This is a genomic window from Caulobacter sp. 05L422 (assembly GCF_056397765.1).
Map to the genome: position 1 here is coordinate 55863 of NZ_JBFTOB010000009.1, position 53622 is coordinate 109484.

Sequence of the window (53622 nt, forward strand, 5' to 3'; positions counted from 1 at the left end):
ATCTATCTGAAGACGGAGAGCTAGAGGGTGATCAGCCTTCTCCTGGCGGCGGCCTTGCAGGTCGCCGCGCCGGCCGTCGCCGATCCGTTGGCTCCGGCCCGGATCGGCGATCTGCAGTGCTACGGCGCCGACACGGTCCGCAGGACCTGCCGCGCCATGGCCGGCTACACCTTCGGGACCGGCGGCCAGATCCTGAACCAGGCCGAGGTGGTGCTCCAGCCCTCGCCGCTGGTGACGATGAAGACCGTCTCGCCGGTGACGATCCGGAACGGCGCGGTCTGCGGCCCGCTGTCGGGCGTCGACAAGGCCCAGATCTCGGTCCGGGGCCGTCGGCTGCCGGAGGAGGACGCCGCGCCGATCCGCGCCCAGCTCCAGCAGTCGATGGCGTCGATGCTGGGCAAGGAAGTCTGCACCACCTATCGGCGCAGCGGCGAGTGGTGGATCGCCGAGGTCACGATGGACGGCGTCGCCCAGCAGGAGATGAACGACACCCTGCTGTGGGTGCCGGCCTCGGCGGGCTACACGGTCCAGCCCTGAGTCGTCTCGCATAAGGGGGAGGGCCACGGGCGAACCCTTTTTTGCCCCGGCATGTCGGAACGTCACGCCGTCGAGCGTCCTCTGTTCACAACCCAGCAGAGGAGGACGCCATGTCCTATGTCGACGGTTTCGTACTCGCGATCCCCAAGGCCAATGTCGAGGCCTACAAAAAAGTGGCCCAACTGGCCGGCCAGGTCTGGATGGAATACGGCGCGCTGTCCTACGTCGAATGCTTGGGCGACGACGTGCCCTACGGCGATCTGACCTCGTTCCCGCGCGCGGTTCAGGCGACCGACGACGAGACCGTGGCGTTCTCGTGGATCGTCTACAAGGACAAGGCCTCGCGCGACGAGATCGTCGCCAAGGTCATGGCCGACCCTCGTCTGCAGCAGGATATGGCGGACATGCCCTTCGACACCAAGCGCATGATCTTCGGCGGCTTCGTGCCGTTCATGCAGCTGTGAGGAGACACACCTGAACCTCTCCCATGGGGAGAGGGAGGGGCCCAAGCGAAGCTTGGGAGGGTGAGGGGGTAAGCCGTCCGACGGCGCGCCGGCAGGGCGCTCGTGTGAAATCGGTGAGGGTGTAACCCCTTATTCTCCCACCGCACGCGGCGGGTCCCTCCCTCTCCCTCTCCCTCTGGGAGAGGGCGCTTAGGCTTTAATAAAAGAACCGCTCTTCGGCGATCTTGCCGTCGCGGATGGTGTAGAGGCCGACCTCGTCCATGGTCGTGCGCTCGCCGGTGGCCTTGGGCGTCAGCTCCATCTTGAAGCCGACCGCGAACTGGTCGCCGTTGACGAACGGACCGGTGACCTCGAAGTCGTGGACCTCGTGGTTGGCGGCCCACCATTCGCCCTTGCCGCGCGCGGCGTCCTTGCCGGTGACGCGGGCCATGTCGCCCGGCATGGCCTCGATGCTGACCACGTCGTCGGCCCAGTATTTCTCGCCGGCCTCGTCGAACTTGCCGGCCTTGCACAGGGCGACGAGGTCGGCGGCGATCTCTTGAACGGTCATGGCAGTGCTCCTGGAATGTGGGGGCTTTCCGGGCAGGACCATCCGCCTTGAAGGTGACAGGCGCAAGACAGTTTGTTCCGCATATGTTCGCGTCGAAGCGCGTTGCTGACAGCGGGTGTCAGCAGGGACAGCCGGCGCGTTTCCGGTCTAGCCTCGCGCCATGACTCATCCGTCCTTTCCCGGCTTCGCCGCCGCCGATCTGGCCTTCCTGACAGGCCTGGCCGCCCACAACGACCGCGAGTGGTTCACGGCCAACCGCGCCGTCTATGACGAGCGCCTGAAGCCGACCCTGTCGGCCCTGATCGAAGCCTTGAACGCGGCTCTGGCGGGGCGCGGCCTGCCGCTGGCCGGCGATCCCAAGAAGAGCGTGTTCCGCATCCATCGCGACGTGCGGTTCTCCAAGGACAAGCGGCCCTACAAGACCCATGTCTCGGCCACGCTCACCCGTGCCAATCTTGATGGAACTTGGCAGAAGCTGTCGCCGGGCCTGGTCTATGTGCACATCGAGCCCGAGGGCGGCCCGATGCCGGCCTTCGACCCGGACACCATCGACCCGCTGGACCCCTCGACCCTGCCGTCGGCCCAGGAGGCGGATGCGGGCTACGCCGGAAACGGACCGTTCGCGGCCGCGGGGTTCTACCTGACCGAACGCCCGCACATCGACGCCTTCCGCCGGGCCATCGTCGCCGATCCCAAGGGCTGGTTGGCGGTCGAAAAGGCCCTGGCCGCCAAGGGGCTGCCGCTGGAACCCGGCGAGCCGACCAAGCGCATGCCCAAGGGTTTCGAGGCGCATGCCGGGACCACGCTGGAGCCGGCCCTGAAGCGCACGCGATGGCTGGTTCGCCAGCCGCTGACCGGCGAGCAGATCGGCGAGGACGAACTGCCCGAGATCATCGCCGACTTCGTCGCCCACGCCCGGCCGCTGCTGACGTTCGGCTGGAAGGCGCTGGCCTAGGAGACGCTAGTCCTTGCGCGCCTTGGCCTCTTCGCCCGTGTAGACGTCCACGCCCTGCTTGGCGCCGCCCGCCTTGAGCTTGCGGATATAGGCCAGCTCCGCCTTGGCGCCCCCGTGGTCGGGCTCCAGTTCCAGCGACTTCACGTAGGCGGCCTCGGCCTCGTCCAGGCGATTGAGTTCGGTCAGGCAGAAGCCGCGGCCGCGCTGCACGCGCGCCTCGCCGTCGGGATTGGCCAGGGTGGCCATTATGTCGAGCGGCGGCTGGGCGTCGTAGAAGGCCAGGGCCTCGGCGAAGCGATGCTGCAGGACCAGGGCCGAGCCCTTCTCGGTGACCAGCATCAGGTTGTCGGGCTGGAAGGCCAGTCCGCGGTCCAGCCAGATCAAGGCTTCCTCGGGCTGGCGGCGCTCGACCGCCAGCGTGCCGAGCAGGAAGGCGGCCGTGCCGTAGGTGTTGATCACGGCGACGGCCTTGTTCTGCTCCGAACCCTTCTTGCCCTCGTTCGAGGCCGCCACGGCCAACATGGTCGCCAGGGCCGCGCGCGAGTCGTTGACGCGGATCGTCGTCAGGCCGGGCTGGTAGTCGACGACCGGCCATCGGGCGGGCGCGTTGGCCACCACCTTCCGCAGGTCCGGGACCATCGGCTCCAACTCGGCGAAGGAGGTGACCTTCAGGGCCTTCTCGACCACCTTGCGGTCCTTGGCCTCCTGCTTGTCGAACGCCTTCTGGTCGACGGCCGGCGGCGAAGAGGCGGCCTGGGCCAGGGCTAGGGCCGGCAAGGCGGTCGATGACAGCAAGGTGGCGGCGAGGATCGCCTTGAAGATGGTCGCGCGCACGAGTTGTCTCCAGCGAAGCTTGTCGTCGAGGTTAGAGTACGTTTGTAATAATTCAAGCCTGACGTAACGGGGCCGATTGGAACGCGCGGCGCCGTTTCCGCATTCCACAGCCATGCTCGCCCTGATCCTCGACCTTTCCAACATCCTCGGCGGTTTCCTGCTGGCCATCGGCCTGCTGGCGCTGATCCCCAACGCAGGCGACAGCCTGGTCCGGTTCGCCGACCGGCTGGGCCCGTTCCGCTGGATCGTTGGGATCATCGCCCTGATCTGCGGCGGCTATTTCCTGATCGTCCACCTGATCAGCGGGCCGCGGGTCTTCCACTTCGAGATCGTCGGGATCGCGGTCGGGGTGCTGCTGCTGTGGGATCGCCTGCGGGCCGGAAGGTTGGCGGGCCGCGACCTGCCGGCCAGCGGCGCGCAAGGGCCGGGTCTGGTGCTGGCGGTGTTCGGGATCATCGCCATGCTCGTGGGCCTGCAGGGGATCTTCACCTCGGACTAGCCCTGCTGACGCTTCTCAATCGGCCGTTAAGGCGGCGGGCGCAGAGTTTTCCGCAATCCGCCAGCCCAATACCCGGCTTTAGGGTGGAGCCCAGGGAAGACCGTCATGTCCTCGACCGTGACATCCAGCTTTCGACGCGGCCACGATCACTTCGAGCCGCAGGACACCGATCCCCAGACCCAGCGCCGCCTGCGCGGTCACCTGGAGCAGATCGACTACACGGCCTTCGCCTCCAACACCGCCGTGATCGCCCAGGTGATCGGCAAGAGCGACTCCGGCAAGTTCCAGCGCCTGGCGGTGGCCGCCGCCGTGGCCCGTGCCCGCTGGGTGGCCGAGGCGGTGTCCATGACCGAAAGCGGAGGGGCGATCTCGGCCGAGCAGACGGCGCGCCTGGCGACCCTGCGCACCGCCTACGAAGAGTTGGCCGCGGTCTACGAGGCCATGCGGCGCATGGTCGAGCGCGGCTACCTGAACTACAGCGTGCCGATGGTCACCGAGGGTGGAAACGAAGTGGCGCGCTGATCCGGGGACATGCCTTCGCGGCGTGTCCCCACCCGCGAACGCCGCGTCTGAACTCGGGGACACGCCGCAAGGGCATGTCCCCAGCGGAGCTAGCCCGCGACCTTGTCGCCGCGATGCAGCGGGTCGGGTAGGGGATCGCCGGCCTTCACGAACTGCAGCGACACCGAATTGATGCAGTAGCGCAGCCGCGTCGGGGCCGGGCCGTCCGGGAAGACGTGGCCCTGGTGGCTGTCGCAGCGGGCGCACAGGGTCTCGATGCGCAGCATGCCGTAGGAGGTGTCGCGCACCTCCTTGACGTGCTCTTCGTCGAACGGCGCGTAGAAGCTGGGCCAGCCGGTGCCGCTCTCGAACTTGGTCTTGTATTCGAACAGCGGCAGGCCGCACTCGCGGCAGCAGTAGACGCCGGGGCTCTTCTCGCCCAGCAGGCCGCCGCAGAACGGGGCCTCGGTGCCGTGGTGCAGCAGGACGCGGGCTTCCTCGGCCGTCAGGTCGGCCTCCAGGCGCTGGCGTTCCGGCTCGGTCGGCGGGGTCAGATCGAAGCCGGTGGCGGAGAGATGGGCTGTGTCGGTCATGGCCAGCAATCTAGGCATTCGGACCCGTCACCGATAGAGGGCGGCCTGCTGACAAGTCGGGGCCGGGCGGAGCATAAGGTCGCTCGCCGCGTTCGTTTCGAACCGCTGAAAGGACCTTCCCATGACCGTCGCCGTCGCTTTCCTGCAACCGGGCTGGGCCGACTGGGAGGCCGGGCAGGTCCTGCCGGCCCTGCGCGAGTACTATGGCGTGCAGATCGAGATCGCCACGCCGGACGGCGAGCCGCAGACCTCGATCGGCGGGGTGCTGGCCGCCGCCGACTACAAGTTCGCCGATCCTGTGCTGTCGGACGCCGACGTCTACCTGCTGATCGGCTCGGACGCCTGGGCCGACTACAAGGACGACGGGCTGTTCGCCCTGCTGCGCCAGGCCCTGGCCGACGGCAAGATCGTCGGGGCGATCTGCGCCGGGACCGTGGCCGCCGCGCGGGCCGGGCTGCTGGCGGGCCGGACCCACACGTCCAACGACCGCGACTGGTTCAACAAGGTCGCGCCGGACTATGCCGGAAGCGAGGGCTATGTCGACAGCGCCAAGGCGGTGACCCACGGCAAGCTGGTGACCGCTCCGGGCACGGCGCCCGTGACCTTCAGCGCCGCGATCTGCCGTCTGGTCGCGCCGGAAGCGGGCGACAAGCACGACGAGTACGTGGCGATGTGCGCCCGGGAGTTCGCGGACTGAGGCCAGACGTGCTTGGCCGGGGACATGCCCATGGGCATGTCCCCGATCGCGAGATTCTATTTCAGCGCCGCCGCCGCGACCCGCGCCACGGCGCCGTCCTGGGCGCCGGAGCCGCCCGAGACGCCGATGGCTCCGGCGATCTTGCCGTCGACGATCAGCAGTTCGCCGCCGTCGATGGCCAGGGCGCCGGTGAAGATGGCGTTCAGCGTGCCGCCCTTCACCGCTTCCTGGAAGTAGGAGGTCGGGCGGCGGAAGCTGGCGCTGGTCTCGGCCTTGCGGCGGGCCACGTCGTTGGAGCCGTACTGGGCGCCGTCCATCTTCTCGCTGAACACCATGGCCCCGCTGGGCTCGACCACGACGATGACCATCGACCAGCCCTGCTTGCGGGCCTCGGCCTCGGCGGCTGCGGCGGCGATCTTGGCCTGGGCCAGGGTGACCGGCTGGCCGTAGGGCGGGGCCGGCGGCGGCGCGGCGGGCGCGGCGGGAGCCGGGGCGGTCTGGGCCAGGACAGGGCCCGCGGTCAGGATGGCGGCAAGGGTCAGCAGCGCGAAGGCGGGGCGAAGCATCGGTGGTTTCCTCTGGGGCGTGCGAACAGGCCGGGCGCTGGTCGTCACTCGTCGTTACGGTTCCTGTTGGAAACCGGTGTCATGAACAATGTCACGCTGCGGCGCCGTTGCAAACCTCTGGCGGCCTGCTAGTGCCTGTCCAACGAGACAACGAGAAAAGCGTAGGGAACGGCTGGATGTTCAAGAAGCTGCTGATCGCCAACCGGGGCGAAATCGCGGTCCGCGTGATCAAGACCTGCCGTCGCCTGGGCATCAAGACCGTCGTGGTCTATTCCGACGCCGACGCCGACAGCCTGGCCGTCGAGATGGCCGACGAGACCGTGCACATCGGTCCCGCGCCCGCCAACCAGTCGTACCTGGTGGCCGACAAGATCATCGCCGCCTGCAAGCAGACCGGGGCCGAGGCCGTGCACCCGGGCTTCGGCTTCCTGTCCGAGAACGCGAGCTTCGCCCAGCGTTGCGCCGACGAGGGCGTGGTGTTCATCGGTCCCAACCCCGGCGCCATCTCGGCCATGGGCGACAAGATCGAGAGCAAGAAGTTCGCCCAGGCCGCCGGCGTCTCCTGCGTGCCCGGCCACATCGGCGAGATCGACGACACCGCCCACGCCGTGACCATCTCCGAGCAGATCGGCTATCCGGTGATGATCAAGGCCTCTGCTGGGGGCGGCGGCAAGGGCATCCGCGTGGCCTGGAACCGCCAGGACGTCGAGGAAGGCTTCCCGGCCGTGCGCGCCGAGGCCAAGGCCAGCTTCGGCGACGACCGGATCTTCATCGAGAAGTTCATCGAAAGCCCGCGCCACATCGAGATCCAGGTGCTGGGCGACAAGCACGGCAACGTCGTCCACCTGTTCGAGCGCGAATGCTCGATCCAGCGACGCAATCAGAAGGTCATCGAGGAGGCGCCGAGCCCGCTGCTCGACGAGACGACCCGCGCCGCCATGGGCGCCCAGGCCGTCGCCTTGGCCCAGGCCGTCAACTATGACAGCGCCGGCACGGTCGAGTTCGTGGCCGGCCAGGACAAGAGCTTCTACTTCCTGGAGATGAACACCCGCCTGCAGGTCGAGCACCCGGTCACCGAGTTGATCACCGGTCTGGACTTGGTCGAGCAGATGATCCGCAGCGCCTGGGGCGAGGCGCTGGCCTTCGGGCAGAAGGACCTGAAGATCAACGGCTGGGCCATCGAGAGCCGGATCTACGCCGAGGACCCGTACCGCAAGTTCCTGCCGTCGATCGGGCGTCTGGTCCGTTACGACCCTCCGGAGGAGGGACAGCATGAAGGCTATGTTGTCCGCAACGACGCCGGCGTCCGCGAGGGCGACGAGATCTCGATGTACTACGACCCGATGATCTCCAAGCTCTGCACCTGGGCGCCGACCCGCCTGGCGGCGATCGACGGCATGGGCCGGGCGCTGGAGGACTTCCACATCGAGGGCCTGGGCCAGAACATCCCGTTCCTGGCCGCGGTGATGGACCAGGAGCGGTTCCGCTCGGGCCAGATCTCGACCAACTACATCAAGGACGAGTTCGCCGACGGCTTCAAAGGCGTCGAACCGACCCCCGAACAGGTCGACGTGCTGACCGCCGTGGGCGCGGCCATGCAGCGGGTCTACGCGGCCCGGGCGCGGACGACCGACGCGGGCTTGAGCAATCCAATCCGCACCGAATGGGTCGTCGCCGTCGGCCACGCCAAGCGGCGGGTCAAGCTGTCGGGCGGCGCGTCGCTGGGCGAGGCTCCGCTGGTTGTCGAACTGCCCGACGAGGGACGGACCATCAGCCTGGAGACCATCGACTGGCGTCCGGGCAAGCCGGTGTTCCTGGGCAAGCTGGACGGCAAGCCGTTCACCGTCCAGGTGACGCCCGCGGCCGAGGGCTTCACGATCCGCCACCGCGCCGCCAAGGCCAAGGTGCTGGTCCTGACCCCACGCTCGGCCGAACTGCACGACAAGCTGCCCGAAAAGCAGGCCGCCGACACCTCCAAGCTGGTGCTGTCGCCGATGCCCGGCCTGGTGGTCAGCATGGACGTCGTCACCGGCCAGCAGGTCCGCGAGGGCGAGGTGGTCTGCGTGCTCGAGGCCATGAAGATGCAGAACATCATCCGCGCCGAGCGCGACGGCGTGGTCAAGGCGGTCAACGCCAAGGGCGGCGATCCAGTGGCGGCCGACGAGGTGCTGGTGGAGTTCGCCTAGGCGTGGTTTTGTCCCGTCAAGGTAGAGCTTGGGGGATTCGATGACGCTGACGCACAAGATTTTCGGTTTCTCGGGGCGTCTGCGCCGCCGGGACTATTGGCTGATCAACATCGGCACGGCCCTGGTCGTCGCCATGATCACGCTGGTGTCGTTCGCGATCTTCGGCGACGCAGAGCAACCATTCGGCCCCACGGCGATCCTCCAGTACGTGCTGTACATCCCCCAGTTCTGGATCGGTCTGGCCATCGCCCTCAAGCGCTGCCATGACCGCAACAAGGGCGGCGGCTGGGTGGCGTTCTTCTGGCTGGTCCCGATCGTCGGCTGGATCTGGGGCGCTGTCGAACTGGGCTTCCTGGACGGCACTCAAGGTCCCAACAAGTATGGCAAATCGCCCAAGGGCGTCGGCGGCGACACCGACCGCGAATTGGAACGCGTCTTCGCCTGAGCGGGGGCCTGATCGGGCTGGAGGGGACCTGATGACCATTCTGCAGAAGTTCTTCAGCTTCAAAGGCCGCCTGCGCCGCCGCGACTACTGGCTCTGCAGCCTGGCGCTCGGGGTGGCGGGCATGGCGATCGTGCTGCCGCTGATCTTCGGCCTTGTCCTGGGCTTGAAGTTCGAGGCCAACGATCCGCGTTTCTCGCTCCTGACCCTGCTCCTAATCTGGCCGTCGGCCGCCATCCTGGTGAAGCGGATCCATGACCGCGACAAGACCGGCTGGATGGCGGCGAACTACTGGGGGCCCTGGCTGGTCTCGCTGGGCCTGTCCTTCGTCCCCGAATTCGGGCTGGGCGGGTTCAAGGTGCTCCTGGATATCGCCACCACCGTCGTCGGCGTCTGGTACCTGATCGAGTTCGGTTTCATGGACGGCACCCAGGGCAAGAACGCCTATGGTCCGTCGCCCAAGGGCGTGGAGCCGACCGAGAAGGTGGCCGAGGTCTTCTCCTAGCTCTTCCGCTCGACCGCGGCGCGGCCTAGGTTCGGCTCATTGGAGTCGCTGGGGCCTGGCTGAATGAACGATCGCGCGGAATGGTGGGACCTGTTCCTGTCGGCCTCGGGCCGGCTGGCGCGCGGCCCGTTCCTGATCGCCTCGGCCGCGCTGTTCACGTTCGCCGTCGTCTACGAGGCGGTGGCGGGCGTGGTCATCCACCTGCTGACCGGCTGGCTGGTCTATCCGCCGCTGCTGTTCTTCGCGACCTGCCTGCTGTCCAAGCGGCTGCACGACCGCGGCCGGTCAGGCTGGTGGGCGGCGCTGATCCTGCTGTCGCTGGTCGCGGTCTGGCCCACGCCCATGCACGTCCTCGACTTCCTGTTCGGCGCGATCGTGCTCTGGGCGATCATCGAGCTGGGCGTCATGCCGGGAGAGCAGGGCGCCAACCGCTACGGCCCCAACCCGCTGAAACCGGTTTCGGCGGTCTAGACAGGCGCCTCGGCGGTCTCGACCGGTCCGAACACCCGCTGGAAGGCCGTTCGCAGCGCCTCGTCGGCCTCGTCCATGGTCACCGGCAGGCCCAGGTCGACCAGGCTGGTGACGCCATGCTCGGTCTGGCCGCAAGGCACGATGCCCGAGAAATGCTCCAGGTCCGGCTCGACGTTCAGGCTGATGCCGTGAAAGCTGACCCACTTGCGCAGCTTGACGCCGATCGCGGCGATCTTGTCCTCGCGTGACCAGCCGGGGCCCTTGCGCTCGACCCAGACGCCGACCCGGCCCTCGCGCATCTCGCCGGTCACGTTGAAGGCGGCCAGGGCCTCGATGATCCAGGCCTCCAGCGCCGCGACGAAGGCCCGCACGTCGCGACCGCGCTTGGTGAGGTCCAGCATCACATAGACCACCCGCTGGCCAGGGCCGTGATAGGTGAACTGGCCGCCGCGGCCGCTCTCGAACACCGGGAACCGGTCGGGGGCGATCAGGTCGGAAGGCTTGGACGAGACGCCGGCGGTGTAGAGCGGCGGATGCTCCAGCAGCCAGACCAGCTCGCCCGCCGTGCCGTCGGCGATGGCGGCCGCGCGGGCCTCCATGGCGGCAACGGCTGCCGGGTAGGGCACGTACCCGGTCGAAACCGCCCACCCCGCCGGCGCGCCGTCAGGCGCTCCCAGCAGCGGAAGGGCTTTGTTTTCAAAGTTTAACGGGCGATCAAGCATACGGCCTTAGTCTTGCATTGGGTGACGCGCGATCGAGATCGGTCGCGAGTGAAATCCAGGGACTTACTTCGTGAGCCAGGTCAACGCCGTCAATGTCGAGATCTCCGTTCTTCTGGGACGGTCGATCCTGCCGATGCAGCAGCTGCTGCGCATGGGCCGGGGCGCGGTGATCCCGCTGGACGCCAAGACCAACGACGAGGTCTGGATCCTGGCCAACAACCACCCCATCGCCCGGGGCGAGATCCAGATCAGCGACGACCGCATCGCCATCCAGGTGACCCGCGCCGCCGACGTCTACGACTACATGGCCGGCGGGTCGTAACAGCGCATTGTTTGCAATCCGCAAACTCCGCTCTTTCCAAATCAAACTCAGTTTGCTACCTGCCGCGCCTCACCACGAGCGGTCGTGGCGGAATTGGTAGACGCGCAGCGTTGAGGTCGCTGTGGGGCAACCCGTGGAAGTTCGAGTCTTCTCGACCGCACCAGGTGAGACAACGGCTTAGAGCGCGCTTGGCGAAATCGGTTTCCGACTCGCCAGGGGCGCTCTAACCATTTCCGGGGAAGGGCTTGACCCTTCGCAGCTTCAGGTCACGCGCAGGACGCACGTCTCAGAATTCAGGAGGTCCCAATGTCCCGGGAAACAGCCGACCTGACAGACGATCCGCGCCGTAATCTGATCATTCCGGAACCCGAGATCGTCGAGGATCTGGAAGACCTCGCCCTCGGCGACGACTACGCCCTCAATCCCGAATACGTCGAGATGGTCATCGACGCGGCCGACCGCGGCGACACCGCGCGGCTGCGCGAGCTGGTCCACGCGCTGGAGCCCGCCGACGTCGCCGACCTGATGGGCTTCCTGTCGGCCGGCTATCGCGAAGAGGTGATCCCGGTCCTGGATCCGGAATGGCTGGGCGAGATCATCGCCGAGCTGGACGACAACCTGCGCGAGGAAGTGCTGGAGGCCACGCCCTCGCACACCCTGGCCAAGGCGCTGGAGGAGCTGGACTCCGACGACGCCGCCGACGTCATCGACGACCTGGACGAGGGCAAGCGCGCCCAGGTGCTGGCCGCCATGGACGAGGGCGACCGCGCGGCGATCGAGACGACCCTGGCCTACGAGGACGAGACGGCCGGCCGCCTGATGCAGCGCGAGTTCCTGGCCGCGCCGCAGTTCTGGACCGTCGGCCAGACCATCGACCACGTCCGCGAGTCCGGCGACAACCTGCCGGAGCTGTTCTTCGACGTCTATGTGGTCGACCCGTCGTTCACGCCGGTCGGCGCCCTGCCGATCAGCCAGCTGCTGACCAGCAAGCTGGAGACGCCCCTGGCCGAGATCATGGAGCCGGTGACCGAGATCACCGTCGACATGGACCAGGAAGAGGTCGCCTACATCTTCGACAAGTACCACCTGATCAGCGCCCCGGTCGTCGAGCCCGGCGGGCGGCTGGTGGGCCAGATCACCGTCGACGACATCGTCGGCGTCATCCGCGAAGAAGCCGAGGAAGACATCCTGGCCCTGGCCGGGGTGAGCGACGCCGGCCGCGACGCCAATGTCGTGGACATCGTCCGCGCCCGCCTGCCGTGGCTGCTGCTGAACCTCGTCACCGCCACCATCGCCGTCAGCGGCGTGGCCGTGTTCCAGGGCGAGATCGCCCAGCTGGTGGCCCTGGCCATCCTGATGCCGATCGTCTCGTCCCTGGGCGGCAACGCCGGCACCCAGACCCTGGCCGTGGCCGTGCGCGCCCTGGCCAGCAAGGAGCTGACCACGGCCAACGCCCGCCGGATCATCCTGCGCGAGCTGGGGGTCGGCCTGGTCAACGGCTTCACCCTGGCCCTGGTCATGGGCGGGGCGACCTATCTGTTCTTCGGCCCGGCCGACCACCACGGCAAGCTGGCGATCATCGTCGGCCTGGCCCTGATCACCAACATCTTCACCGCGGCGGTCGGCGGCATACTGGCGCCGCTGGCCCTGGCCAAGATGGGGCGCGATCCGGCGGTCTCCTCGTCGATCTTCGTGACCTTCCTGACCGACTTCACGGGCTTCTTCGCCGTGCTGCTGATCGCGGCCCTGCTGTTGCACTGAGGGTGTAACCTAGGCCCGCACATCCTGACGCGGCGGTGCGAATCCGCTACGCGCGGCGTTACATCCGACAAAAGCGGGGCAGAAGCCCTGCAAGCGGCGCGAACGGCGCCCATCTTGCGCGGAGCACCCCGAACGCATCCGCGTCTGTCTCAAACTGGGTCATTCTAGGCGATGAAACCGCGCTATCAGGTCTCCCGCGCCGCCGTCGAACTCATCAAGAGGTTCGAAGGGTACCGGATGAAAGCCGCTCAGCTGCCCGATGGGCGCTGGACGCTGGGCTATGGCCACACCCTGACAGCGCGGGCCGGGGCTTCTGTCTCGGAACAGGACGCTGAAGCTCTGTTGCTCTACGACCTGATCACCGTGGCCCACACGGTGAACGAGAACGTCTACGCGCCGCTGAACCAGAACCAGTTCGACGCCCTGGTCTGCTTCACCTTCAACATCGGCGCCGAGAACTTCGTCCGCTCGGCGGTCCTGCGCCGCCTGAACGAGGGCACGCCGCTGCTGGCCGCCTGCGAGATGGAGATGTGGCGCAAGGCCGACTTCGAGGGCGAACGCATCGTCGTCGACGCCCTGGTGCGCCGTCGTTCGGCCGAGAAGGCCCTGTTCCTGACGCCGGCCGACGGCCACTGGGTGGCCGCGCCCAGTTCGGTGCTGCGACCCAAGATCGACTATGACGCCGGCAAGCTGGTGCCCAGCCAGGCGCCCGCCGCGATCACCACCTCGCTGAACGGCGACAAGGCCGTCGCCCTGCGCGAGGACGGCTCGCCCATGGCCGCGCTGACCGGAAACGGGCCCAGCGCCAGCGAGCAGGCCGCCGCCGCCGTCGGCGCGCGCCTGGAAGCGATCCTGCCCGACGAGACCGCGACGGCCGCGCCGATCCGCGGCCTGGCCGCGCCGACCCAGGACCTGGTCCTGCCGGAGCCGCCGGTCCTGGCCGCCGCCGCGCCGTCGCCCTTCATCTATCCGACGCCCGAACCGACGCCCGAGCCCGTGGCCGCCGTCGAACCGGTCGTCTCGCCGTTCCAACTGACGCCGGACGAGCCGGTCGCCGAACCGACCTACGCGCCGTCGTCCCCGATCCCGGAGGCCGTCGCCGAGCCGACCAACGCCGTCGAGCCGGGTCTGTTCGAGACCGCGCGCGCGTCGACCAGCGGCTCGCTGTTCAATCTGGGCGGCTTCTCGACCAGCAGCCCGGTCGAGCTGGAACCCCAGGACGTCGCCTTCGCCCACGTCCAACCCCACGCCTTCGGCGGGATCAGCCTGCTGGTCAGCCTGGGCCTGCTGGGCCTGGCCCTGTTCGGCGGCGGCATCCTGTGGAACCTCAGCGTCGGCGCCAACGAAGGTCTGTCGCCGATCCGGATGTTCGGCTGGGGCGCCAGCGTGATCGGCATGATCTGCTTCGCCACCTCGGCCTACCTGCTGATGCGTCGCCTGGGCGATCCCGAGCCGCAAGACGAAGACTAGACCTCGATCCTCACCATCGAGAGCATGAACGCCCGCGGGTCTGCTTGATCCGCGGGCGTTTGTGCTATGCAAGGCGCCATGACGAACCAAACCGCACCTTCGATGGACTTCGCGCTGGGCGAGACGGCCGACGCGATCCGTGACACCACCGCCCGCTTCGCGGCCGACCGCATCGCGCCGATCGCCGCCAGGATCGACGAGACCAACGAATTTCCCCGCGACCTGTGGGTCCCGATGGGCGACCTGGGCCTGCACGGCATCACGGTCGAGGAAGAGTTCGGCGGTCTGGGCCTGGGCTATCTCGAGCACGTGATCGCCATGGAGGAGGTGAGCCGCGCCTCGGCCTCGGTGGGCCTCAGCTACGGCGCCCACTCCAATCTGTGCGTCAACCAGATCCGCCGCTGGGCCAATCCCGAGCAGAAGCAGCGCTACCTGCCCAAGCTGATCAGCGGCGAGCACGTCGGCTCGCTGGCCATGAGCGAGGCCGGTTCGGGCTCGGACGTGGTGTCGATGAAGCTGAAGGCCGAGCAGGTCGGCGACCGCTACGTGCTGAACGGCACGAAGTTCTGGATCACCAACGCCCCGCACGCCGACACCCTGGTGGTCTACGCCAAGACGGATGAGCGCCGGATCACGGCCTTCCTGATCGAGAAGGGCATGAAGGGCTTCAGCGTCAGCAAGAAGCTCGACAAGATGGGCATGCGTGGCAGCGACACCGCCGAGCTGGTGTTCGAGGACTGCGAAGTGCCCGAGCAGAACGTGCTGGGCCCGGTGGGCGGCGGCGTTGGAGTGCTGATGAGCGGCCTGGACTACGAGCGCGCCGTGCTGTCGGCGGGGCCGCTGGGCATCATGCAAGCCTGCCTGGACGTGGTGCTGCCCTATGTCCGCGAGCGCAAGCAGTTCGGCCAGGCGATCGGCTCGTTCCAGCTGATGCAGGGCAAGGTGGCCGACATGTACGTGGCGCTGAACTCGGCCCGGGCCTACGTCTACGCCGTGGCCCGCGCCTGCGACGCCGGCAAGACCACGCGGTTCGACGCGGCCGGAGCCATCCTGATGGCTTCGGAAAACGCCGTGAAGGTGTCGCTGGAGGCCGTCCAGGCCCTGGGCGGCGCCGGCTACACCAAGGAATGGCCGGTCGAGCGCCTGGTGCGCGACGCCAAGCTCTACGACATCGGCGCGGGCACCAACGAGATCCGGCGGTTCCTGATCGGGCGGGAGTTGGTGGGGGCGTAGGGCGCTCACTTCCTTGCCCCCACCTGACCGCTACGCGGTCTGTCCGCCCCCATAGGGGGCGGAGGACGCGCGGACGGCTCCTCTTCCCCCTTTGGGGGAAGACGGTCGCGAAGCGACCCGTAGGAGGCAAGTGATCGCCGCGCTGACCTCTCAGTCGCTTCGCAGCAAATGAAAAGGGCCGCCCCGATTGCTCGGGACGGCCCTCCATCGTCGTAGCCGCGTCGCGGCGTGACTTTAAACCTTAGGCGTTCAACGCCTTCAGTTGGAAACCTCGTTCTTCAGGCTCCAGGTCACTCGCGACCTCGGTTGGAGACAATGAGACACTGGTCACCTCCTTTCAGTTGTTGAACAACACAACACGAATATGGGCGCCGTTCGGCTGTTCTGCAAAGGGGCAATGTCGCGACCGGACGTCGCGGCGCGCGAATGCTTCATCGGAAGGCGGAAGAGGGGACGAGGCACTCCCGGGTCGCGCAAAGGGGGGACATGCGCGACCCGGGGCCGCATCGTCGGGATCAGGCTAGAGGGCCCGCGCGATCACGACGATGAGGGTCCAAAGACCGAGATTGAGGCCCAGCATGCCCAGGCGATGCACGTTCACGACCGAGGGCTTGGCGGTGACGGCGATAGCGGTGGCGGCGGCGGAGCGGTTCACTTCGGTTTCCATCTGGCGGCGCACTGGATCAGCGCCTTAACCAAAGATAGGCATGGCGGCCGTCCGCTCCCATGCGACAAAAGCGACGGATCGGTGCAAATGAGCGGACCGATTGTCGCAGTTTCTTGCACGGAGGGCCGGATGCCGGTTTGGGATCCCGACGTCTATCAGCGCTACAAGGCCTATCGCGACCGTCCGGCCCTGGACCTGATGCTGCAGATCCCGCGCGACCTGGAGCCGCGCGAGATCTGGGACCTGGGCTGCGGGACCGGCGAGCACGCGGCCCTGCTGGCGGCCCGCCACCCGAACGCCCGCGTCCATGGCCTGGACTCCAGTCCCGAGATGCTGGCGCGGGGCAGGGCGATGCGGGCCGACATCGACTGGGTGCTGGGCGACATCGCGACCTTTGCTCCGGACATCCCGCCCGACCTGATCTTCACCAACGCCGCCCTGCAATGGGTGGACGGGCACGAGACCCTGTTTCCGCGCCTGATGGGCCTGCTGGCGCCGGGCGGCGTCCTGGCCTGCCAGATCCCGGTGGTGGCCGACGACGGCTGGCGGCGCAGCCTGCGCGAGACGGCGCTCGACGGCCCCTGGGCGTCGCGGCTGGCGGATGTCGAACGCGTGCGCTCGGGCGTCGATCCGCGCCCCTATCACGACTGGCTGTCGCCCCTGAGCGAGGACCTCGACGTCTGGGTGACGACCTATGTCCACGCCCTGGGCGGCGACGATCCGATCGTCGACTGGACCTCGGGCACCAGCCTGCGGCCCTATCTGGAAGCGTTCAGTGATCCGGCCGAGCGGTCGGCCTTCCTGGCGGCCTGGCGCGAGCGGCTGGCGGTCGACTACCCGCGCCGCGAGGACGGGGTGACGCTGTTTCCGTTCACCCGGCTGTTCGTGATCGCCCAGCGCTACTGACGGCGGCCAGTGCGAGGTCGGCCAGGCTGGGCCGGCGGCGCAGCTCGGTGACCGGCTTGCCCAGGCTGTCCAGGGCCAGGGCCGCCGCGGCGCGGCCGGCGGCGACGGCGGGCGCGAAGGCCTTCCAGTCGCGGATGTCGATCTCGTTGAGCTTGGGGGTGATCAGCACGTCCGTGGCCTCGCGGCTGGCCGCCAGGTCGCGGCCGGTCGAGACCGTGGCGGCCCGCATCAGCAGGGCGACGATCGGCGGGCCCTTGCGCCATTCGCCCGACCAGAACCAGGTCCACAGCGAGGCGGGACGGTCGACGTCCTCGGCGGTGATGCTGCGGCCGCGCGTGACGTCCACCCCGACGATCGGCCCCAGCTGGAAGGCGCGCATGACGTCGGCCGGGAAGTTCTTCATCACCGCCCCGTCGACCAGCACCGAATTGCCGTCGGTCACCGGCGGCAGCACGCCGGGCAGCGAGATCGAGGCCCGCAGGGCGTCGCGCAGCACGCCCTGGCGGTGCAGGTGATAGGCCCCCGAGGTCAGGTTCGACGACACGCAGAAGAACGGCAGCCACAGGTCGGCGATCTCGATGTCGTCGAAATGCTCGTTCAGCCGCGCCTTGACCTTCACCCCCTGGGTCATGGCCACCAGGGGGAAGGCGATGTCGTCCAGCGGGCTGGTCTCGACGAAGGCCTTGCGGATGCGGGTCTCCATCTCGCCGTCGTCCCAACCCATGGCCAGGCCGGCGGCCACGACCGCGCCCATCGAGGCGCCGCCGACGAAGTCGATCGGCACGCCGCGTTCGCGCAGGGCCTGGATGGCGCCGACATGGGCGTAGGCCCGCGCCCCGCCGCCCGACAGCACCAGGCCCACCGACTGGCCGGTCAACACCCGCGCCAGGCGCTGCACGTCGGCCATGCCGTTCTCGCGCAGATGGAACAGTCGCGCGGCCTGGGTGGCGTCGAGCCATTCGCCCGAGCCCTTGGGATGGCTGACGCTGGCCGGCTGCAGCAGGATCAGGTCGACCAGACGCTGCTCCTGAAGGGGGCCCGAGGCGTAGGAGGGGATGACCGCCGGCGGCTTGTGGTCGCCCTGGCCGACGCGGAACAGCCGGTCGACCTGGCGGCCGACCACGTGCTTCCAGGCGGTCTCGTCGGCCTCGGCCACATAGAGCACGAAGTCGTGCCGGCGCTCGACGCTGCTGAACCATTCGGTCGGGGCCAGCAGGGATTCCGCGCCCTCGACGGTGACCGAATAGCCCAGGGTCGAAATGGCGTGGGCGACGCGTTCGATGATCGGCCGGATCGGCTTGCCGGGCTCCACCGCGATGAAGCCGTAGACCGACGGATCGCCGATCGAGGCGTGGGCCCCGGCGTTGCGGGCCCGGCGGATCATCAGCCGCGACAGCTCGATCATCACGTCCGGATCGCGCTCGACGGCCTCGAAGAAGGCGGCGCGGGGCAGGGCCAGGATTTCCGAATCGCGCAGGGCCACCAGGTTGGCCGAGTGGGGCGAGCCGGCGATCATCGCCATCTCGCCGGCCGGTTCGCCGGGACGGATCACCCCCAGGAACTGCGGCTCCTGGCCTTCTTCCCGCCGAAACGCGCCCAGCCGTCCGGTGCGCAGGAAGTAGAGGTAGTCCGCCGCCTCGCCGGGCGCATACAGTGTCGCGCCGCCCGGCAACGAGAACCAGGCGGCGTCGCCTTCGCGGTGTTCTTGCGCGAAGAGCCGGGCGAGGGCCGTGTCGGCCATGAAGTCGGGCAGGGTGACCACGGGTGGGACGCTAACTTGAACCGCGGACCTTGACCATCGAAGGTCAAAAACTGCGGCTTTCGGTGGGAAACGGAAAAGGCTATGCCTCGATAATGCCGAAGATGAACACGGGTATCGACAAGAACGGCGAGACTTTCGCCAAAAACGCCGCCCACAACCGCGGCCTCGTGGAGGCCCTGCGCGAAAGGGTCGCGCAGGCGGCCCTGGGTGGTCCCGAGACCGCTCGGACGCGCCACGCGGCCCGCGGCAAGCTGCTGCCCCGCCAGCGCGTCGAACGCCTGCTGGACCCCGGCTCGCCGTTCCTGGAGATCGGCCAACTGGCGGCCTGCGACCTCTATAACGGCGAGGCGCCCGGCGCTGGCGTCATCACCGGCATCGGCCGCGTGTCGGGCCGCGAGGTCATGATCGTCGCCAACGACGCCACCGTGAAGGGCGGCGCCTATTTCCCGATGACGGTGAAGAAGCACCTGCGCGCCCAGGAGATCGCCCAGCAGAACCGCCTGCCGTGCGTCTATCTGGTCGACAGCGGCGGGGCCAACCTGCCGCACCAGGCCGAGGTCTTCCCCGACCGCGACCACTTCGGCCGCATCTTCTTCAACCAGGCCCGGATGAGCGCGGCGGGCATCGCCCAGATCGCCTGCGTCATGGGCTCGTGCACCGCCGGCGGGGCCTACGTCCCGGCCATGAGCGACGAGACGGTCATCGTCCGCGACCAAGGCACCATCTTCCTGGCCGGTCCGCCGCTGGTGAAGGCCGCCACGGGCGAGGTCATCTCGGCCGAGGAGCTGGGCGGGGCCGACACCCACGGACGTCGTTCCGGCGTGGTCGACCACGTGGCCAACGACGACGAGCACGCACTGGAGATCGTCCGCTCGATCGTCGCCAACCTGAACACCACCAAGCGGGTCGAGACCGAGATCCGCGACGCCAGGCCGCCGGTCCACGATCCGGCCGAGCTGTATGGCATCGTCCCGACCGACGTGCGCGCGCCCTACGACGTGCGCGAGGTGATCGCCCGCATCGTCGACGGCAGCGAGTTCGACGAGTTCAAGGCGCTGTACGGCACGACCCTGGTCTGCGGCTTCGCCCGCATCTGGGGCCAGCCGGTGGCGATCCTGGCCAATAACGGCGTGCTGTTCAGCGAGAGCGCCGTGAAGGGCGCTCACTTCATCGAGCTGGCCTGCAAGCGCAAGATCCCGCTGGTGTTCCTGCAGAACATCTCGGGCTTCATGGTCGGCGGCAAGTACGAGGCCGGCGGCATCGCCAAGGACGGCGCCAAGCTGGTCACGGCGGTCGCCTCGGCCGAGGTGCCCAAGTTCACCGTGCTGATCGGCGGGTCCTTCGGAGCGGGAAATTACGGCATGTGCGGCCGCGCCTACAGCCCGCGCTTCCTGTTCACCTGGCCCAACAGCCGCATCAGCGTGATGGGCGGCGAGCAGGCGGCCAGCGTGCTGTCGACGATCAAGCGCGACGGCATGGAGGCCAAGGGCGAGACCTGGGCCGTCGAGGACGAAGAGGCCTTCAAGACCCCGATCCGCGACCGCTACGAGGCCGAGGGCGACCCCTACCACGCCACCGCCCGCCTGTGGGACGACGGCATCATCGACCCGGCCCAGACCCGCGACGTGCTGGGCCTGGCGATCAGCGCCAGCCTGAACGCCCCGATCCCCGAGACCACCTTCGGCGTCTTCCGGATGTAAGCCGAAAAGGGCAAGTCATGACCAACCCGATCGCCGATCCCATCGTCGAAGTCGTCGACACCGACGCCATGACGCCGCTGGTCCACCTGGACTCCACGCCCAGCGGCGCCGTCACGGTCTGGATCAACCGTCCGGCCAAGAAGAACGCCTTCGACGCGGCGACCATCGCGGCCCTGCACCAGGCGTTCGAGACCCTGCACGGCGCCGAGGGCGTACGGATCGTCTTCCTGCGCGGGGTGGGCGGGGCGTTCAGCGCCGGCGCCGACCTGGAGTGGATGAAGGCCGCCGCCGACTGGAGCGAGGACGACAATCGCGACGACGCCCTAGGCCTGGCCCACATGCTCAAGGCCCTGCACGACATCCCGGCCCTGACGGTGGCCCTGGTCGAAGGCCCGGCCTTCGGCGGCGGGGCGGGCCTCGTGGCCGCGTGCGACCACGCCCTGGCCACGGCGGACGCCAAGTTCGCCTTCTCCGAGGTCAAGCTGGGCCTGACCCCGGCCACCATCAGCCCCTACGTGATCGCCGCCCTGGGCCCGCGCACCGCTAAGCTGCTGTTCGCCACCGGCCGGGTGTTCGACGCGGACCAGGCCTGGAGCTACGGCCTGGTCGACGAGGTGTTCGACGACGCGGCCGGCCTGGTCGCCGCCCAGGACGCCCTGATCGAGGAGGTGGCCGTCTGCGCCCCCGGCGCGATCGGCGACGCCAAGGCCCTGGTCAACGATTTCGTCGGCCAAAAGATCGACCGCGGCCTGATCGACGAGACGGCAAAACGCATCGCGCGCCGCCGTGTCTCCGAGGAAGGCCAAGAAGGCGTGCGCGCGTTCCTCGAACGCCGTAAACCCGGCTGGACCATCTAGAGTCGAGCAGGGGGCCATATGACGGGCGAAATGGAAGCAGCGGCGGCGGACTCGTTCAGCGAGTTCTTCAAGCGACGCAGGAAGCACGCCTTCGAAGGCGTCGGAAAGCCGTGCGCCAACTGCGAAACCACGCTTGAAGGCCCGTACTGCCACGCCTGCGGCCAGAACGCCGACACGCACCATCGCTCGATCGGCCACCTGATCTGGGAGGCGATCGAGGGGATGTTCCACCTCGACGGCCGCCTGGCCTTGACCCTGCCGGCCCTGTTCCTGAAGCCGGGCGGCCTGGCCAAGGACTACATGGAAGGCCGGATCGTGCGGCACGTGCCGCCGTTCCGCACCTTCCTGGTGGCCCTGCTGCTGTTCATCTTCGCGGCCGAGCACGCGATCCATTCGGCCCAGCACCACGCCGAGGAGGAGGCCCACAAGCGCGCCGAGCTCCTGGCTACGCCGCAAGGGCGCGCCGCCGAGGCTGTCCGCCTGCGCGCCGAAGCCGTCAAGGACCGCGACGCCAGCCTGAACGAAGCGGCGACGGATCGCGACGCGATCCTCGCCGAGACCGCCAAGGATCGCGACGAGGAGCTGAAGGACCCCGACGAGGACCGGGCCAAGGTCCTGGAGCGCTATGAGCGCGGCGCCGCCAAGGCGCGCGCCGACTATCAGGAAGGCGTGGCCAAGGCCCACGCGGACTACGCCGAAGGCGTGGCCAAGGCCGACCGGATCGCCGCCGGCAAGCTGCCCGAGGGCGTGGGCCTGACCCCTGAGGAGGCCCGCAAGGCCGACGCCGCACGGATCCGGAGCCTGTCGCTGGACGGCGAGGTTCCGGCGGTGACGATTCACGACGACGGCCACGTCGAGACCGGGGCCATGCCGCCCGAGGCTCAAGCCGCGCTCAAGGAAGCCGCGGCCACGGGGCACGATCCGTCCAAGGCCATCCGCTGGAGCGGCGGCTGGCTGAAGGAAAGCATCGCCAAGGCCCGCGAGAACCCCGAATTCTACGTGCTGGTGCTGTTCACCTGGGGCCACCGCATGGCGGTGCTGCTGCTGCCGATCGTCGGCCTGGCCCTGACGCTGGTCTATCGCAACAAGCCCAAGTTCTTCATCTACGACCACCTGCTGGTGGCGATGAACCTGCTGTCGTTCGCCTTCCTGACCAACGCCCTGGGTCTGGTCCTGCCCGACATGCTCAAGCCCTGGTGGTTCGGGCTCCTGGTGCTCTGGACGCCCGTGAACCTGTTCCAGACGCTTCGGGGCGCCTACGGCTCCAGCATTCTGGGCGCGACGCTCAAGACGCTGATCGTCTGGTGGGCCACTGTGTTCTCCTTCTCGCTCCTGCTCATCGGCCTGGCGCTTCTGGCCCTGGCGCAGATCTAGGATTTTTCGTTTGATCGCCTCCGTCCTCATCGCCAATCGCGGCGAAATCGCCCGTCGGATCATCCGCACCGCCCGTGAGCTGGGCGTGCGGACGATCGCGGTCTATTCCGAGGCGGACGCCGAGGCGCCGTTCGTGATGGAGGCCGACGTCGCCATCCTGATCGGCCCGGCGCCGGCGCGCGAGAGCTACCTGGTCCCCGAGAAGATCCTGGCCGCCGCCCGCCAGACCGGGGCCGAGGCGATCCACCCCGGCTACGGCTTCCTGTCCGAGAACGCCGACTTCGCCCAGGCGGTGATCGACGCCGGCCTGGTCTGGATCGGCCCGCCGCCCTCGGCGATCCGCGCCATGGGCCTGAAGGACGCCGCCAAGAAGGTGATGATCGCGGCCGGCGTGCCGACCACGCCTGGCTATCTGGGCGAGGACCAGTCGGTCGAGCGCCTGGCCGCCGAGGCCGGCAAGATCGGATTCCCGGTGCTGATCAAGGCCGTGGCCGGCGGCGGCGGCAAGGGCATGCGCAAGGTCGAAAAGGCCGGGGACTTCGCCGCCATGCTGGCCTCGTGCCAGCGCGAAGCCAGCGCCAGCTTCGGCGACGACCGGGTGCTGCTGGAGAAGTACGTCACCCGCCCGCGCCACATCGAGGTGCAGGTGTTCGGCGACACGCACGGCAACGTCGTCCACCTGTTCGAGCGCGACTGCTCGCTGCAGCGCCGCCACCAGAAGGTCATCGAGGAGGCCCCGGCGCCGGGCATGGACGAGGCCACCCGCGCCGCCGTCTGCGGGGCGGCGGTCAAGGCCGCCCAGGCCGTGGGCTATGTCGGGGCCGGCACGGTGGAGTTCATCGCCGACGCCAGCGAAGGCCTGCGCGCCGACCGCATCTGGTTCATGGAGATGAACACCCGCCTGCAGGTCGAGCATCCGGTCACCGAGATGGTCACCGGCCAGGACCTGGTCGAGTGGCAGCTGCTGGTGGCCTCGGGCGAGCCGCTGCCGCTGGAGCAGGACGAGATCACGCTGGACGGCTGGGCCATGGAGGCGCGCCTCTACGCCGAGAACCCGGCGACCGGCTTCCTGCCCTCGACCGGCCCGCTGACCCACTTCCGCCTGCCCGAGGGCGACGTGCGGGTCGACAGCGCGGTGGAGGAGGGCGGTGAGGTCACCCCGTTCTACGACCCGATGATCGCCAAGCTGATCGCCCACGGCGTCGACCGCGAGGACGCCGCCGCGCGCCTGGCCGAGGCTTGCCGCCTGGTCGAGGTCTATCCGGTCAAGACCAACGCCGCCTTCCTGGCCAAGTGCGCCAGCCATCCCGACTTCATCGACGGCGCCATCGACACCGGCTTCATCGAGGCGCGGCTGGAGGAACTGACCCAACGCGAGTTCTCCGACGCCCCGACCCTGGCGGCGATCGGCCAGCGCCTGGAGGCCTTCATGGAGGCCGACCAGCCCAGGGCCGACGTCTGGGCCAGCGCCCCGTCGCGGCTGCTGGGCTTCCGGATGAGCGCGCCCCGGGCGGCGATGGACCTGCCGCTGTCGGTGGACGGCAAGGCCGTGCCGCTGCGCGTGGCCTTGGCCGGCGGAAAGGGTGACGACTGGTCGTGGGACATCACGGTCGAGGACGGCCGGCCGCTGGACGACGTCGACGTGCTGCCCTCGGCGTTCGGAAGCGATCCGCTGTACGTGTTCGAGGGCGGCGACGTCCGCGAGTTCGACTTCACGCCCAAGGTCGGCGCGGCCCATGTCGCGGCGTCGGACGGCGCGATCCTGTCGCCGATGCCGGGCAAGATCGTCTCGGTGGCCGTCGAGGCCGGCCAGACGGTCGTCAAGGGCCAGACCCTGTTGACCCTGGAGGCCATGAAGATGGAGCACGCCCTGGCCGCGCCGTTCGACGGCGTGGTCGCCGAGCTGTCGGCCGTCGCCGGCGGCCAGGTCAGCGAGGGTGTTGTGCTGGCGAAGCTGGAGCCGGTCGCCTAAGTACGCGCCATGCCCCTGCACATCATCAAGCTCGTCGTCGGTTGCGACAACATCGAGGAACTGGTCGCCTGGCACGCCGAGGCCGACCGTCCGTGGATCATGCACACCCGCATGACGCCCAAGCGCGTCGACGAAGTGCTGGACGGCGGCTCGCTGTATCGGGTGATGAAGGGCCAGATCCTCTGTCGCCAGACCATCCTGAAGATCGACACGGTCGGCGACGGCCAGGCCTCGCGCTGCGAGGTGACGGTCGACCCGACCATCGTCCGCGTCGCGCCCACGCCCCGGCGACCGTTCCAGGGGTGGCGCTATCTCAAGCACGAGGACATTCCGCCGGACCTGACAGAGTCCGAGGCCGCCGAAATGCCGGCCGATCTGGCGCGGCAGCTGCGCGAGTTGGGGGCTTGGTAGGCTAGGCCTAGCCGACCGCCATGTTGTCGATCAGCCGGGTCTTGCCCAGCCACGCCGCCACCAGGATGCGGCCGTGCGCGTCGCCGATCGGGCCGGGGCCCAGGCGCGACAGGTCGCCGGCCTCGCGGATGTCGACATAATCCACCTGGCGGAAGCCGGCGGCGGTCAGGGCGGCCTTCGCGGCGGCCTCGGCCTCGTCGATACGGCCGCCTTCAGCCACGGCCTTGGCCGCCGCTTTCATCGCACTGGGCAAGGCCACCGCGGCGGCGCGTTCCTCGGGGCTGAGATAGGCGTTTCGCGAGGAGAGGGCGAGGCCGTCCTCGGCCCGGGCGGTGGGCGCGCCGACGATCTGCACCGGGATGTCCAGGTCCTTGACCACGCGCTTGATGACCTGGAGCTGCTGGTAGTCCTTCTCGCCGAAGATCGCGATGTCGGCCTGGGACTGCAGCAGCAGTTTGGTCACCACGGTGGCCACGCCGCCGAAGAACTGCGGCCGGGCCGCGCCCTCCAGCGGTTCGGAGACGCCGGTCAGGTTGACGGTGGTCGAAAAGCCCGGGGCGTACATCTCGTCGACCTTGGGCGCGAACATCAGGTCGCAGCCGACGCCGGCCAGCAGTTCGGCGTCGCGGGCCTCGCCGCGCGGATAGGAGTCGAAGTCCTCGTGCGGGGCGAACTGCTTGGGGTTGACGAAGACGCTGGCCACCGTGCGCCGGGCGCGGGTCTGGCCCAGTTCGATCAGCGACAGATGGCCCTCGTGCAGGGCGCCCATGGTCGGGATCAGCGCCACGCGCTCGCCGGCGGCCTTCCAGGCGGCGACCTGGGCGCGCAACTCGGCGACGGTGCGGACGATCTTCGGGGCCACGGCCAACTCCTGTCTCGAACAGGCGTTGGCTTATGACGGACGCGGGTCCAGGCGTCCACCTGCGACAATGGGTCCACAGGGAAGGGGCCCTTGGATTGACGTCGCGCCCTCTCAGGGCGTCTCCTGCGTGTTAATCTTTCATTGAGAGTCGCCGAGTCGGGCGAAAAGAAGGAAAGAAGGCATGGCCGAAACGCGTGTCATCGTCGTCGGCAACGAGAAGGGCGGGGCGGGCAAGTCCACCATCGCCGTTCACCTCGCCACCGCGCTGCTGTACGGCGGCGCCAAGGTGGCGCTGCTGGATCTCGACCTGCGCCAATGCACCTCGATGCGGTTCTTCGAGAACCGCGCGGCCTGGGTCGCCGGCAACGGCGTGACCTTGCCCCAGCCGCTGCAGTTCCGACTCAGCGAGGACGACATCGCCCTGGCCGCCGCGCCGGAGGCCGACCAGGTGGCCAAGTTCGAGGCCGCCTTCGTCGCCGCGCGCGAGGCCGCCGACTTCATCCTGATCGACACCCCCGGCGGCGACACCGCGATCTCGCGCATGGCCCATGGCCTGGCAGATTTGATCGTCACGCCGATGAACGACAGCTTCGTCGACTTCGACATGCTGGGCCACGTCGATCCGGTGACCATGGAGCTGCAGAAGCCCAGCCTCTATTCGCTGACCGTCTGGGAGGCCCGCAAGGCCCGCGCCCTGTCGGGCCAGCGCCAGGCCCTGGACTGGGTGGTGCTGCGCAACCGCCTGGCCACCACCGAAGCCCGCAACCGCAAGCGCGTCGAGGACCGCCTGACGGCCCTGTCCAAGCGGGTCGGTTTCCGCATGGGCCCCGGCCTGCGCGACCGCGTGATCTATCGCGAGCTGTTCCCGTTCGGCCTGACCATCGCCGACCTGTCGCCCCAGGTGCGGCCGGTGCCGGTGTCGCTGCAGCATCTGGCCGCGCGCCAGGAATTGCGGGCCCTGATGCATTCCCTTGGCCTTTCGGCCTATTCCGGGGAAACTCTGCTCGCAGCCCAGTAGCCCCAAGTCGGGTCTTTGGCGCGGCAGTCGGGGACTGACGCCGTATGATCTTCTACCTGCTGCTCGGCGGCGCGATCCTGCTGTTCGTCCTGTCGGGGCGCGCCACGCGCATCCTGAAGAGCGACGGCTGGCGGATCGGCGCGGGGATCACGGCGCTGATGGCCTTCGCCGGCGCGGCCTATGCCGGCGTGCGCAGCGAGTGGCCGGTCTCCATCGTCCTGCTGGTGATCGGCGCCTGGAGCGCCACGACGGCGCGTCAGCGTCCGGCGATCCACAAGGCCAGGAAGGCGGAGGGCGGGCCCAGCCTCACCGAGGCGCGGGCGATCCTAGGCGTGGGGCCGCAGGCGACCAAGGCGGAAATCCAGGCGGCCTATTCGCGCCTGATCCGCATGGCCCATCCCGACAAGGGCGGCACGGCCGGCCTGGCCGCGCAGCTCAACGCCGCGCGGGACCGGTTGCTGGACGGAAAGTAGGGCGACCTAGTTCGGGGCCAGGACCATGCAGGGCTGGCGCTTGGCGGTGATCGCCTGGCAAGCGCCACGGGCGGCCTCGGCCGTCATGCCCTGGAACTGGGCGCGGAAGGTGCTGCTGGCGGCGCCTTCGACCGCGCCCTCGGCGCTGGCCACGAACTTCGAGAAGCGCGAGCGGACCAGCGCCAGTTGTTCGTTGGCCAGGCCCTTGGACTTGAACGCCCCGACCTGCACGGCCCATTCGCCCTTGGCCTTCTTCGGCGCGGGCTTGGCCCCCTTTACCGGAGCTTGAGCGGCCTTCAGGGTCGGCGAGACCCTCATGGCGGCCGGAGGCTTGGGGTTGTCGGTCAGCACGATCTTCAGGCCGGCCTGGTCGCCGTCGCCTTCCTCGGTCGAGGGACGCATGATCGGGCCGGTCGGCTCGTCTTCGTAGAGGTTGGCGGCGATGCTGGTGCGCTCGCCGTGCGAGCGGCGCTTGAGCACGTCGAAGCCGGTGGTCAGCAGGTCTTCCATGTTGTTGTCGCGCCAGGCGGTGGACGAGCCGCCCAGGACCACGGCGATCAGGCGGCGACCGTCGCGCACGGCCGAGCCGGCGAGGTTGTAGCCCGAGGCGTTGGTGTATCCGGTCTTCAGGCCGTCGAAGCCTTGCATGTTGGTCAGCAGGCGGTTGTGGCCGGCGATGTAGCGGCCGCGGAACTCGAAGCCCTTGATGCTGAAATAGGAATAGTACTGCGGGAAGTCGCGCATGGTGGCGCGCGACAGGATGGCCAGGTCGCGGGCGGTGCTGATCTGGCGGCTGTCGGGCAGGCCCGAGGCGTTGACGAAGCGGCTGTTGCGCATGCCCAGCTCCTGGCCGCGCAGGGTCATCAAGGCGGCGAACCGCGACTCGCTGCCGCCGAGTCGCTCGGCCATGGCCACGGCGATGTCGTTGGCGGATTTGACGGTCATGGCGCGGATGGCTTCGTCGACGCTGACGCTGTCGCCGACCGGCAGACCCAGCTTGGTCGGGGCCTGGGCGGCGGCGCGCGGCGTGATCGGCACGCGGTCGGTCAGCTTCAGGCGGCCTTCGCTGAGCGCCTCGAAGGTGAGGTACAGCGTCATCACCTTGGTGACCGAAGCCGGATAGCGCGGGCTGTCGGCCCTTTTGTCGTAAAGCATTTCGCCCGAATTGGCGTCGATCACGATCGCCGCGTACTTGGGCTCGGCCGCGTTCATCTGCAGATACGGGATCTGCGCGGCGGCCAGGGTCGGCGCGGCCAGGCCGCAGAGCATGGCACCGGCGAAGCCCAGGGCGGCGAGAACAGAGCGGACGGAAGTAAGCTTGGCGAACATGGGAAATGCGTCCGTCATTTGAACTGAGCKGTTCCGCACCGCCACACGCGTGACATTAGCATGCGGGTGGTCGCCTTTCTCTAAGGTAAACAACTGGTGAGCGATTTCGCCGCAGAGATGGATAAATTCAAGGCGTTGCGGCCAAGCTTCGGTCTCTCCTGGCGCGCGGGCAAGCGTTTCCGCTACGTTATGGTGCGCTGCACAAAATTCTTGACTGCTGCACTGCAACATGAGACACCGGTGTTGTCCCAACGCATGGTCTGGATTTCGTTTGTCCGCCGCCATGCCCCGCACATTGCCAGGAGCCTCCCCCATGGCCGCCGCCGAAACCCTGAAGAACACCGCCGAACAGTTCAGCACCGCCTCGAACCAAGCGTTCAAGGACGGCGTCGAGAAGTCCCTGGCTGCTCTGGCCGAAGCCAACACCCATTCGAAGAAGAACCTGGAAGCCGTGGTCGCTTCGGTGACCGCCGCCACCAAGGGCGCCGAAGCCCTGGGCGCCCAGACCTTCGCCTATTCGAAGAAGGCCGCCGAGGACCACGTCGCCGCCGCCAAGTCGCTGGCCGGCGCCAAGAGCATCCAGGAAGCCGTCGAGCTGCAGACCGCCTGGGCCAAGTCGGCCCTCGAAGCCTACATCGCCCAGGTCAGCAAGGCCTCGGAGATCGTCTCGGCCTCGATCAAGGACTCGGTCAAGCCGCTGAACGAGCGCGTTTCGGCCACCGTCGAAAAGCTGCAAGCCGCCCGCTAAGGCGACGGGCTCCTCACCGGGCCCAACAGTTTAAAGGCCTGAGCCGGCAACGGTTCAGGCCTTTTTTCTTGTCCTGTCATCCCGCCGCGCTAAGCATGCTTCCAGGTTTTTGGAGTGTGTGATGTCGAAGGTCGAACAGCGTCTGGCTGAACTTGGAATCGTGCTGCCGCAGCCGGTGGCGCCGGTCGCCAACTATGTGCCCTTCGTCCAGACGGGAAACCTGATCCACATCTCCGGCCAGATCTCGCTCGACGCCAACGGCGGCCTCAAGGGCACGGTCGGCACGGACGTCGACCTGGAGACCGCCCAGCAGGGCGCGCGCCTGTGCGGCATCAACCTGCTGGCCCAGATGAAGGCCGCGACCGGCGACCTCGACCGCGTCAAGCGGGTGGTCAAGCTGGGCGGCTTCGTCCAGGTCAGCCAGGACTTCATCGACATCCCCAAGGTCATCAACGGCTGCTCGGACCTGATGGTCGAGGTGTTCGGCGACGCCGGCCGCCATGCGCGCTCGGCCGTGGGCGTCTACAAGCTGCCGCTTGGCTTCTCGGTCGAGGTCGACGCCGTGGTCGAGGTGGCCTGATGCGCGCGCGGCCCCGGCCCGGAACCGAGGTATTCGGCGAGGCGTGGGAGCGCCTGTTCGAACCGGCGGTGGCGCATCGGGGTCTGTGGTCGCCGGGCGGCGCGCCCGAGAACTCCCTGGCCGCCTTCCAGGCCGCCTGCGCCCACGGCTACGCGATCGAGCTGGACGTCCAGCTGACCGCCGACAATCACGTGGTGGTCTTCCACGACGATCACCTGGATCGCCTGACGGGCGCGGCGGGCAAGCTGCGCGACCACACCGCCGCCGATCTGGTCCAGCTGAAGCTGTCGGGCGCCGACGAGACCATCCCGACCCTGGCCGACGCCCTGACCCTGATCGGCCACCGGGCCATGGTCTATATCGAGCTGAAGACCCCGTTCGGCGAGGTAGGCGAGCTGGAGAAGCAGGTCAGCGAGATCCTGCTGGATCACAACGGCCCGACCGCGGTGATCGGCTTCAATCCCTATTCCCACGCCTGGTTCGCCGAGCACCAGCCGCAGATCCTGCGCGGCCTGGACAGCTACAACTGGGACGACGAGGGCGCCCGCCGCCTGTCGCCGGAGGTCCGCAAGTCGCTGGCGGCCCTGGAGCAGGTCGAGATCGCCCGGCCGGACTTCCTGGCCCTGGGCCTGGACATGCTGCCCAGCGCCCGGGCCGATCTCTATCGCGCCAAGGGCATGCCGGTCATCGCTTGGACCGTGCGCTCGGCCGAGCAGTGGGAAAGCGTCCGCGACCATTGCGACAACCTGATCTTCGAGGGCTTCGCCGCGTGACAGCCGTCAAGGCGGAGGTGCGCGTTCACCGCCGCATCGCCGAGATCGGGCGCGACGCCTGGGACGCCTGCGCCGGGCCGTCCGGCGACCCGTTCGTCAGCTACGACTTCCTGAACGCCCTGGAAGAGAGCGGCTGCGCGACCGAGCGCACAGGCTGGGCGCCGCACCACCTGTCGGTCGAGGACGAGGCCGGCGAGGTGGCGGCGGTCATGCCGCTGTACCTGAAGTCCCACAGCCAGGGCGAATACGTCTTCGACCACAGCTGGGCCGACGCCTACGAGCGGGCGGGAGGGCGCTACTATCCCAAGCTCCAGTGCTCGGCGCCGTTCTCGCCTGTGACCGGCCCTCGGCTGATCGTGCGACCGGACATCGATGTCGATGACGGTCGTTCGGCCCTGCTGGGCGGGGCCCTGACCCTGTGCGAGCGTCTGAAGGCCTCGTCGCTGCACGTGACCTTCCCGACGGCCGACCAGTGGGAATGGATGGGCGAGCGCGGCATGCTGCGCCGCCAGGACCAGCAGTACCACTGGTTCAACCACGGCTACGCCACCTTCGACGACTTCCTGGCGGCCCTGTCCTCGAACCGCCGCAAGACCATCCGCCGCGAGCGCCGCGACGCCCAGGCCGGGCTGGAGATCGTCGCCCTGACCGGCGACCAGCTGACCGAGGACCACTGGGACGCCTTCTTCGGCTTCTACATGGACACCGGCGGCCGCAAGTGGGGGCGGCCCTATCTGAACCGGGCGTTCTATTCGCTGCTGGGCGAGCGGATGGCCGACAAGGTGCTGCTGATCCTGGCGCGCCGCCCTGGCGGCCCGTGGATCGCCGGGGCCTTGAACCTGATCGGCGGTGACTGCCTGTACGGCCGCCACTGGGGCTGCAGCGAAGACGTGCCGTTCCTGCATTTCGAGCTCTGCTACTACCAGGCCATCGAGCACGGCATCCGCCTGGGCCTGCCGCGTGTCGAGGCCGGAGCCCAGGGGCAGCACAAGATCGCCCGCGGCTACCTGCCCAGCCCGGTCTATTCCGCCCACTGGATCGCCGACCCCGCTCTGCGAGACCCCGTCGCCCGCTATCTGGAGCGCGAACGCGAGGCGGTCGACGCCGAGATCGCCATGCTGACCGACGAGTTCTCGCCGTTCCGCGAGGAGCGTTAGCCCAGCTTGGTCTCGGCGACCTTGTCCTTGTAGTCCTTCTTGGGATCGCGCCCGAGCAGCATCTTCAGGCCCGCGAACAGGCTGTTCTCGTTGAGCCAGATCTGGGCGTCGCCGGCGTCGAAGCGCAGCAGGCGGATCTTGGGATCGTCCTTGCCCTCGAACCAGGCGGCGACGAAGGGGTTCCAGAGGCGATCGATCGTGGCGCGATCGGTGTCGACAGCCAGGTCGCCCTCGACCGAGGCGAAGAGGTCGTGGCCCTTGGAGGCGAAGTGCAGGACGGCCTTCCTGTGGCTGGCCAGGGCGGCCACCAGATCGCTCTCCGAGGACGTGAAGAACCAGATCGGGCCGCCGTCGTCGTCCTCGATCAGCGCCGTCAGCGGCTGGGCGCGGCCGCCCTCGACGCCGACCAGGCCGACCATGGCCGTGCGATCGGACTTCAGCGATTTCCAGAACTTGGCGATGAGTTCGGCTTCGTTGGACATAGGTCTTCCTCCATTGGCCTAAGCCAACGAAGGGGCGAGCCGAGCGTTCCGGCGCGGTGTCAGGATCGTTCGAAGGCGGCCTTCAGCAAGGCCCGAACCTCGGCGTCCACATCGGCCGGCGAGGCCAGCGGCAGCTTGGCCTTCAGGCGCTCGGACCAGCTTTCGTTCCTGGGCTCCAGCAGGCGAGGGGAGGCGTCGGGCGTCACGGCCAGGCCCAGCACCGCCGTCCCGCCCTTGACCGGCTTGGCGGCCGCGAACTGGAACGCGCCGGACCACGCGCTGTAGGTCTTGCGCTGTCCGGTCACCAGGCCGTCGAAGTCGGCGACGGCCGCCTCCAGGGCCTGGAGGATCGCCAGCGAGGCCGGGTCGGTCCACAGCGCCGCGCGCGCCTCGTCGGGCTGGTCCCAGGTCATGCGCTCGGACGGGAAGGCCACCGACAGCACATAGCTGGCGCGGTTCTGGCCCAGGCCGTGGTTCGCCTTGAGCCAGCTGAGCTGGGCGCGGGGCTTGGTCTCGGGGCAGGTCCTGGCGATCGCGACCCACTCCTCCAGGCTCTTGCCGGTCTCGCGCTCCAGGCCTTGCTGGACCGAGGCAAACCATTTCTTCTGACGTTCGGTCAGGTGTTCGGTCATGCGCGGAGTCCTCCGAAGTGATCTACCAGCTCGGCCAGCAGCCGGTCGCGGCCGCGGTCGGGGCGGTCTAGGTGGACGAAGTGGCCGGCCCCGGCCAACGTCGCCGTCTTCACCGATGGTGAGCGGCCCGCATCGGCCGTGAAGGCGTCGAGATCGGCCTGGCGGCTCCAGAAATCGTGCTCCGAGCGCACCAGCAGGACCGGCGCGGTGATCGATCCGGCGTCGTACAGCCGCCGCCCGCAGGCCTGGTGGAAGCTGTCCTCCAGCGCGCCCAGCGGCGCGCGGAACCGGGGCGGGTCGTGCCGGCCGCTGTCGGGATCGCTGGCCAGCACGGCCGCCGCCAGGGCCTGGGCGACGGCGGGATCGCGCCAGGCGTTCTTGTCGACGCCTGGAATGTTGCGCTCCCAGACCCCGATCAGCGAGGCGGCGGGATACAGCGCGTAGCCGCCGGTCGCCGGATCGAAGCGCCGGGGCTGGCCGGGCTGGGCGACCGCCGAGCCGGGGCCCAGCATCGCGTGGACGTCCGAGCCGCCGTAGAGCGCGTTGATCGTCGCCAGGCCGGCGACGGCTTCGGGCCGCAGCGACGCGTAGAAGCCCGCCCACATCCCGCCGGTGGCCCAGCCGATCAGGCCGACCTGCCGGCTTCCGGTCCGCTGGGCGGCCAGTTTGCGGACGGCGTCGACGTCGCGGACCACCTCGAAGGCGCGCGACAGCGGGCGGCTCTCCTCCGGCGGCCGGTCCATGGCGGCGGGGCGCTGCGAGCCGCCATAGCCTCGGGCGTCCATCACATAGACGCGGCGGTTCAGGCGCTGGGCCAGGTCGCCGGCCAGCGAGCCGCCGGCGACCGGAAGGTCGAACGAGGCGACGCCCGGGGCGCGGGCCCCGTGCAGCAGGATCAGCGGCGCGCCCCGCGCGGAGGCCGGCCGCACCTCGCGCACATGCAGGCGGACGCCGTCGTCGGCGGTGGTGAACAGCTCTTCGCGATGCAGGGTTTCGGGGGCGGCCAGGGCCGGTCCGGCGACGCCGACGGCGGTCGCGGCCGCCAGCAAGTCCCGCCGCGTCGGGCTCGTGGTCATTTGCGCGCCCCTCCCGGTTTGCTAGGTACGGTCTCGATCACGCCGGAGACGATCATGAGCCTTCACGGAAGCTACGACGCCGACAACATCTTCGCCAAGATCATCCGCGGCGAAATCCCGGCCGTGAAGGTCTTCGAGGACGACCAGGTCCTGGCCTTCATGGACGTCTTCCCGCAATCGCGCGGCCACGTGCTGGTGGTCTCCAAGACCAGCCAGGCCCGCAACCTGCTGGAGGCCGAGACCAAGACCCTGGGCCGGTTGATCGGGGCCGTGCAGAAGATCACCCAGGCCGTGACCACGGCCCTGAAGCCCGACGGCGTGGTGGTGACCCAGTTCAACGGCGCCCCGGCCGGCCAGACGATCTTCCACCTGCACTTCCACGTCATCCCCCGCTACGAGGGCGAGGCGCTGGGCCGCCACGGCGAGGGCATGGCGGACGCCGAGGAGCTGAAGGCCCTGGCGGAGAAGATCTCGGCGGCGCTTTAGCTCGGGCCCAGGAGCGCGTCGGCCGTCGATCGGAGCCTACTTGTTGCGGCTCATGCCGATGACGGCGCCGAGCGCGTCGGGCAGCCCGTCGCGGACTTTCTCCTGCTGCGCGGTCCAAAGCGCGCGATCTCTGTATTTCGGCGGACGAGCGGGATCGATCGGGACCAGGACGTTCGTGCCGGGGTAGCCCGGCTGGGGTCCCGTGGTGGTGGCCCGTTCCGGATGGGCTTCCAAGGCCTCGCCCAGATCATCGAGGCCGCCTCGGCACAGGTCCGGATCGGGATCGCGCACGGGGGCCAGTTCCTGCTCCTGGCGAACGGCCGTCATCAGGACGGTGACGCGCTCCTGGTGGGAAAGCTGGTTGACCGAAAGGCGTAGTTCCTCGGTGAACCCGGCGATCTGGTCGCGGTGAGCCTGCGGCGCCGTCGGGTCGGCGCAGCGTACGCCGTCCACGGCCACCACGGCGTAGGTGTAGAGCAGTTGGGTCAGGGCCCCCATCCGCAGGCCGCGGGCCGTCTGGGCGAAGCTGGGGTCAGTGGCGGCGGCCTTGTCGTAGGAATTGGCCGCCATGGTCAGCGTGGTGACGTACATGTAGGTGACGCCATAGCCGCCGCCCCGATAGGTCTGATAGCGCTCCCAGTTGAGCAGGCGCATCATGTTGTCGGCGCTGCCGGGATCGCGGACGATCGAGCTCAGATAGGTCCAGTCCCGCCGCGCCATGGCGGCGTCCAAGGTCTCGTGATTGTCGGGCAGCATGACACCGGGGGTGTCGAGCACCGATCGGCCCAGCTTGTCGCGCAGGGCGTCGGCCTGGGGATTGGCCGCCGGCATGGCGACGACCTTGGCGGGCTTGGCCGGCGCGGCGTCGCACGCGCCGATGCAGGCCAGGGTGGCGGCCGCGGCGGCCAGTGAGCAAAGCGATCGATGCATGAAGACCCCCCGAAGCAAGCTTCAGCCTAGGTGGCGTCCACGTGACGGGCAACCTTGAGTTTCGAGCGGGCCTGAAAAGCAAAGAGGCCCGGATCGCTCCGGGCCTCTCGCTGTTTCGTCTATCCGACCAGGCTATTCGGCCAGGGCCGGTTCGGCTTCGTCCTCGGACTTGGGAGCCTTGCCGGGCTTTTCCGGATTGCTCTCGATCTCGAAGTCGATCTTGCTGTCCTTGAGCACCACCTTGACGTGGCCGCCGCGGACCAGACGTCCGAACAGGATGTCGTCGGCCAGCGGCTTCTTGATGTGCTCCTGGATGACCCGCGCCAGGGGGCGCGCGCCGTAGAGCTCGTCGAAGCCGTTCTTGGCCAGCCAGTCGGCCGCGTCGTCGCTGAGCGAGATCGTCACGTTCCGGTCGGCCAGCTGGACTTCCATCTGCAGGACGAACTTCTGCACGACCTGACGGATGATCGCCGGCGTCAGCGGCTTGAAGGCCACCACCGCGTCGAGGCGGTTGCGGAACTCCGGCGTGAACAGGCGCTTGAGGGCGGCCTCTTCCTCACCGACGACCTTGTCGCGGCCGAAGCCGATGGACTGGCGTTGAGCGTCCGAAGCCCCGGCGTTGGTGGTCATGATCAGGATGACGTTCCTGAAGTCGACCTTCTTGCCGTTGCTGTCGGTCAGCACCCCGTGGTCCATGACCTGGAGCAGGATGTTGTAGACGTCCGCGTGGGCTTTCTCGATCTCGTCCAGCAGCACCACGGCGTGCGGGTGCTGGTCGACGGCGTCGGTCAGCTGTCCGCCCTGATCGTAGCCGACATAGCCGGGGGGAGCCCCGATCAAGCGGCTGACGGTGTGGCGCTCCATGTATTCCGACATGTCGAACCGGATCATCTCGATCCCGAGGGTCGAGGCCAGCTGCTTGGCGGCTTCGGTCTTGCCGACGCCGGTCGGGCCGCTGAACAGGTAGCTGCCGATCGGCTTGTCCGGGTCGCGCAGGCCGGCCCGGGCCAGCTTCATGGCCGAGGACAGCTGCAGCAGCGCCTCGTCCTGACCGAACACGGCGCGCTTCAGATCCGCTTCCAGTTCGCGCAGGGACTCGGTGTCGGACTTCGAAACCGACTTGGGCGGGATGCGGGCGATCTTGGCCACGACGGCCTCGATCTCCTTGACGCCCAGGACCTTCTTGCGGCGGCCTTCCGGCAGCAGCATCTGGCCCGCGCCCGCCTCGTCGATCACGTCGATCGCCTTGTCGGGCAGCTTGCGGTCGGTGATGTACTTGGCCGACAGCTCAACGGCGACCTTGAGGGCCTCGTTGGTGTACTTCAGCTTGTGGAAGTCCTCGTAGTAGCTCTTCAGCCCTTTGAGGATCTTGATGGTGTCTTCCACCGTCGGTTCGTTGACGTCGATCTTCTGGAAGCGACGGACCAGGGCCCGATCCTTCTCGAAGTGCTGACGGAACTCCTTGTAGGTGGTCGAACCCATGCACCGCAGGGTGCCCGAGGCCAGGGCCGGCTTCAGCAGGTTCGAGGCGTCCATCGCCCCGCCCGACGTGGCGCCGGCGCCGATCACCGTGTGGATCTCGTCGATGAACAGCACCGCGTTGGGGTGGTTCTCGAGTTCCTTGACCACCTGCTTGACGCGTTCCTCGAAGTCGCCGCGATAGCGGGTGCCGGCCAGCAGCGCGCCCATGTCGAGCGAGTAGATGGTGGCTTCCGCCAGGACTTCGGGGACCTGGTGGGTGATGATCTTGCGGGCCAGGCCCTCGGCGATGGCGGTCTTGCCGACGCCGGGTTCACCCACCAGAAGCGGGTTGTTCTTGGTCCGACGGCACAGGATTTGGATCGCGCGTTCGACTTCGTTCGCGCGGCCGATCAGCGGGTCGACCTTGCCCTGGCGGGCCTTCTCGTTGAGGTCGACGCAATAGGCTTCGAGGGCCTCGCCGCCGGTCTTGGCGTTGGGCTTCTCGACGTCTTCCTCGACCGCCGCGCCCTTGGCTTGCTTGGGCTCGGAGGCGCCCGCCTTCTTGGCGATGCCGTGGGCGATGAAGTTCACCGCGTCGTAGCGGGTCATGTCCTGCTCTTGCAGGAAGTAGGCGGCGTGGCTCTCGCGTTCCGAGAAGATGGCGACCAGCACGTTGGCGCCGGTCACTTCTTCGCGACCAGAGGACTGGACGTGAATCACGGCGCGTTGGATCACGCGCTGGAAGCCGGCGGTCGGCTTAGCGTCGTCCTCGTCGTCGACGACCAGCGAGGCCAGTTCGACGTCGAGATAGTTCACGAGGCTCTTCTTCAGAGCGTTGAGGTCGACATCGCAGGCCCGCATGACACCGGCCGCGTCGTCGTCGTCGGTGAGCGACAGCAGCAGGTGTTCTAGCGTGGCGTACTCGTGCTTGCGCTGATTGGCGTAAGCGACGGCGCGATGCAGGGATTCTTCAAGTGGGCGCGAAAAAGAGGGCAAGGGAGGCTCCTCAATCCTTTTCCATGGTGCACTGCAGTGGGTGCTGATGCCTGCGCGCCGAGTCGATCACTTGCGCGACCTTGGTCTCGGCAACTTCGTAGGTGAAAACGCCGCAAACGCCGACGCCATGTTGATGAACGTGCAACATGATCCGGGTCGCATCTTCGCGCGACTTGTTGAAGAAACGTTCAAGTACGTAAACGACGAACTCCATCGGAGTATAGTCGTCATTCAAGATCAGTACGCGATACAGCGAAGGCTTTTGCGTCTTCGGCTTCACTTCCGTGATCACCGAAGAGCCCGCGCCGTTGTTTTGTCCGCCTTGCTTTCGCTCGGCCATTGACCGCTCTCTCCCGGCGGGCCGAACCACCCGCCTTACATGGATTAGATATGGAAACGCGGCAGCATTGGAAGGGGCTGCCGCGCGGCTGCGCCGCTTTAACACAGGGGCGCCGCGCAAAGTGGCTTACCGCTTGGGATAGCGGCGATGGGGACAGGTTGGTTGCCTGGGGTGAAGCGGGGAGATGGTGCGGTTTTCGCGCCACGCAAGGGGCGGGACGGGCCGCGCGGGGCGACTCAGTAGAGCTAGCGCGGCGAGCACTTGCCCCCTCCGCGCCTGCGGCGCTCCTCCCCCAGAGGGGGGAAGAGGAACTGCGCTCGGCGTCCTCCGCCCCCTATGGGGGCGTACAGACCGCGAAGCGCTCAGGTGGGGGCAAGTGGGTGAGCCTCGGCGACTACCCCAGCTTCACCAGCATCTTCCCCAGGTTCTCGCCCTTGAAGAGCTTGATGAACGCGTCGGGCGCGCGCTCGACGCCTTCCTCGATCGTCTCGTTCCACTTGATCTTGCCCGACGAAATCCAGCCGGCCATGTCCTGGATGAATTGCGGGGCCAGATCGTAGTGGTTGGAGACGATGAAACCCTCCAGCTTCAGGCTCTTGCCGACGATCTGGGCGATGTTCCACGGGCCGGTCGGCTTTCCGGTCTCGTTGTATTGCGAGATCATCCCGCACACGGCGAAGCGGGCGAAGGTGCGGGCCGAGTTCAGGGCGGCTTCCAGGTGCACGCCGCCGACATTCTCGAAATAGACGTCGATGCCCTTGGGCGCTGCCTTCTCCAGTTCGGCGACCACGTCGGGCGTGGCCTTGTAGTCGATCACGTGGTCGACGCCGATGCTCTTGAGGAAAGCGACCTTTTCCGGCCCGCCCGCCGAGCCGATCACCGTGTGGCCCTTCAGCTTGGCGATCTGGCAGACCACCGAGCCCACGGCGCCGGCGGCGGCCGAGACGAACACCACGTCGCCCTCCTTCAGCGCCGCGATCCGCAGCAGGCCGACATAGGCGGTCAGGCCGGGCATGCCGGCCACGCCCAGGAAGGCCTGGGGCGGCAGGCCGTGGGTGTCGATCTTGGTGACCGAGCCCATGCCGCCGGCGGCGATGGCCTTGGGCGAGACGTTGAACGCCTCGCGCCAGCCGAACATGGTCGAGACGATGTCGCCGGGCTTGAAGTCCGGATCGTTCGACACCGTGACCTCGCCGATCGCGCCGCCCTGCAGCGCCTTGCCCAGCTCGAACGGCGGGACGTAGCTCTTCCGGTCGCTCATCCGGCCGCGCATGTACGGATCGACCGACATCCACAGGTTCTTGACCTGGATCTCGCCGTCGCCGGGCGCGCCGACCTCGACGCTGGCCAGTTCGAAGTTGTCTTGGGCGGGAACGCCCACCGGACGGCTCTTCAGGCGGATTTCGCGCGACGTGACCATGGCATTGCCTCCCAACCCCGCTCATCGGGGTGCGTTGTTTAAACGAACGTTTAGCTTGGACTGACGCGCGGCTCCAGCGCTTCCCGCGATTCTCTTTTCGCTCGGGGGCGAACACGATAGACAGCCGCCATGACCCAGGATGTTCTGAAAGCGGGCGTCATCGGCGCCGGCGTGTTCGGCGGCTACCACGCCAAGAAGTATGTCGAGCTGGACGGCGTCGAGCTTGTCGCGGTGTTCGACGTCGACCTGGCGCGGGCCAAGGCCCTGGCCGAACCGTTGGGCGCCCAGGCCTTCGACGATCAAGCCGCCTTCCTGGCCGTCGTCGATGTGGTCACCGTCGCCACCCCCGCCGTGCATCACGCCAAGGCCGGCCTGGCGGCGCTGAAGGCCGGCAAGCCGGTCTATTCCGAAAAGCCCCTGGCCGTCACGCCGGACGACGCCGACGCCCTGGTCGCCGCCGCCGCCAAGGCCGGCGTGCCGCTGGCCTGCGGCCACCAGGAACGCGTGGTGTTCCAGGCCATGGGCCTGCTGGACATCCCCGAGCAGCCGCTGCGCCTGGAAGCCGTGCGCCGGGGCACGCCCTCGGACCGCAATCTCGACGTCTCGGTGGTGCTGGACCTGATGATCCACGACATCGACCTGGCCCTGGCGCTGTGCGACGGCGAGCCCGTGGCGGTGGAAGGCGAGGGGGCGATCACCCGCTCCACCTCCTTGGACTGGGTCAAGGCCGAGGCCACGTTCGACAACGGCTTCACCGCGGTGTTCGACAGCTCGCGTGTCGCCGAGGCCCGCGAGCGGACCATGAAGGTGGTCTACCCCTCGGGCGAGGTCGAGATCGACTTCCTGGCGCGCACCTTCCGCAACACCACGCCGTTCCCGCTGATCGAGGACTTCACCGAGACCCCGGCCGGCAAGGACCCACTGGGCCAGAGCGTCGCCGGCTTCCTGAAGGCCGTGCGCGGCGAGGCCCCGCGTCCGGTGGTGACGGGCGAGGAGGCGGCGCGGGCGCTGGACCTGGGCCTGGCCGTGGAGCAGGCGGCGGGCGGCTAGGGCGTCACGATCTCGGCCACGAAATCGACGAACGCCCGCACCTTGGCGGCCGGCAGGTGGCGCGACGGATAGAGCGCGTACAGGGGGAAGGTCTCGCCCGGCCAATCGGGGAAGAGGTCGACCAGGTCGCCGCGCGCGACCAGGTCCTGCACGCCGATCGCCTTGACCCGCGCCACGCCCACGCCCGCCAGGCAAGCGCCCATCAGCGCCCCCACCTCGTTGACCGCCAGCCGGCCCGAGGTGGGGACGGTGAAGGCCTCGCCGTTCTTCTGGAACACCCAGGGCAGGGGTTCGCCGGTCTGGGCGTGGCGCATCTGGATGCAGGCGTGGCTTTCCAGGTCACGCGGATGGGCGGGGCGGCCGCGCCGCTCCAGATAGGCCGGCGCGGCGAGGGTGGCGGTGCGGGTCTCCAGCAGCTTGCGCGCCACCAGGGACGAGGCCGGCGGCTCGCCGAACCGGACCGCCACGTCGAAACCCTCGCCGACCAGGTCGCCCAGCTGGTCGCGGGCCATCAGCTCCAGCGACAGGTCGGGATAGCGCTCGAGGAACCGGTCCAGATGCGGCGCCAACAGCAGGCGTGCGAAGAAGGCGTCGACATTCACCCGCAGCCGGCCGCGCACGGCCGTGGCCGCTCCGGCGGTCTGGGCGACCACGTCCTCGATGCCGGTCAGCAGCGGGCCGATCTCGGCATAGAGCCGGCGGCCCTCGTCGGTCAGGGCCAGGGAGCGGGTGGTGCGGTCCAGCAGCCGTACGCCGATCCGCTGCTCCAGCCGGGCCAGGGCGCGGCTGACGCCCGAGGCTGACAGGCCCAGCACGTCGGCGGCCTTGGCCAGGCTGCCGCTCTCCACGATCGCCGCCAGCACCCCGACATTGGCGACCAGCCGTCCATCGAAGGGCATCGAACCATCCATGACCGAAAGTCAGTAATGATGTGACCTAAGCGCGTTTCTCGCAAGGGCGGGCAGGGCGTAGATGGGCCGCGCGGCATCGAAGAGGAGCGCGCCATGTACGTCATCACGGGCATCACGGGTCGGGTCGGCGGGGCGGTCGCCCGCGTCCTTCTGGAGGCCGGCCAGCCGGTTCGCGCGGTGGTGCGCGACGCCGCAAAGGGCGCGGCCTGGGCCGAGTGCGGCTGCGAGGTGGCGGTCGCCGCCATGGACGACGCGGCGGCCCTGTCCCAGGCCTTCGCGGGCGCGGAGGCGGTCTTCGTGCTGCCGCCGCCGTGCTTCGATCCCGCGCCCGGCTTTCCCGAAGCCCGCGCCGTTGTGGACGCCGCCCGCGCGGCCCTGGAGGCGGCGCGTCCGGACCGGGTGGTGTGGCTGTCGACCGTGGGCGCGCAAGCCCGGCAACCCAACCTGCTCAGCCAGCATGGATTGATGGAGGCCGCGCTGGAGGGCCTGGACCTGCCGCTGACGATCTTGCGGCCTGCCTGGTTCCTGGACAATGTCGCGTGGGACGTCGTTCCGGCCCGCGAGACGGGGATGATCGGCGGCTTCCTGCAACCGCTGGACCGCGCCATCCCGATGGTGGCCGCCGCCGACGTCGGCCGCGTCGCCGCCGAACTGCTGCAAGAGCCCTGGTCGGGACGGCGGATCGTCGAGCTTCAGGGGCCGCGCTCGGTGAGCCCAGACGACATCGCCGCCGCCTTCGCCCGTGCTTTGGGACGCGACGTCCGGACCGAGGCCGTGCCGCGCGAGACCTGGGGCGTGCTGTTCCGCAGCCAGGGCATGGTCGATCCCCAACCCCGGATCCAGATGCTGGACGGCTTCAACGAGGGTTGGCTGACCTTCGAGGCGCCGGAGCACGAGGTGCGGCGGGGCGCCACCGACCTGGACGCGGTGGTCCGCGCCCTGGTCTAGCGCGGCGCCACCTTCACCAGCACCACGTCGTTGGCCCGCATGGGCACGGAGACGCTGGCCGCGCCCGTCTTGCCGACGGTCAGAGCCCGCGTCTCGGGCTTGTCCACGGTCAGGGCGTTCAGGTCGCGCACCTGCTGCTCGGTCAGGGTCTTGGGCGAGCCCAGCTCCAGATAGGCGGTATAGGCGTCGTTGGCCTTGAAGCCGGTGCGGAAGATCTGGACGTCGTAGCGGCCGGGCTTGAGGCCCTTGAGGTCGAGGCTCACCGGTTCGACGTCCAAGGTCGGCTGGACCTTGGTGTAGTAGGGCCGGTTGCTGACCGCCTGGACCGGCTGGCGGAAGGCCCAGACCAGGGCCTGGACGCCGCCGTTGTCGGCCGTGGCCCAGGTCTCGGCGTCGGCGACCTTCACGGCTTTGTCGCCCAGCTGGTTCAGGTACTTGTAGGCGAACCAGGCCGGCTTGCGGATCCCCTGCGGATTCATCAGGCCGAAGCCGCCTTCGAACGGCGCGGTCGGCGGACCGGGCTCTTCGAACAGGTCGCTGTAGGTCCAGTAGCTCATGCCCTGCAGCAGGCCCTCGGAGGCCTTCAGCTTGGACAGGATGTAGGGCGCGCTGACATAGGAGTCGTGCACCGGATCGCGGGGCGTGTAGCTGGTGCTCCATTCGGTGAAGTACAGCGGCAGGCCGGGTTTGGACGAGGCCTCGATCTCCTGGCGCACACGGCGCACGTCGCCGACGATGGCGTCGGGCGAGGGCGACAGCTTGGTGTCGCTCTGGCCCTTCTCGTCCAGGAAACCGCCGTCGACGCCGTAGGTGTGGGTGGTGATGAAGTCGACCGCCGCGCCCGAGCCCTCGGCGTGCTTGATGAACTCGGGCGTCCAGGCCGCGCCCGCCGTCGAGGGGCCACCGACCTTCAGCGCCGGGTCGATCGCCTTGATGGTCCGGGCGGTGATGTCATAGAGCTCGAAATAGGCTTTCTGGTCGGCCTTTTCCCAGAAACCGTCGAGGTTGGGCTCGTTCCAGACCTCGAAATACCAGGACCGCACCTCGGCCTGGCCATAGCGCTGCTGGACGTGGCGGACGAAGGCGTCGACCAGGCCCGCCCACTGCTTGGGATCGGGATGGGAGGTGTTGCCCTTCCACCAGAAGATCGTCTGGTTCGAGCTCTTCATCGCGTCGGGCGTGAAACCCAGCTCGACGAACGGCTTGATCCCCATCTTCAGCAGGCGGTCGTACAGTTCGTCGATCTTGGTCCAGTCATAGACCGGTTGGCCGTCGACGACGCGATAGGTCCCCAGCACGTCGTGGAAGATGGCGTGGAAGCGGACATAGCGGAAACCCAGCTCGTCGCGTGCGGTCTTCAGCTGGCCCAGGCTGTCCTCGCGCAGCAGGGTGCCCGGATAGTCCGAGCCGACCGACAGGTCGTAGAAGCGGTCGCGCGGCGTGGTCGGGGCCGAGGCGTCGATGGCGATGTGGCGAACGGTCGGCTTGCCCTGCCCACCCTGAGGAGCGGCGGCGGCGGACCCCGCCAGCAGGGCGACAAAGGCCGAAGACAGGAGCGCGCCGCGCAGGCCGGCCGTGAAGGTCCTGGTGAGGTTCGTCTTCATGGCGGCGGATCCCTTCCTCGCGCCCTCGTTTTCGGGGCGGTGTTGCTGGGAGCGGTACCATCATTCCCGCCGCGCCGTACACCCCGTCGGAGTCGGGCAGGGAAGGGGTCTGATCATGCGCGGCGGCCGCGCCGACGCGAACCGTTCGCAATGAAACGAGCGTCCGGTGGCCGATTTCCGGCAAAAACTCGGCGTCGAACCCTTCCGTCGGGCTCCCAGCTGAGCTAACCACGGCGCACTATTTGGAAGGCGTACATCATGACCAAGAAACCCGACGGCACCTGGGACAAGTCGCAACTCCCGAGCCGGCATGTAACCGAAGGGCCGGCCCGCGCGCCGCACCGCTCGTATTACTACGCCATGGGTCTTGGCACGCGTGAGATCGCCCAGCCGTTCGTGGGCGTAGCCTCGTGCTGGAACGAGGCCGCCCCGTGCAACACCGCCCTGATGCGCCAGGCCAACGCCGTGGCCAAGGGCGTCAAGGCGGCCGGCGGCACCCCGCGCGAGTTCTGCACCATCACCGTCACCGACGGCATCGCCATGGGCCACGAGGGCATGCGCAGCTCGCTGGTCAGCCGCGACGTGATCGCCGACTCGGTCGAGCTGACCATGCGCGGCCACGGCTATGACGCCCTGGTCGGCGTGGCCGGCTGCGACAAGAGCCTGCCGGGCATGATGATGGCCATGCTGCGCCTGAACGTGCCCAGCGTCTTCCTGTACGGCGGATCGATCCTGCCGGGCCGCTTCCAGGGGCGCGACATCACCGTGATGGACGTGTTCGAGGGCGTCGGCGCCCATGCGGCCGGCACCATGGACGCCGCCACCCTGTGCGAGCTGGAGCAGCACGCCTGTCCGTCGGACGGCGCCTGCGGCGGCCAGTTCACCGCCAACACCATGGCCTGCGTGTCGGAAGCCATCGGCCTGGCCCTGCCGCTGTCGTCGGCCCTGCCGGCCCCGTACCTGGACCGCGACCAGTACGCCGTGGCCTCGGGCGAGGCGGTGATGCGGCTGATCGAGCAGAATATCCGTCCGCGCGACATCTGCACCCGCAAGGCGTTCGAGAACGCGGCCGTCGTTGTCGCCGCCACCGGCGGTTCGACCAACGGCGCGCTGCACCTGCCGGCCATGGCCCACGAGTGCGGCATCGAGTTCACGTTGAAGGACGTGGCCGAGATCGCCGCCCGCACGCCCTATATCGCCGACCTCAAGCCCGGCGGTCGCTACGTGGCCAAGGACATGGGCGAGGCCGGCGGCGTGCCGATGCTGCTGCGCACCCTGCTGGACGCCGGCCTGCTGCATGGCGACTGCATGACCGTCACCGGCAAGACCCTGGCCGAGAACCTGGAGAACGTGGTCTGGCGCGAGGACCAGGACGTGATCCGCCCCGTCTCCGCCCCGCTGTCGCCGACCGGCGGCGTGGTGGGCCTGTGGGGCTCGCTGGCGCCCGACGGCGGCATCGTCAAGGTGGCCGGCCTCAAGCACCAGGTGCACCGCGGTCCGGCCCGGGTGTTCGACGGCGAAGCGGCCTGCTTCGAGGCGGTGTCGAACCGCGACTACAAGGAAGGCGACGTCCTGGTCATCCGCTACGAAGGCCCCAAGGGCGGGCCGGGCATGCGCGAGATGCTGTCGACCACGGCCGCCATCTACGGCCAGGGCGTGGAGAACATCGCCCTGATCACCGACGGCCGCTTCTCGGGCGCCACGCGCGGCCTGTGCATCGGCCACGTGGGTCCGGAAGCCGCCGTGGGCGGTCCGATCGCCCTGGTCCAGGACGGCGACATCATCAGCATCGACGCCACCAAGGGCACGATCGATCTCGAGGTCGAAGCCGACGAATTGGCCCGCCGCAAGGCCGCCTGGAGGCCGCGCGGCCACGACTACAACAGCGGCGCGATCTGGAAGTTCGCCCAGCTTGTGGGTCCGGCCTATCTGGGCGCCACGACCCATCCGGGCGCGGCGAAAGAGACCCACGTCTACGCTGACATTTGATCTGACTGGGCTGAGCGTTCGCCGTGCGGCGGACGCCTAGTCCTTCCGCCGCCGCTCGACCTCGCGGTTGAAGCGGTCTTCCAGGGCGACTTCGAACTCGCTGGGCGGGACGATGCGCCGGGCCATGTCCAGCGGACCGGGCGGGACGTCGTCGGCCAGCGGCCTGACCCGGGGGAGCGCGCCGGCCGGCGTGGCGATGGGCGCGATGTCCGCCGTGGTCTCGGCCAGGCTGGCCGCGCGCTCGGCGTCGCTGACGCGTCCGTCGTGATCGGTGTCGGCGGGGGCGAGAAGCAGGCGAGGGGCTTGCTGGGCGAGCGCCAGGCTGGGCGCGAGCAGGATCGCGCCGAAGACGAAAGCCGTGATGGGACGTGAAACGGACATCCGATCCTCCCGGAAGGCTTGAAAGCGGCGGCCGAGCGCCGCGCGGCCTATTTCTTGATCTTCTTGAAATCCTTGTAGAACAGGTCTTCCGGCGGCCGATCCTCGGGCGCCGGGGCGCGGAAGTCGTTGGGGCGCAGCAGGCCCTGGTCGAACATCGTCCGGCGCCGTTCCACGGCCGCGGCCGAGCGGGCCGAAGCGGTCAGGCGGACCGGAACGATCACGTCCCGATCCCGGTCGAGCCAGGCGGCGGCTTCCTCGGTGTTGACCACGCCGTCGCGATTGGTGTCGGCCGGGATGAGCGCCAGCGGCTGCGTCGCGGCCAGGGCCGGAGCGGCGCAGCAAACGGCGAGGGCGGCGGCGAGAACCAAGCGCATCGATCGTGACTCCCCAAGACGTACTAGGCAGGCTGACAAGGCATTTGGCGGGCCAAACGCGCGAGCTGTCAAACGAGATCAGTCGTCCAGGTCGAACGGCAGCTCGTCTTGGTCGCCCTTGGGCGGGCGCGCGGCCTTGGAGACCGGCTTGAAGACCTTCTCCGGGATCGGGGGCGGATCGTCGTCGATGTCGTCATCCCAGGGCGCTTCCGCCGGATCGGCGGTGGTGTCGATCTCGTCGAACAGCGGGGTCGTGGCGGCCGGGCGGGCGGGGGCCGCGCTGACCGCCTCGAGCGCGGGCGTGTAGGGCCTGGGCGCGGGTTCGGGCTCGACGGCGGGCGGCCGCGACTGGATGGCCGGTTCGGAGGCGGGCGCGGGCTTGGCCTTCGGGGCCAGCGGGCGGCGGACGATGGCGTCGGCGCGCAGCAGCCAGCGGTTGGCTTCCTGGATGGCGTCGGCCGGCGAACGGCTCTCGCGGCGCTGCTGGTCGCCCTCCAGCCACAGGTCCAGCTCGAAGTCGGGATGGCGCGGATCGTCGAAGATCAGCTTCAGGCTCACCTGGCCGGCCTGCTGGACGATCTGGTCGATGGCCCGGCGCGGCTCGCCCCGGAACACCCGGCCGATCACCTGGCCGTCGACCGACAGCTCCGCGCCCATCAGCTCGTCGATGCGGTAGATCAGGCACCAGGCGCCACTGTCCCAGGCCACGGCGGCCTGGTTGCTGGTGAAGTTGAAGCCCGCCCCGCGTCCGCGCCCCTTGGCGATGATCACGGTCTCGGGCGCGCCCTTCAGCACATGGCGCAGGGCCCGGCGGATCCGGCGCTCCTCGTCCATGAACCAGATGGCGGCGCTGCCCACGAAGGTCACCGCGGACGCCGACAAGGTCACGAGCAGCAAAAGACGCCAGAGTTCGCTCATGGGATCAGGCTAACCAGAGTCCGCGTTTTCGAATAGACGGGGTTTTCCACCAGGAAGATCAGAGGGCCAGTTCCGCCACCACCGGAACATGGTCCGAAGGCTTTTCCTTGTCGCGTTCGTCGCGGTGGATCACGACGCCGGCCAGCTTGTCGGCCGCCTGGGGCGACAGCAGCAGGTGGTCGATGCGGATTCCCAGGTTCCGGGGCCAGGCGCCGGCCTGGTAGTCCCAGAAGGTGTAGCCGCCCGGCGCTCCGTCGACCTGCATGTAGGCGTCGGTGAAGCCCAGGTTCTTCAGCGCCCGGAACGCGCCCCGGCTCTCCAGGCGGAACAGGGCGTCGTTCACCCAGGCCTCGGGATTGGCCACGTCCTCGACCTCGGGGATGACATTGTAGTCGCCGGCGATGACCAGCGGCTCCTCAAGGGCCAGCAGGCCCTGGGCGTGGGCGTGCAGGCGCTTCATCCAGGCCAGCTTGTAGTCGAACTTCTCGGTGTCGACCGGATTGCCGTTGGGCAGGTAGATGCCGACCATCCGGAACGGCGTCGGCGCGGCGATCACCGCCTCGATGTAGCGCGACTGCTCGTCGACCTCGTCGTCATGCAGGAAGGGCAGGCCGCGCCGCACGTCCTCCATCGGGTGCTTCGAGAGCATGGCCACGCCGTTGTAGGTCTTCTGGCCGTGGACGGCGACGTTGTAGCCCAGGCGCTCGAAGGCCTCGGTCGGGAACTTCTCGTCCAGGCATTTGATCTCCTGGAGCACGGCCACGTCCGGCGCGGCCGATTCGAACCACTCCAGGACTCTTTCCAGGCGAGCATTGACGGAATTGACGTTCCAGGTGGCGATGCGCATTGACGGCTCCAGTCGGCGGCGGGAGGCTAGGGCGCATGGCGAGCACGCTCAAGTCGGGGTTCCAGATTTCGCGACGCAACCGGCGCCTGTTGATGGTTCTGGCGACGCTGACCTGCTGCGCCATGGCCGTGGCGGGCGGGATAGGCGCGGTGTTCACGCCGCTGGTGTTCGACGCGCCCGGCTCGCTCCGTAACCCCGTCGCCTGGCTGGGCTTCGTGCTGGGCGCGGGGTTCTGGGTGGTCTGCCTGCTGGCCCCGCTGCTGGCCTGGATCGAATGGCGACGCGGGCGCGAGCCGATCGCCTGGGCGGCCATGGCCGCGCCCGTGGCCTGGGCCGCAGCGACCCTGACGGTGCTTCAGTTCGTGCCTGCGTGAGGCGGGGACACGCCGCAAGGGCATGTCCCCGGGTGTTTTCTAGATCGAGAAGCTGACGCCGCAACCGCAGCTGGATTTGGCATTGGGGTTGCGCACCCGGAACTCGGCGCCGGCCAGTTCGTCGACGAAATCGATCTCCGAGCCCTTCAGCAGGGCCAGGGAGATCACGTCCACCAGGGCCGCGGCCCCGTCGCGCTCGACCTTCAGGTCGTCGGGCTCGGCGCTGTCGACCAGGTCGAACCGGTACTGGAATCCCGAGCAGCCGCCCCCGTCGACGGCGACGCGCAGCATCACCCGATGGCCCTCGGCCGCCGAGATCGTGTGGAGCCGGCGGGCGGCGTTGGAAGAAAGCGTTACGGCTGTGTCGGTCATGGCTGTGGAAAACCCGTGCTTGGCCTATATGAGGGTGTCCGCGCCCCAGGGAAAGGGGGCGATCAGCAAAGGCCCCTCATGTCGTCGACTCCCTTCTTCGTCCAGCGCGCCCCCTATGCCGAGGATCCGGCCAAGTCCCGGGGCCGCCGCTTCCAGGAAGACGAGAGCCGCACGCGCACCCCGTTCGCCCGCGACCGCGACCGCATCATCCACACCTCGGCCTTTCGCCGGCTGAAGGAAAAGACCCAGGTGTTCGTCGCCCACGAAGGCGACAACTTCCGCACCCGCCTGACCCATTCGCTGGAAGTGGCCCAGGTGGCGCGCTCGCTGGCGACCGCCCTGGGGCTGGACAGCGACCTGGCCGAGACCATCGCCCTGGGCCACGACATCGGCCACCCGCCGTTCGGCCACGCCGGCGAGGACGAGCTGCAGGCCTGCATGAAGGAGTTCGGCGGCTTCGACCACAACGTCCAGACCTTCCGCGTCGTCACCGAACTGGAGCGCCGCTATCCGGACTTCAACGGCCTGAACCTGACCTGGGAGACCCTGGAAGGGATCATCAAGCACAACGGCCCGGTGACCGAGAAGCTGGGCAAGCCGTCCTGGAAGGCGATCTCCAAGTACGACAGCGAATACAAGCTGGGCCTGAACACCTGGGCTTCGGCGGAAGCCCAGGTCGCGGCCCTGGCCGACGACATCGCCTACAACAACCACGACGTCGACGACGGGGTCGAGGCGGGGCTGTTCACCCTGGACGAACTGATGGACGTGCCGCTGATCGGCCCGATCCTGGCCGCCGTGCGCAGCGAGCGTCCGGACCTGGACCTGCGCCTGACCCGGCTGGAGGCCGTGCGCCGGATGATCGGGGCCATGGTCGACGACGTGATGGGCGAGACCCTGCAGCGCGCCGCCGCCACCGGCGTGCAGTCGGCCGAGGACGTCCGCAACCTGGATCACGCCCTGGTCGCCTTCTCGCCGGACATGGCCGAGGACCTGGCCCGGCTGCGCCAGTTCCTGCACGCGCGGATGTACCGCCACTGGAAGGTCAACCGCACGCGCAGCCAGGCGCGCCGCATTCTGGCCGAGATGTTCGGTCTGTTCTTGGCCGAGCCCGACGTCCTGCCGTCGGAATGGTTCGCCCGATCGCGGAACCGCGACGAGGCCGGCCGCGCCCGCGTCGTGTGCGACTACATCGCGGGCATGACCGACCGTTTCGCCATCGAAGAGCACCGGAAGTTGTTTCAGCTGGATGTCTGGAACTAAACCGACGCTCGGGGGCGGTTCTGGGTAGGCTCGGGCTCCGATAAACTATGTCGGCGCGTGGCCGATTCGCTGTGAGCGATCCCGCGCGTATGAATTCTGGAGCCTCGACGCGAATGTCCGATCCCCACCGCGGCGCCTATACGCCGCCCACCGATGCGCCTCTGTCGTTCGACGCGCGTCAGCCTGTTCGCGGCTCGCGGCCCCTGCCCATGACCCTGATCATCAGCGCCGTGGTGCTGGCGACCCTGGTGGTCGCGGTGCTGCTGATCTATCGCGGCGGGGTGCGCGGCCCCAACGAGCCGCCGCGCACGGTGGGCGAGCCCGTCGCCGCGATGAAGACCGCGCCGCCGGCCGGGACCGCCCAGCCGACCGATCCGGCTTCGGGCCTGCAGATCTACAAGAACGAGACCCCCGAGGCCTCGCCGACCTTCGCCGCCAAGCCGGAAGAGCCGCTGGCCCGTCCGCCCGCGCCGGCCCCGACGGCCCCGGTCCAGACCGCGACCCTGCAGCCGGCCAAGCCGGCCCCGACCGGTCCCAGCGCGCCGGTCTCGGCCGCGCCGGCCAAGCCCGCCGCCCAAGTCACTGGCAAGCCGCAGACCATCGAAGGCCTGGCCACCGCCGCCGTCTCGCCCCGCGCGACGACCCCGGTCGCGACCAAGCCCGCCGCCGCTCCGGCTCCGGCGGCGTCGGCCGGCGGCCCGGCCAGCGTGCAGATCGGCGCCCTGTCCTCGACAGCCCTGGCAGACAAGGCCTGGTCCGACGCCGCCCGCATCGCGCCGGGCATGGCCGCGGGCAAGGGCAAGCGGGTCGAGGCGATCGACAAGAACGGCGCCACGCTCTACCGCACCGCCGTGACCGGCTTCGCCAGCCGCGCGGAGGCCAAGGCCTTCTGCGACGCCCTGACCGCCGCCGGCAAATCCTGCTTCGTGAAATAAGGGAGCAGGGCGCTTGGCCAGCATCTCCGCCGCTATCCTCGGCTGCGCCGGGACCACCCTGACGGCGGAAGAAGCCGCGTTCTTCCGGGACGTGAAGCCGTGGGGCTTCATCCTGTTCAAGCGCAACATCGCCGATCCAAACCAGGTCCGGGCCCTGACGGCGGCGTTGCGCGAGACGGTGGGGCGTCCCGACGCCCCGATCCTGATCGACCAGGAGGGCGGCCGCGTCGCCCGGCTCGGCGAACCCCACTGGAAGAAGTACCCGCCTGGCCGCGCCTATGGCGAGTTGGTGGCCAACGATCCGCTGGTGGCCCGCGAGATCGCCCGCCTGGGCGCGCGGCTGATCGCCCACGACCTGCTGTCGCTGGGGATCAATGTCGACTGCGTGCCGGTGCTGGACGTGCCGGACCCGCAGGGCCACGAGATCATCGGCGACCGCGCCTATGGCGACACGCCCGAGCAGGTGGCGACCCTGGGCCGCGCGGCGGCCGAGGGCCTGCTGGCCGGCGGCGTCCTGCCGATCATCAAGCACATCCCCGGCCACGGCCGCGCCATGAGCGACAGCCACCTGGAGCTGCCGGTGGTGAAGGCCAAGCTGGCGGAACTCGACGCCCGCGACTTCGCGCCGTTCCGCGTGCTGTCGGACATGCCGATGGCGATGACCGCCCACGTCGTCTACACGGCCATCGACCGCAGCCGTCCTGCCACGACCTCGCGTAAGGCCATCAAGAAGATCATCCGCGAATCCATCGGCTTCGACGGGCTTCTGATGAGCGACGACCTGTCGATGAAGGCCCTGTCGGGCGACTTCAAGCAGCGCGCCAAGGACAGCCTGGCCGCCGGCTGCGACGTGGTCCTGCACTGCAACGGCGATATGGCCGAGATGAAGGCCGTGATGTCCGGCGTCGGCAAGCTGTCGCGGGAGGCCAGGCGCCGGGTTCAGGCCGTCATGGGGCGTCTGGTCAAGGTCCCCGAGGCGCTGGACGTCGCCGAGGCCCGCGCCCGCTTTGACGCGGCCTTCAACGGACGCTTTGCGTGAGCACGGGCTTCCAGCCCACTCTGGACTTTGAAGCGGCGAACGAAGCGGCCGAGGACGGCGCCGCGCTGGTCATCGATATCGACGGCTACGAAGGCCCGCTGCACGTGCTGCTGGCCCTGGCGCGCAGTCAGAAGGTCGACCTGCTGCAGCTGTCGATCACCAAGCTGGCCGAGCAGTACCTGGCCTTCGTCCAGCAGGCCCGCCGCGTGCGCTTCTCGCTGGCCGCCGACTATCTGGTGATGGCCGCCTGGCTGGCCTACCTGAAATCCCGCCTGCTGCTGCCCAAGCCCGAGCGCCCCAAGGCCGAGGAGCCGCCGGCCGAGGAGATGGCCGCCCAGCTGGCCTTCCGCCTGGCCAAGCTGGACGTGATGCGCAAGGCCGTCGAGGCCCTGAAGGAACAGCCGACCCTCAAGCGCGACGTCTTCATGCGCGGCGATCCCGAGGCGGTGAAGATCGTCTCCTCGACCCGTTTCGAGGGCGACCTCTACGCCCTGATGACCGCCTACATCACCCAGCGAAAGCGCGAGCACGGCCGCCACTACGCCCCGCGTCCGCCCCAGGCCTATCCGCTGGAGGACGCCCGCGACCGCCTGCGCGACCTGCTGCCCGAGATGAAGGACTGGACCACCCTGTCGGGCGTCGCGCCGGTCGACCGCTGGGAGGAGGACCCCGACGGTCCCAGCCCGGCCAGCTACCTGGCCTCGACCCTGTCGGCCAGCCTGGAGCTGGTGAAGGAGGGGATCCTGGAAGCGCGGCAGATGGAGGCGTTCTCGGACATCTATCTGCGCACGCGGGCTGAGCCGTTGGAGCCGATTGTTTGACCGCCCAAGACCCACTTTTCACCGAACGCTGCATCGAGGCCCTGCTGTTCGCGGCGGCCGAGCCGCTGAGCGTCGA

60 protein-coding genes and 1 tRNA gene (2 of these 61 running past the window's edge) are annotated in these 53622 nt (G+C 68.7%); 38 read left to right on the top strand and 23 right to left on the bottom strand.

The genetic code is table 11. From position 1 onward, the window contains the following. The 3 genes from thiC to AC1DMQ_RS10295 form a co-directional block, all read left to right on the top strand. Positions 1–24, top strand: the end of a protein-coding gene (gene thiC / locus AC1DMQ_RS10285; protein ID WP_477033466.1) for a phosphomethylpyrimidine synthase ThiC. 1815 nt of this gene lie to the left of the window's left edge; only the last 24 of its 1839 coding nucleotides appear in the window; the start codon falls outside the window, past its left edge; the stop codon is at positions 22–24. 3 nt (positions 25–27) lie between these two features. Continuing rightward, positions 28–537 carry a hypothetical protein gene (locus AC1DMQ_RS10290; protein WP_477033467.1) on the top strand — a complete coding sequence of 170 codons (510 nt, stop codon included), beginning with the start codon at positions 28–30 and terminating at the stop codon, positions 535–537. Between the two features lie 110 nt (positions 538–647). Then, positions 648–1001, top strand: coding sequence for a DUF1428 domain-containing protein (locus tag AC1DMQ_RS10295; protein ID WP_477033468.1), 354 nt, complete (start codon positions 648–650; stop codon positions 999–1001). Between the two features lie 196 nt (positions 1002–1197). Here the strand turns inward: AC1DMQ_RS10295 and AC1DMQ_RS10300 are convergent, their stop codons facing one another. Continuing rightward, entirely contained in the window at positions 1198–1551 is a 354-nt protein-coding gene (locus AC1DMQ_RS10300; protein WP_477033469.1) for a SnoaL-like domain-containing protein, read from the bottom strand. Positions 1552–1711: 160 nt separating this feature from the next. Between AC1DMQ_RS10300 and AC1DMQ_RS10305 the strand changes: the two genes are divergently transcribed. Next, on the top strand, positions 1712–2506 hold the full coding sequence (locus AC1DMQ_RS10305) for a DUF2461 domain-containing protein (RefSeq protein ID WP_477033470.1): 795 nt from the start codon (positions 1712–1714) through the stop codon (positions 2504–2506). 6 nt (positions 2507–2512) lie between these two features. Here AC1DMQ_RS10305 and AC1DMQ_RS10310 read toward each other — a convergent pair whose 3' ends face one another. Continuing rightward, positions 2513–3340: a hypothetical protein gene (locus AC1DMQ_RS10310; RefSeq protein WP_477033471.1), complete on the bottom strand. Its 828-nt coding sequence runs from the start codon at positions 3338–3340 to the stop codon at positions 2513–2515. 112 nt (positions 3341–3452) lie between these two features. Here AC1DMQ_RS10310 and AC1DMQ_RS10315 point away from each other — a divergent pair, with 112 nt between their 5' ends. Continuing rightward, positions 3453–3839 (top strand): hypothetical protein, encoded by a 387-nt coding sequence (locus AC1DMQ_RS10315; RefSeq protein ID WP_477033472.1) that lies wholly within the window; start codon positions 3453–3455, stop codon positions 3837–3839. 105 nt (positions 3840–3944) lie between these two features. Then, positions 3945–4361, top strand: coding sequence for a hypothetical protein (locus AC1DMQ_RS10320; RefSeq protein ID WP_477033473.1), 417 nt, complete (start codon positions 3945–3947; stop codon positions 4359–4361). Between the two features lie 89 nt (positions 4362–4450). Here the strand turns inward: AC1DMQ_RS10320 and msrB are convergent, their stop codons facing one another. After that, positions 4451–4933, bottom strand: a complete 483-nt coding sequence (msrB, locus tag AC1DMQ_RS10325) for a peptide-methionine (R)-S-oxide reductase MsrB (RefSeq protein WP_477033474.1) — start codon at positions 4931–4933, stop codon at positions 4451–4453. 121 nt (positions 4934–5054) lie between these two features. Here msrB and AC1DMQ_RS10330 point away from each other — a divergent pair, with 121 nt between their 5' ends. Further along, positions 5055–5630 carry a DJ-1/PfpI family protein gene (locus tag AC1DMQ_RS10330; protein ID WP_477033475.1) on the top strand — a complete coding sequence of 192 codons (576 nt, stop codon included), beginning with the start codon at positions 5055–5057 and terminating at the stop codon, positions 5628–5630. A 56-nt stretch (positions 5631–5686) separates the two neighbouring features. Here AC1DMQ_RS10330 and AC1DMQ_RS10335 read toward each other — a convergent pair whose 3' ends face one another. After that, a complete protein-coding gene (locus AC1DMQ_RS10335; RefSeq protein WP_477033476.1) occupies positions 5687–6196 on the bottom strand; it encodes a heme-binding protein in 510 nt (169 codons plus the stop codon). A 176-nt stretch (positions 6197–6372) separates the two neighbouring features. Here AC1DMQ_RS10335 and AC1DMQ_RS10340 point away from each other — a divergent pair, with 176 nt between their 5' ends. The 4 genes from AC1DMQ_RS10340 to AC1DMQ_RS10355 all read left to right on the top strand — a co-directional run bounded on the left by AC1DMQ_RS10340 (position 6373) and on the right by AC1DMQ_RS10355 (position 9800). Beyond that, a complete protein-coding gene (locus AC1DMQ_RS10340) occupies positions 6373–8382 on the top strand; it encodes an acetyl-CoA carboxylase biotin carboxylase subunit (protein WP_477033477.1) in 2010 nt (669 codons plus the stop codon). Between the two features lie 40 nt (positions 8383–8422). Then, positions 8423–8827 (top strand): DUF805 domain-containing protein, encoded by a 405-nt coding sequence (locus AC1DMQ_RS10345; protein ID WP_477033478.1) that lies wholly within the window; start codon positions 8423–8425, stop codon positions 8825–8827. Between the two features lie 31 nt (positions 8828–8858). Further along, on the top strand, positions 8859–9329 hold the full coding sequence (locus AC1DMQ_RS10350; RefSeq protein WP_477033479.1) for a DUF805 domain-containing protein: 471 nt from the start codon (positions 8859–8861) through the stop codon (positions 9327–9329). A 63-nt stretch (positions 9330–9392) separates the two neighbouring features. Beyond that, positions 9393–9800, top strand: a complete 408-nt coding sequence (locus AC1DMQ_RS10355) for a DUF805 domain-containing protein (RefSeq protein WP_477033480.1) — start codon at positions 9393–9395, stop codon at positions 9798–9800. Here AC1DMQ_RS10355 and lipB read toward each other — a convergent pair. After that, complete coding sequence (gene lipB, locus AC1DMQ_RS10360) at positions 9797–10522, bottom strand: lipoyl(octanoyl) transferase LipB (protein ID WP_477033481.1); 726 nt, start codon at positions 10520–10522, stop codon at positions 9797–9799. The genes AC1DMQ_RS10355 and lipB overlap by 4 nt on opposite strands. A 70-nt stretch (positions 10523–10592) precedes the next feature. On the opposite strand from lipB, the gene AC1DMQ_RS10365 reads away from it, so the two are divergent. The 5 genes from AC1DMQ_RS10365 (at position 10593) to AC1DMQ_RS10385 (ending at position 15308) form a co-directional block, all read left to right on the top strand. Then, positions 10593–10844 carry a FliM/FliN family flagellar motor switch protein gene (locus AC1DMQ_RS10365; RefSeq protein ID WP_012287186.1) on the top strand — a complete coding sequence of 84 codons (252 nt, stop codon included), beginning with the start codon at positions 10593–10595 and terminating at the stop codon, positions 10842–10844. A 78-nt stretch (positions 10845–10922) separates the two neighbouring features. Next, positions 10923–11007 (top strand) — tRNA-Leu (locus AC1DMQ_RS10370). A gap of 143 nt (positions 11008–11150) precedes the next feature. Beyond that, positions 11151–12605 (top strand): magnesium transporter, encoded by a 1455-nt coding sequence (gene mgtE, locus AC1DMQ_RS10375; RefSeq protein WP_477033482.1) that lies wholly within the window; start codon positions 11151–11153, stop codon positions 12603–12605. Between the two features lie 171 nt (positions 12606–12776). Then, positions 12777–14075 (top strand): lysozyme-family localization factor SpmX, encoded by a 1299-nt coding sequence (spmX, locus tag AC1DMQ_RS10380; protein WP_477033483.1) that lies wholly within the window; start codon positions 12777–12779, stop codon positions 14073–14075. Between the two features lie 78 nt (positions 14076–14153). After that, positions 14154–15308 (top strand): isovaleryl-CoA dehydrogenase, encoded by a 1155-nt coding sequence (locus AC1DMQ_RS10385; protein WP_477033484.1) that lies wholly within the window; start codon positions 14154–14156, stop codon positions 15306–15308. Between the two features lie 520 nt (positions 15309–15828). Here the strand turns inward: AC1DMQ_RS10385 and AC1DMQ_RS10390 are convergent. After that, positions 15829–15963 carry a hypothetical protein gene (locus AC1DMQ_RS10390; RefSeq protein WP_477033485.1) on the bottom strand — a complete coding sequence of 45 codons (135 nt, stop codon included), beginning with the start codon at positions 15961–15963 and terminating at the stop codon, positions 15829–15831. 141 nt (positions 15964–16104) lie between these two features. Here AC1DMQ_RS10390 and AC1DMQ_RS10395 point away from each other — a divergent pair, with 141 nt between their 5' ends. Beyond that, a complete protein-coding gene (locus tag AC1DMQ_RS10395) occupies positions 16105–16881 on the top strand; it encodes a methyltransferase domain-containing protein (RefSeq protein WP_477033486.1) in 777 nt (258 codons plus the stop codon). On the opposite strand, the gene AC1DMQ_RS10400 is transcribed toward AC1DMQ_RS10395, so the two are convergent. Next, positions 16847–18622: a patatin-like phospholipase family protein gene (locus AC1DMQ_RS10400; RefSeq protein ID WP_477033583.1), complete on the bottom strand. Its 1776-nt coding sequence runs from the start codon at positions 18620–18622 to the stop codon at positions 16847–16849. The genes AC1DMQ_RS10395 and AC1DMQ_RS10400 overlap by 35 nt on opposite strands. A 113-nt stretch (positions 18623–18735) precedes the next feature. Between AC1DMQ_RS10400 and AC1DMQ_RS10405 the strand changes: the two genes are divergently transcribed. From AC1DMQ_RS10405 to AC1DMQ_RS10425, 5 genes are read left to right on the top strand one after another with little or no spacing between them, the layout of a single operon-like run. Continuing rightward, complete coding sequence (locus tag AC1DMQ_RS10405; protein WP_477033487.1) at positions 18736–20343, top strand: carboxyl transferase domain-containing protein; 1608 nt, start codon at positions 18736–18738, stop codon at positions 20341–20343. Between the two features lie 17 nt (positions 20344–20360). After that, a complete protein-coding gene (locus AC1DMQ_RS10410) occupies positions 20361–21200 on the top strand; it encodes an enoyl-CoA hydratase-related protein (RefSeq protein ID WP_477033488.1) in 840 nt (279 codons plus the stop codon). Positions 21201–21218: 18 nt separating this feature from the next. Beyond that, positions 21219–22574, top strand: a complete 1356-nt coding sequence (locus AC1DMQ_RS10415) for a DUF3667 domain-containing protein (RefSeq protein WP_477033489.1) — start codon at positions 21219–21221, stop codon at positions 22572–22574. Between the two features lie 10 nt (positions 22575–22584). Continuing rightward, entirely contained in the window at positions 22585–24546 is a 1962-nt protein-coding gene (locus tag AC1DMQ_RS10420) for an acetyl/propionyl/methylcrotonyl-CoA carboxylase subunit alpha (protein WP_477033490.1), read from the top strand. 9 nt (positions 24547–24555) lie between these two features. Next, positions 24556–24957, top strand: coding sequence for a DUF1489 family protein (locus AC1DMQ_RS10425; protein ID WP_477033491.1), 402 nt, complete (start codon positions 24556–24558; stop codon positions 24955–24957). A 7-nt stretch (positions 24958–24964) separates the two neighbouring features. Here the strand turns inward: AC1DMQ_RS10425 and panC are convergent, their stop codons facing one another. Next, complete coding sequence (gene panC, locus AC1DMQ_RS10430) at positions 24965–25819, bottom strand: pantoate--beta-alanine ligase (protein ID WP_477033492.1); 855 nt, start codon at positions 25817–25819, stop codon at positions 24965–24967. A gap of 181 nt (positions 25820–26000) precedes the next feature. Here panC and mipZ point away from each other — a divergent pair, with 181 nt between their 5' ends. Together mipZ and AC1DMQ_RS10440 are read left to right on the top strand one after the other, a co-directional pair. After that, the gene (gene mipZ / locus AC1DMQ_RS10435) at positions 26001–26837 is read left to right on the top strand and encodes a division plane-positioning ATPase MipZ (protein WP_477033493.1); all 837 of its coding nucleotides are present in this window, start codon (positions 26001–26003) and stop codon (positions 26835–26837) included. Positions 26838–26884: 47 nt separating this feature from the next. After that, complete coding sequence (locus AC1DMQ_RS10440) at positions 26885–27310, top strand: J domain-containing protein (protein WP_477033584.1); 426 nt, start codon at positions 26885–26887, stop codon at positions 27308–27310. A gap of 6 nt (positions 27311–27316) precedes the next feature. Here AC1DMQ_RS10440 and AC1DMQ_RS10445 read toward each other — a convergent pair whose 3' ends face one another. Next, complete coding sequence (locus AC1DMQ_RS10445) at positions 27317–28639, bottom strand: serine hydrolase (RefSeq protein ID WP_477033494.1); 1323 nt, start codon at positions 28637–28639, stop codon at positions 27317–27319. Positions 28640–28952: 313 nt separating this feature from the next. On the opposite strand from AC1DMQ_RS10445, the gene AC1DMQ_RS10450 reads away from it, so the two are divergent. From AC1DMQ_RS10450 to AC1DMQ_RS10465, 4 genes are all read left to right on the top strand, one after another. Next, positions 28953–29387, top strand: a complete 435-nt coding sequence (locus tag AC1DMQ_RS10450) for a phasin family protein (RefSeq protein WP_477033495.1) — start codon at positions 28953–28955, stop codon at positions 29385–29387. A gap of 121 nt (positions 29388–29508) precedes the next feature. Then, the gene (locus AC1DMQ_RS10455) at positions 29509–29967 is read left to right on the top strand and encodes a RidA family protein (RefSeq protein ID WP_165188152.1); all 459 of its coding nucleotides are present in this window, start codon (positions 29509–29511) and stop codon (positions 29965–29967) included. After that, positions 29967–30740, top strand: coding sequence for a glycerophosphodiester phosphodiesterase (locus AC1DMQ_RS10460; RefSeq protein WP_477033496.1), 774 nt, complete (start codon positions 29967–29969; stop codon positions 30738–30740). The genes AC1DMQ_RS10455 and AC1DMQ_RS10460 overlap by 1 nt, the downstream gene beginning before the upstream one ends. After that, positions 30737–31897, top strand: coding sequence for a GNAT family N-acetyltransferase (locus AC1DMQ_RS10465; RefSeq protein ID WP_477033497.1), 1161 nt, complete (start codon positions 30737–30739; stop codon positions 31895–31897). Before AC1DMQ_RS10460 ends, AC1DMQ_RS10465 begins: the two co-directional genes overlap by 4 nt. On the opposite strand, the gene AC1DMQ_RS10470 is transcribed toward AC1DMQ_RS10465, so the two are convergent. Genes AC1DMQ_RS10470 through AC1DMQ_RS10480 form a run of 3 tightly spaced genes read right to left on the bottom strand, consistent with a single transcriptional unit; the run spans position 31894 to position 34087 of the window. Further along, positions 31894–32379 (bottom strand): pyridoxamine 5'-phosphate oxidase family protein, encoded by a 486-nt coding sequence (locus tag AC1DMQ_RS10470; RefSeq protein ID WP_477033498.1) that lies wholly within the window; start codon positions 32377–32379, stop codon positions 31894–31896. The two genes, AC1DMQ_RS10465 and AC1DMQ_RS10470, sit on opposite strands and share 4 nt — an antisense overlap. Before the next feature lie 59 nt (positions 32380–32438). Next, positions 32439–33011, bottom strand: coding sequence for a DUF4287 domain-containing protein (locus tag AC1DMQ_RS10475; RefSeq protein ID WP_477033499.1), 573 nt, complete (start codon positions 33009–33011; stop codon positions 32439–32441). Then, a complete protein-coding gene (locus AC1DMQ_RS10480) occupies positions 33008–34087 on the bottom strand; it encodes an alpha/beta fold hydrolase (RefSeq protein WP_477033500.1) in 1080 nt (359 codons plus the stop codon). Before AC1DMQ_RS10480 ends, AC1DMQ_RS10475 begins: the two co-directional genes overlap by 4 nt. Positions 34088–34141: 54 nt before the next feature. Here AC1DMQ_RS10480 and AC1DMQ_RS10485 point away from each other — a divergent pair, with 54 nt between their 5' ends. Then, positions 34142–34573, top strand: a complete 432-nt coding sequence (locus AC1DMQ_RS10485; protein ID WP_477033501.1) for an HIT family protein — start codon at positions 34142–34144, stop codon at positions 34571–34573. A 36-nt stretch (positions 34574–34609) separates the two neighbouring features. Here AC1DMQ_RS10485 and AC1DMQ_RS10490 read toward each other — a convergent pair whose 3' ends face one another. The 4 genes from AC1DMQ_RS10490 to AC1DMQ_RS10505 form a co-directional block, all read right to left on the bottom strand. Then, positions 34610–35503 carry a hypothetical protein gene (locus AC1DMQ_RS10490; protein ID WP_477033502.1) on the bottom strand — a complete coding sequence of 298 codons (894 nt, stop codon included), beginning with the start codon at positions 35501–35503 and terminating at the stop codon, positions 34610–34612. Positions 35504–35635: 132 nt separating this feature from the next. Beyond that, positions 35636–37960 (bottom strand): ATP-dependent Clp protease ATP-binding subunit ClpA, encoded by a 2325-nt coding sequence (gene clpA / locus AC1DMQ_RS10495; RefSeq protein WP_477033503.1) that lies wholly within the window; start codon positions 37958–37960, stop codon positions 35636–35638. 10 nt (positions 37961–37970) lie between these two features. Further along, entirely contained in the window at positions 37971–38300 is a 330-nt protein-coding gene (gene clpS, locus AC1DMQ_RS10500) for an ATP-dependent Clp protease adapter ClpS (protein ID WP_007672483.1), read from the bottom strand. A gap of 394 nt (positions 38301–38694) precedes the next feature. Continuing rightward, positions 38695–39720 (bottom strand): NADP-dependent oxidoreductase, encoded by a 1026-nt coding sequence (locus AC1DMQ_RS10505; RefSeq protein WP_477033504.1) that lies wholly within the window; start codon positions 39718–39720, stop codon positions 38695–38697. Between the two features lie 129 nt (positions 39721–39849). Here AC1DMQ_RS10505 and AC1DMQ_RS10510 point away from each other — a divergent pair, with 129 nt between their 5' ends. After that, positions 39850–40770, top strand: a complete 921-nt coding sequence (locus AC1DMQ_RS10510) for a Gfo/Idh/MocA family protein (protein ID WP_477033505.1) — start codon at positions 39850–39852, stop codon at positions 40768–40770. Here the strand turns inward: AC1DMQ_RS10510 and AC1DMQ_RS10515 are convergent. Next, positions 40767–41669, bottom strand: coding sequence for a LysR family transcriptional regulator (locus tag AC1DMQ_RS10515; protein WP_477033506.1), 903 nt, complete (start codon positions 41667–41669; stop codon positions 40767–40769). The genes AC1DMQ_RS10510 and AC1DMQ_RS10515 overlap by 4 nt on opposite strands. 105 nt (positions 41670–41774) lie before the next feature. On the opposite strand from AC1DMQ_RS10515, the gene AC1DMQ_RS10520 reads away from it, so the two are divergent. Continuing rightward, on the top strand, positions 41775–42629 hold the full coding sequence (locus AC1DMQ_RS10520; RefSeq protein ID WP_477033507.1) for an NmrA family NAD(P)-binding protein: 855 nt from the start codon (positions 41775–41777) through the stop codon (positions 42627–42629). Here the strand turns inward: AC1DMQ_RS10520 and AC1DMQ_RS10525 are convergent. Continuing rightward, complete coding sequence (locus AC1DMQ_RS10525; RefSeq protein WP_477033508.1) at positions 42626–44233, bottom strand: GH39 family glycosyl hydrolase; 1608 nt, start codon at positions 44231–44233, stop codon at positions 42626–42628. The two genes, AC1DMQ_RS10520 and AC1DMQ_RS10525, sit on opposite strands and share 4 nt — an antisense overlap. A gap of 258 nt (positions 44234–44491) precedes the next feature. On the opposite strand from AC1DMQ_RS10525, the gene ilvD reads away from it, so the two are divergent. Then, positions 44492–46222: a dihydroxy-acid dehydratase gene (ilvD, locus tag AC1DMQ_RS10530; RefSeq protein ID WP_477033509.1), complete on the top strand. Its 1731-nt coding sequence runs from the start codon at positions 44492–44494 to the stop codon at positions 46220–46222. Positions 46223–46258: 36 nt separating this feature from the next. Here ilvD and AC1DMQ_RS10535 read toward each other — a convergent pair whose 3' ends face one another. From AC1DMQ_RS10535 to xth, 4 genes are all read right to left on the bottom strand, one after another. Beyond that, a complete protein-coding gene (locus tag AC1DMQ_RS10535; protein WP_477033510.1) occupies positions 46259–46603 on the bottom strand; it encodes a hypothetical protein in 345 nt (114 codons plus the stop codon). 47 nt (positions 46604–46650) lie between these two features. Next, positions 46651–46977, bottom strand: a complete 327-nt coding sequence (locus AC1DMQ_RS10540) for a hypothetical protein (protein WP_477033511.1) — start codon at positions 46975–46977, stop codon at positions 46651–46653. A gap of 78 nt (positions 46978–47055) precedes the next feature. Next, complete coding sequence (locus tag AC1DMQ_RS10545; protein WP_477033512.1) at positions 47056–47895, bottom strand: hypothetical protein; 840 nt, start codon at positions 47893–47895, stop codon at positions 47056–47058. 58 nt (positions 47896–47953) lie between these two features. Beyond that, on the bottom strand, positions 47954–48742 hold the full coding sequence (gene xth, locus AC1DMQ_RS10550; protein ID WP_477033513.1) for an exodeoxyribonuclease III: 789 nt from the start codon (positions 48740–48742) through the stop codon (positions 47954–47956). 35 nt (positions 48743–48777) lie between these two features. On the opposite strand from xth, the gene AC1DMQ_RS10555 reads away from it, so the two are divergent. Further along, positions 48778–49116, top strand: a complete 339-nt coding sequence (locus AC1DMQ_RS10555; RefSeq protein WP_477033514.1) for a hypothetical protein — start codon at positions 48778–48780, stop codon at positions 49114–49116. Positions 49117–49155: 39 nt separating this feature from the next. Here AC1DMQ_RS10555 and erpA read toward each other — a convergent pair whose 3' ends face one another. After that, a complete protein-coding gene (gene erpA, locus AC1DMQ_RS10560; protein ID WP_477033515.1) occupies positions 49156–49488 on the bottom strand; it encodes an iron-sulfur cluster insertion protein ErpA in 333 nt (110 codons plus the stop codon). 78 nt (positions 49489–49566) lie between these two features. On the opposite strand from erpA, the gene AC1DMQ_RS10565 reads away from it, so the two are divergent. The 5 genes from AC1DMQ_RS10565 to scpB all read left to right on the top strand — a co-directional run. After that, a complete protein-coding gene (locus AC1DMQ_RS10565; RefSeq protein ID WP_477033516.1) occupies positions 49567–50751 on the top strand; it encodes a deoxyguanosinetriphosphate triphosphohydrolase in 1185 nt (394 codons plus the stop codon). Between the two features lie 113 nt (positions 50752–50864). Beyond that, entirely contained in the window at positions 50865–51686 is an 822-nt protein-coding gene (gene ftsN / locus AC1DMQ_RS10570; protein WP_477033517.1) for a cell division protein FtsN, read from the top strand. Between the two features lie 13 nt (positions 51687–51699). Beyond that, entirely contained in the window at positions 51700–52725 is a 1026-nt protein-coding gene (gene nagZ / locus AC1DMQ_RS10575) for a beta-N-acetylhexosaminidase (protein ID WP_477033518.1), read from the top strand. After that, on the top strand, positions 52722–53546 hold the full coding sequence (locus tag AC1DMQ_RS10580) for a segregation and condensation protein A (protein ID WP_477033519.1): 825 nt from the start codon (positions 52722–52724) through the stop codon (positions 53544–53546). The genes nagZ and AC1DMQ_RS10580 overlap by 4 nt, the downstream gene beginning before the upstream one ends. After that, positions 53543–53622 carry the start of an SMC-Scp complex subunit ScpB gene (gene scpB / locus AC1DMQ_RS10585; RefSeq protein ID WP_477033520.1) on the top strand. Its footprint extends 583 nt past the window's final position, so 80 of the gene's 663 nt are visible here — the first part of the coding sequence; the start codon lies at positions 53543–53545; the stop codon falls past the right edge of the window. Before AC1DMQ_RS10580 ends, scpB begins: the two co-directional genes overlap by 4 nt.

Coding starts and splice junctions, on each gene's coding strand:
- AC1DMQ_RS10295 (WP_477033468.1), top strand. CDS start 648: ATGTCCTATGTCGACGGTTTCGTACTCGCGATCCCCAAGGCCAATGTC.
- AC1DMQ_RS10300 (WP_477033469.1), bottom strand. CDS start 1,551: ATGACCGTTCAAGAGATCGCCGCCGACCTCGTCGCCCTGTGCAAGGCC.
- AC1DMQ_RS10305 (WP_477033470.1), top strand. CDS start 1,712: ATGACTCATCCGTCCTTTCCCGGCTTCGCCGCCGCCGATCTGGCCTTC.
- AC1DMQ_RS10315 (WP_477033472.1), top strand. CDS start 3,453: ATGCTCGCCCTGATCCTCGACCTTTCCAACATCCTCGGCGGTTTCCTG.
- AC1DMQ_RS10320 (WP_477033473.1), top strand. CDS start 3,945: ATGTCCTCGACCGTGACATCCAGCTTTCGACGCGGCCACGATCACTTC.
- msrB (WP_477033474.1), bottom strand. CDS start 4,933: ATGACCGACACAGCCCATCTCTCCGCCACCGGCTTCGATCTGACCCCG.
- AC1DMQ_RS10330 (WP_477033475.1), top strand. CDS start 5,055: ATGACCGTCGCCGTCGCTTTCCTGCAACCGGGCTGGGCCGACTGGGAG.
- AC1DMQ_RS10335 (WP_477033476.1), bottom strand. CDS start 6,196: ATGCTTCGCCCCGCCTTCGCGCTGCTGACCCTTGCCGCCATCCTGACC.
- AC1DMQ_RS10340 (WP_477033477.1), top strand. CDS start 6,373: ATGTTCAAGAAGCTGCTGATCGCCAACCGGGGCGAAATCGCGGTCCGC.
- AC1DMQ_RS10345 (WP_477033478.1), top strand. CDS start 8,423: ATGACGCTGACGCACAAGATTTTCGGTTTCTCGGGGCGTCTGCGCCGC.
- AC1DMQ_RS10350 (WP_477033479.1), top strand. CDS start 8,859: ATGACCATTCTGCAGAAGTTCTTCAGCTTCAAAGGCCGCCTGCGCCGC.
- AC1DMQ_RS10355 (WP_477033480.1), top strand. CDS start 9,393: ATGAACGATCGCGCGGAATGGTGGGACCTGTTCCTGTCGGCCTCGGGC.
- lipB (WP_477033481.1), bottom strand. CDS start 10,522: ATGCTTGATCGCCCGTTAAACTTTGAAAACAAAGCCCTTCCGCTGCTG.
- mgtE (WP_477033482.1), top strand. CDS start 11,151: ATGTCCCGGGAAACAGCCGACCTGACAGACGATCCGCGCCGTAATCTG.
- spmX (WP_477033483.1), top strand. CDS start 12,777: ATGAAACCGCGCTATCAGGTCTCCCGCGCCGCCGTCGAACTCATCAAG.
- AC1DMQ_RS10385 (WP_477033484.1), top strand. CDS start 14,154: ATGACGAACCAAACCGCACCTTCGATGGACTTCGCGCTGGGCGAGACG.
- AC1DMQ_RS10395 (WP_477033486.1), top strand. CDS start 16,105: ATGCCGGTTTGGGATCCCGACGTCTATCAGCGCTACAAGGCCTATCGC.
- AC1DMQ_RS10400 (WP_477033583.1), bottom strand. CDS start 18,622: ATGGCCGACACGGCCCTCGCCCGGCTCTTCGCGCAAGAACACCGCGAA.
- AC1DMQ_RS10405 (WP_477033487.1), top strand. CDS start 18,736: ATGCCGAAGATGAACACGGGTATCGACAAGAACGGCGAGACTTTCGCC.
- AC1DMQ_RS10410 (WP_477033488.1), top strand. CDS start 20,361: ATGACCAACCCGATCGCCGATCCCATCGTCGAAGTCGTCGACACCGAC.
- AC1DMQ_RS10415 (WP_477033489.1), top strand. CDS start 21,219: ATGACGGGCGAAATGGAAGCAGCGGCGGCGGACTCGTTCAGCGAGTTC.
- AC1DMQ_RS10425 (WP_477033491.1), top strand. CDS start 24,556: ATGCCCCTGCACATCATCAAGCTCGTCGTCGGTTGCGACAACATCGAG.
- mipZ (WP_477033493.1), top strand. CDS start 26,001: ATGGCCGAAACGCGTGTCATCGTCGTCGGCAACGAGAAGGGCGGGGCG.
- AC1DMQ_RS10445 (WP_477033494.1), bottom strand. CDS start 28,639: ATGTTCGCCAAGCTTACTTCCGTCCGCTCTGTTCTCGCCGCCCTGGGC.
- AC1DMQ_RS10450 (WP_477033495.1), top strand. CDS start 28,953: ATGGCCGCCGCCGAAACCCTGAAGAACACCGCCGAACAGTTCAGCACC.
- AC1DMQ_RS10455 (WP_165188152.1), top strand. CDS start 29,509: ATGTCGAAGGTCGAACAGCGTCTGGCTGAACTTGGAATCGTGCTGCCG.
- AC1DMQ_RS10460 (WP_477033496.1), top strand. CDS start 29,967: ATGCGCGCGCGGCCCCGGCCCGGAACCGAGGTATTCGGCGAGGCGTGG.
- AC1DMQ_RS10470 (WP_477033498.1), bottom strand. CDS start 32,379: ATGTCCAACGAAGCCGAACTCATCGCCAAGTTCTGGAAATCGCTGAAG.
- AC1DMQ_RS10475 (WP_477033499.1), bottom strand. CDS start 33,011: ATGACCGAACACCTGACCGAACGTCAGAAGAAATGGTTTGCCTCGGTC.
- AC1DMQ_RS10480 (WP_477033500.1), bottom strand. CDS start 34,087: ATGACCACGAGCCCGACGCGGCGGGACTTGCTGGCGGCCGCGACCGCC.
- AC1DMQ_RS10485 (WP_477033501.1), top strand. CDS start 34,142: ATGAGCCTTCACGGAAGCTACGACGCCGACAACATCTTCGCCAAGATC.
- AC1DMQ_RS10490 (WP_477033502.1), bottom strand. CDS start 35,503: ATGCATCGATCGCTTTGCTCACTGGCCGCCGCGGCCGCCACCCTGGCC.
- clpS (WP_007672483.1), bottom strand. CDS start 38,300: ATGGCCGAGCGAAAGCAAGGCGGACAAAACAACGGCGCGGGCTCTTCG.
- AC1DMQ_RS10505 (WP_477033504.1), bottom strand. CDS start 39,720: ATGGTCACGTCGCGCGAAATCCGCCTGAAGAGCCGTCCGGTGGGCGTT.
- AC1DMQ_RS10510 (WP_477033505.1), top strand. CDS start 39,850: ATGACCCAGGATGTTCTGAAAGCGGGCGTCATCGGCGCCGGCGTGTTC.
- AC1DMQ_RS10515 (WP_477033506.1), bottom strand. CDS start 41,669: ATGCCCTTCGATGGACGGCTGGTCGCCAATGTCGGGGTGCTGGCGGCG.
- AC1DMQ_RS10520 (WP_477033507.1), top strand. CDS start 41,775: ATGTACGTCATCACGGGCATCACGGGTCGGGTCGGCGGGGCGGTCGCC.
- AC1DMQ_RS10525 (WP_477033508.1), bottom strand. CDS start 44,233: ATGAAGACGAACCTCACCAGGACCTTCACGGCCGGCCTGCGCGGCGCG.
- ilvD (WP_477033509.1), top strand. CDS start 44,492: ATGACCAAGAAACCCGACGGCACCTGGGACAAGTCGCAACTCCCGAGC.
- AC1DMQ_RS10535 (WP_477033510.1), bottom strand. CDS start 46,603: ATGTCCGTTTCACGTCCCATCACGGCTTTCGTCTTCGGCGCGATCCTG.
- AC1DMQ_RS10540 (WP_477033511.1), bottom strand. CDS start 46,977: ATGCGCTTGGTTCTCGCCGCCGCCCTCGCCGTTTGCTGCGCCGCTCCG.
- AC1DMQ_RS10545 (WP_477033512.1), bottom strand. CDS start 47,895: ATGAGCGAACTCTGGCGTCTTTTGCTGCTCGTGACCTTGTCGGCGTCC.
- xth (WP_477033513.1), bottom strand. CDS start 48,742: ATGCGCATCGCCACCTGGAACGTCAATTCCGTCAATGCTCGCCTGGAA.
- AC1DMQ_RS10555 (WP_477033514.1), top strand. CDS start 48,778: ATGGCGAGCACGCTCAAGTCGGGGTTCCAGATTTCGCGACGCAACCGG.
- erpA (WP_477033515.1), bottom strand. CDS start 49,488: ATGACCGACACAGCCGTAACGCTTTCTTCCAACGCCGCCCGCCGGCTC.
- AC1DMQ_RS10565 (WP_477033516.1), top strand. CDS start 49,567: ATGTCGTCGACTCCCTTCTTCGTCCAGCGCGCCCCCTATGCCGAGGAT.
- ftsN (WP_477033517.1), top strand. CDS start 50,865: ATGTCCGATCCCCACCGCGGCGCCTATACGCCGCCCACCGATGCGCCT.